General features: G+C 50.6%; 59 protein-coding genes (1 of these 59 running past the window's edge). 16 read left to right on the top strand and 43 right to left on the bottom strand.

What is annotated here, in order from left to right; translation table 11 throughout:
• Positions 1-48 carry the beginning of an NUDIX hydrolase gene (locus KNP79_RS12565; RefSeq protein WP_215192617.1) on the bottom strand. It extends 495 nt beyond the left edge of the window, so only the first 48 of its 543 coding nucleotides appear in the window; its start codon is at positions 46-48; the stop codon falls past the left edge of the window.
• 13 nt (positions 49-61) lie between these two features.
• Positions 62-556, bottom strand: a complete 495-nt coding sequence (locus KNP79_RS12560) for an LURP-one-related/scramblase family protein (RefSeq protein ID WP_214797344.1) — start codon at positions 554-556, stop codon at positions 62-64.
• 103 nt (positions 557-659) lie between these two features.
• Here KNP79_RS12560 and KNP79_RS12555 point away from each other — a divergent pair, with 103 nt between their 5' ends.
• Positions 660-1,103, top strand: a complete 444-nt coding sequence (locus tag KNP79_RS12555; protein ID WP_215192615.1) for a hypothetical protein — start codon at positions 660-662, stop codon at positions 1,101-1,103.
• A 53-nt stretch (positions 1,104-1,156) separates the two neighbouring features.
• On the opposite strand, the gene KNP79_RS12550 is transcribed toward KNP79_RS12555, so the two are convergent.
• The 5 genes from KNP79_RS12550 to KNP79_RS12530 form a co-directional block, all read right to left on the bottom strand.
• Complete coding sequence (locus KNP79_RS12550; protein WP_305798056.1) at positions 1,157-2,515, bottom strand: alkaline phosphatase; 1,359 nt, start codon at positions 2,513-2,515, stop codon at positions 1,157-1,159.
• A 186-nt stretch (positions 2,516-2,701) separates the two neighbouring features.
• Entirely contained in the window at positions 2,702-3,352 is a 651-nt protein-coding gene (locus KNP79_RS12545; protein WP_214797342.1) for a FusB/FusC family EF-G-binding protein, read from the bottom strand.
• Positions 3,353-3,484: 132 nt separating this feature from the next.
• Entirely contained in the window at positions 3,485-3,751 is a 267-nt protein-coding gene (locus tag KNP79_RS12540) for a CD3324 family protein (RefSeq protein WP_214797341.1), read from the bottom strand.
• 275 nt (positions 3,752-4,026) lie between these two features.
• The gene (locus KNP79_RS12535; protein WP_215192611.1) at positions 4,027-6,801 is read right to left on the bottom strand and encodes a glycoside hydrolase family 3 C-terminal domain-containing protein; all 2,775 of its coding nucleotides are present in this window, start codon (positions 6,799-6,801) and stop codon (positions 4,027-4,029) included.
• Positions 6,798-7,868 carry an alpha/beta hydrolase gene (locus KNP79_RS12530; RefSeq protein WP_215192609.1) on the bottom strand — a complete coding sequence of 357 codons (1,071 nt, stop codon included), beginning with the start codon at positions 7,866-7,868 and terminating at the stop codon, positions 6,798-6,800. Before KNP79_RS12530 ends, KNP79_RS12535 begins: the two co-directional genes overlap by 4 nt.
• 114 nt (positions 7,869-7,982) lie before the next feature.
• Here KNP79_RS12530 and KNP79_RS12525 point away from each other — a divergent pair, with 114 nt between their 5' ends.
• Positions 7,983-8,345, top strand: a complete 363-nt coding sequence (locus KNP79_RS12525; RefSeq protein WP_215192607.1) for a hypothetical protein — start codon at positions 7,983-7,985, stop codon at positions 8,343-8,345.
• A 109-nt stretch (positions 8,346-8,454) separates the two neighbouring features.
• Positions 8,455-9,900 carry a DEAD/DEAH box helicase gene (locus KNP79_RS12520; protein WP_215192605.1) on the top strand — a complete coding sequence of 482 codons (1,446 nt, stop codon included), beginning with the start codon at positions 8,455-8,457 and terminating at the stop codon, positions 9,898-9,900.
• A 207-nt stretch (positions 9,901-10,107) separates the two neighbouring features.
• Here the strand turns inward: KNP79_RS12520 and KNP79_RS12515 are convergent, their stop codons facing one another.
• Both KNP79_RS12515 and KNP79_RS12510 read right to left on the bottom strand, forming a co-directional pair.
• Entirely contained in the window at positions 10,108-10,536 is a 429-nt protein-coding gene (locus tag KNP79_RS12515) for a hypothetical protein (RefSeq protein ID WP_034780350.1), read from the bottom strand.
• Positions 10,537-10,560: 24 nt separating this feature from the next.
• Positions 10,561-11,754: a DUF4317 domain-containing protein gene (locus KNP79_RS12510; RefSeq protein ID WP_034780348.1), complete on the bottom strand. Its 1,194-nt coding sequence runs from the start codon at positions 11,752-11,754 to the stop codon at positions 10,561-10,563.
• A 255-nt stretch (positions 11,755-12,009) separates the two neighbouring features.
• Here KNP79_RS12510 and KNP79_RS12505 point away from each other — a divergent pair, with 255 nt between their 5' ends.
• Positions 12,010-12,642, top strand: coding sequence for an HNH endonuclease family protein (locus KNP79_RS12505; protein ID WP_214754504.1), 633 nt, complete (start codon positions 12,010-12,012; stop codon positions 12,640-12,642).
• Between the two features lie 19 nt (positions 12,643-12,661).
• Positions 12,662-12,904 carry a hypothetical protein gene (locus KNP79_RS12500; protein WP_214754506.1) on the top strand — a complete coding sequence of 81 codons (243 nt, stop codon included), beginning with the start codon at positions 12,662-12,664 and terminating at the stop codon, positions 12,902-12,904.
• Positions 12,905-12,933: 29 nt separating this feature from the next.
• Here the strand turns inward: KNP79_RS12500 and KNP79_RS12495 are convergent, their stop codons facing one another.
• On the bottom strand, positions 12,934-13,407 hold the full coding sequence (locus KNP79_RS12495) for a peptide-methionine (S)-S-oxide reductase (protein ID WP_215192641.1): 474 nt from the start codon (positions 13,405-13,407) through the stop codon (positions 12,934-12,936).
• 84 nt (positions 13,408-13,491) lie between these two features.
• On the opposite strand from KNP79_RS12495, the gene KNP79_RS12490 reads away from it, so the two are divergent.
• Positions 13,492-13,755, top strand: coding sequence for a hypothetical protein (locus tag KNP79_RS12490; RefSeq protein ID WP_215192602.1), 264 nt, complete (start codon positions 13,492-13,494; stop codon positions 13,753-13,755).
• Between the two features lie 143 nt (positions 13,756-13,898).
• On the opposite strand, the gene KNP79_RS12485 is transcribed toward KNP79_RS12490, so the two are convergent.
• The 5 genes from KNP79_RS12485 to KNP79_RS12465 all read right to left on the bottom strand — a co-directional run bounded on the left by KNP79_RS12485 (position 13,899) and on the right by KNP79_RS12465 (position 18,981).
• The gene (locus tag KNP79_RS12485; protein WP_251132963.1) at positions 13,899-14,789 is read right to left on the bottom strand and encodes a hypothetical protein; all 891 of its coding nucleotides are present in this window, start codon (positions 14,787-14,789) and stop codon (positions 13,899-13,901) included.
• Positions 14,790-14,819: 30 nt separating this feature from the next.
• Entirely contained in the window at positions 14,820-16,271 is a 1,452-nt protein-coding gene (locus tag KNP79_RS12480) for an MBOAT family O-acyltransferase (protein WP_215192599.1), read from the bottom strand.
• Between the two features lie 62 nt (positions 16,272-16,333).
• Positions 16,334-17,740, bottom strand: a complete 1,407-nt coding sequence (locus KNP79_RS12475) for an AMP-binding protein (protein WP_215192597.1) — start codon at positions 17,738-17,740, stop codon at positions 16,334-16,336.
• The gene (locus tag KNP79_RS12470; RefSeq protein ID WP_131434376.1) at positions 17,737-17,982 is read right to left on the bottom strand and encodes an acyl carrier protein; all 246 of its coding nucleotides are present in this window, start codon (positions 17,980-17,982) and stop codon (positions 17,737-17,739) included. Before KNP79_RS12470 ends, KNP79_RS12475 begins: the two co-directional genes overlap by 4 nt.
• 213 nt (positions 17,983-18,195) lie before the next feature.
• Positions 18,196-18,981, bottom strand: a complete 786-nt coding sequence (locus tag KNP79_RS12465) for a nucleotidyltransferase domain-containing protein (RefSeq protein ID WP_215192595.1) — start codon at positions 18,979-18,981, stop codon at positions 18,196-18,198.
• A 75-nt stretch (positions 18,982-19,056) separates the two neighbouring features.
• Between KNP79_RS12465 and KNP79_RS12460 the strand changes: the two genes are divergently transcribed.
• Positions 19,057-19,371 carry a hypothetical protein gene (locus KNP79_RS12460; RefSeq protein WP_215192593.1) on the top strand — a complete coding sequence of 105 codons (315 nt, stop codon included), beginning with the start codon at positions 19,057-19,059 and terminating at the stop codon, positions 19,369-19,371.
• A 24-nt stretch (positions 19,372-19,395) separates the two neighbouring features.
• Here KNP79_RS12460 and KNP79_RS12455 read toward each other — a convergent pair whose 3' ends face one another.
• The 19 genes from KNP79_RS12455 to KNP79_RS12365 all read right to left on the bottom strand — a co-directional run bounded on the left by KNP79_RS12455 (position 19,396) and on the right by KNP79_RS12365 (position 36,769).
• On the bottom strand, positions 19,396-19,734 hold the full coding sequence (locus tag KNP79_RS12455; RefSeq protein ID WP_215192591.1) for a hypothetical protein: 339 nt from the start codon (positions 19,732-19,734) through the stop codon (positions 19,396-19,398).
• Between the two features lie 177 nt (positions 19,735-19,911).
• Entirely contained in the window at positions 19,912-20,391 is a 480-nt protein-coding gene (gene rlmH / locus KNP79_RS12450; RefSeq protein WP_029596433.1) for a 23S rRNA (pseudouridine(1915)-N(3))-methyltransferase RlmH, read from the bottom strand.
• Positions 20,392-20,474: 83 nt separating this feature from the next.
• Positions 20,475-20,636, bottom strand: coding sequence for a CxxH/CxxC protein (locus KNP79_RS12445; protein WP_021067873.1), 162 nt, complete (start codon positions 20,634-20,636; stop codon positions 20,475-20,477).
• Positions 20,637-20,673: 37 nt separating this feature from the next.
• Entirely contained in the window at positions 20,674-21,942 is a 1,269-nt protein-coding gene (locus tag KNP79_RS12440) for a S1C family serine protease (RefSeq protein WP_215192589.1), read from the bottom strand.
• A 51-nt stretch (positions 21,943-21,993) separates the two neighbouring features.
• The gene (locus tag KNP79_RS12435; protein ID WP_034780331.1) at positions 21,994-22,785 is read right to left on the bottom strand and encodes an MBL fold metallo-hydrolase; all 792 of its coding nucleotides are present in this window, start codon (positions 22,783-22,785) and stop codon (positions 21,994-21,996) included.
• Between the two features lie 13 nt (positions 22,786-22,798).
• Positions 22,799-23,623 (bottom strand): two-component system regulatory protein YycI, encoded by an 825-nt coding sequence (locus KNP79_RS12430; protein WP_214708201.1) that lies wholly within the window; start codon positions 23,621-23,623, stop codon positions 22,799-22,801.
• Complete coding sequence (gene yycH / locus KNP79_RS12425) at positions 23,610-24,995, bottom strand: two-component system activity regulator YycH (protein ID WP_034780327.1); 1,386 nt, start codon at positions 24,993-24,995, stop codon at positions 23,610-23,612. The genes KNP79_RS12430 and yycH overlap by 14 nt, the downstream gene beginning before the upstream one ends.
• Positions 24,995-26,836, bottom strand: coding sequence for a cell wall metabolism sensor histidine kinase WalK (walK, locus tag KNP79_RS12420; protein WP_214824072.1), 1,842 nt, complete (start codon positions 26,834-26,836; stop codon positions 24,995-24,997). Before walK ends, yycH begins: the two co-directional genes overlap by 1 nt.
• A gap of 3 nt (positions 26,837-26,839) precedes the next feature.
• Positions 26,840-27,550, bottom strand: coding sequence for a response regulator YycF (gene yycF, locus KNP79_RS12415; protein WP_034780323.1), 711 nt, complete (start codon positions 27,548-27,550; stop codon positions 26,840-26,842).
• A gap of 120 nt (positions 27,551-27,670) precedes the next feature.
• Positions 27,671-28,960 carry an adenylosuccinate synthase gene (locus KNP79_RS12410; RefSeq protein ID WP_034780322.1) on the bottom strand — a complete coding sequence of 430 codons (1,290 nt, stop codon included), beginning with the start codon at positions 28,958-28,960 and terminating at the stop codon, positions 27,671-27,673.
• Positions 28,961-29,196: 236 nt separating this feature from the next.
• Complete coding sequence (gene dnaB / locus KNP79_RS12405; protein ID WP_021067865.1) at positions 29,197-30,549, bottom strand: replicative DNA helicase; 1,353 nt, start codon at positions 30,547-30,549, stop codon at positions 29,197-29,199.
• A 17-nt stretch (positions 30,550-30,566) separates the two neighbouring features.
• On the bottom strand, positions 30,567-31,010 hold the full coding sequence (rplI, locus tag KNP79_RS12400; protein WP_214718796.1) for a 50S ribosomal protein L9: 444 nt from the start codon (positions 31,008-31,010) through the stop codon (positions 30,567-30,569).
• The gene (locus tag KNP79_RS12395; protein ID WP_214755111.1) at positions 31,007-32,998 is read right to left on the bottom strand and encodes a DHH family phosphoesterase; all 1,992 of its coding nucleotides are present in this window, start codon (positions 32,996-32,998) and stop codon (positions 31,007-31,009) included. Before KNP79_RS12395 ends, rplI begins: the two co-directional genes overlap by 4 nt.
• Before the next feature lie 150 nt (positions 32,999-33,148).
• Positions 33,149-33,379 carry a 30S ribosomal protein S18 gene (gene rpsR / locus KNP79_RS12390; RefSeq protein WP_015880232.1) on the bottom strand — a complete coding sequence of 77 codons (231 nt, stop codon included), beginning with the start codon at positions 33,377-33,379 and terminating at the stop codon, positions 33,149-33,151.
• 40 nt (positions 33,380-33,419) lie between these two features.
• Positions 33,420-33,929, bottom strand: a complete 510-nt coding sequence (gene ssb, locus KNP79_RS12385) for a single-stranded DNA-binding protein (protein ID WP_024371077.1) — start codon at positions 33,927-33,929, stop codon at positions 33,420-33,422.
• A gap of 37 nt (positions 33,930-33,966) precedes the next feature.
• A complete protein-coding gene (gene rpsF / locus KNP79_RS12380; RefSeq protein WP_021067861.1) occupies positions 33,967-34,254 on the bottom strand; it encodes a 30S ribosomal protein S6 in 288 nt (95 codons plus the stop codon).
• A gap of 130 nt (positions 34,255-34,384) precedes the next feature.
• Positions 34,385-35,485 (bottom strand): redox-regulated ATPase YchF, encoded by a 1,101-nt coding sequence (ychF, locus tag KNP79_RS12375; RefSeq protein ID WP_215192587.1) that lies wholly within the window; start codon positions 35,483-35,485, stop codon positions 34,385-34,387.
• A gap of 152 nt (positions 35,486-35,637) precedes the next feature.
• Complete coding sequence (locus KNP79_RS12370) at positions 35,638-35,841, bottom strand: DUF951 domain-containing protein (protein WP_034780313.1); 204 nt, start codon at positions 35,839-35,841, stop codon at positions 35,638-35,640.
• The gene (locus tag KNP79_RS12365; protein WP_138860244.1) at positions 35,831-36,769 is read right to left on the bottom strand and encodes a mechanosensitive ion channel family protein; all 939 of its coding nucleotides are present in this window, start codon (positions 36,767-36,769) and stop codon (positions 35,831-35,833) included. Before KNP79_RS12365 ends, KNP79_RS12370 begins: the two co-directional genes overlap by 11 nt.
• Before the next feature lie 169 nt (positions 36,770-36,938).
• Here KNP79_RS12365 and yyaC point away from each other — a divergent pair, with 169 nt between their 5' ends.
• On the top strand, positions 36,939-37,565 hold the full coding sequence (gene yyaC, locus KNP79_RS12360) for a spore protease YyaC (protein WP_034780311.1): 627 nt from the start codon (positions 36,939-36,941) through the stop codon (positions 37,563-37,565).
• Here the strand turns inward: yyaC and KNP79_RS12355 are convergent.
• From KNP79_RS12355 to mnmE, 5 genes are all read right to left on the bottom strand, one after another.
• A complete protein-coding gene (locus KNP79_RS12355) occupies positions 37,538-38,320 on the bottom strand; it encodes a ParB/RepB/Spo0J family partition protein (RefSeq protein ID WP_215192585.1) in 783 nt (260 codons plus the stop codon). The two genes, yyaC and KNP79_RS12355, sit on opposite strands and share 28 nt — an antisense overlap.
• Before the next feature lie 45 nt (positions 38,321-38,365).
• The gene (gene noc, locus KNP79_RS12350) at positions 38,366-39,244 is read right to left on the bottom strand and encodes a nucleoid occlusion protein (protein WP_214755117.1); all 879 of its coding nucleotides are present in this window, start codon (positions 39,242-39,244) and stop codon (positions 38,366-38,368) included.
• Positions 39,245-39,323: 79 nt separating this feature from the next.
• Complete coding sequence (gene rsmG, locus KNP79_RS12345; RefSeq protein ID WP_214755119.1) at positions 39,324-40,040, bottom strand: 16S rRNA (guanine(527)-N(7))-methyltransferase RsmG; 717 nt, start codon at positions 40,038-40,040, stop codon at positions 39,324-39,326.
• A gap of 4 nt (positions 40,041-40,044) precedes the next feature.
• Positions 40,045-41,931 carry a tRNA uridine-5-carboxymethylaminomethyl(34) synthesis enzyme MnmG gene (mnmG, locus tag KNP79_RS12340; RefSeq protein ID WP_034780305.1) on the bottom strand — a complete coding sequence of 629 codons (1,887 nt, stop codon included), beginning with the start codon at positions 41,929-41,931 and terminating at the stop codon, positions 40,045-40,047.
• A 15-nt stretch (positions 41,932-41,946) separates the two neighbouring features.
• The gene (mnmE, locus tag KNP79_RS12335) at positions 41,947-43,326 is read right to left on the bottom strand and encodes a tRNA uridine-5-carboxymethylaminomethyl(34) synthesis GTPase MnmE (RefSeq protein ID WP_214755121.1); all 1,380 of its coding nucleotides are present in this window, start codon (positions 43,324-43,326) and stop codon (positions 41,947-41,949) included.
• Between the two features lie 170 nt (positions 43,327-43,496).
• Between mnmE and KNP79_RS12330 the strand changes: the two genes are divergently transcribed.
• Positions 43,497-44,249, top strand: coding sequence for a nucleotidyltransferase domain-containing protein (locus KNP79_RS12330; protein ID WP_214755123.1), 753 nt, complete (start codon positions 43,497-43,499; stop codon positions 44,247-44,249).
• Positions 44,250-44,265: 16 nt separating this feature from the next.
• Here the strand turns inward: KNP79_RS12330 and KNP79_RS12325 are convergent, their stop codons facing one another.
• From KNP79_RS12325 to rpmH, 4 genes are all read right to left on the bottom strand, one after another.
• Positions 44,266-44,808: an HdeD family acid-resistance protein gene (locus tag KNP79_RS12325; protein ID WP_214755125.1), complete on the bottom strand. Its 543-nt coding sequence runs from the start codon at positions 44,806-44,808 to the stop codon at positions 44,266-44,268.
• 122 nt (positions 44,809-44,930) lie between these two features.
• A complete protein-coding gene (gene yidC, locus KNP79_RS12320) occupies positions 44,931-45,791 on the bottom strand; it encodes a membrane protein insertase YidC (RefSeq protein ID WP_034780298.1) in 861 nt (286 codons plus the stop codon).
• Between the two features lie 102 nt (positions 45,792-45,893).
• Positions 45,894-46,247 carry a ribonuclease P protein component gene (gene rnpA / locus KNP79_RS12315; RefSeq protein WP_034780297.1) on the bottom strand — a complete coding sequence of 118 codons (354 nt, stop codon included), beginning with the start codon at positions 46,245-46,247 and terminating at the stop codon, positions 45,894-45,896.
• 167 nt (positions 46,248-46,414) lie between these two features.
• The gene (rpmH, locus tag KNP79_RS12310) at positions 46,415-46,549 is read right to left on the bottom strand and encodes a 50S ribosomal protein L34 (RefSeq protein WP_015880216.1); all 135 of its coding nucleotides are present in this window, start codon (positions 46,547-46,549) and stop codon (positions 46,415-46,417) included.
• 771 nt (positions 46,550-47,320) lie between these two features.
• Between rpmH and dnaA the strand changes: the two genes are divergently transcribed.
• The 7 genes from dnaA (at position 47,321) to KNP79_RS12275 (ending at position 57,130) form a co-directional block, all read left to right on the top strand.
• Positions 47,321-48,694 carry a chromosomal replication initiator protein DnaA gene (gene dnaA / locus KNP79_RS12305; protein WP_021067847.1) on the top strand — a complete coding sequence of 458 codons (1,374 nt, stop codon included), beginning with the start codon at positions 47,321-47,323 and terminating at the stop codon, positions 48,692-48,694.
• A gap of 197 nt (positions 48,695-48,891) precedes the next feature.
• On the top strand, positions 48,892-50,031 hold the full coding sequence (dnaN, locus tag KNP79_RS12300) for a DNA polymerase III subunit beta (RefSeq protein WP_034780296.1): 1,140 nt from the start codon (positions 48,892-48,894) through the stop codon (positions 50,029-50,031).
• Positions 50,032-50,166: 135 nt separating this feature from the next.
• On the top strand, positions 50,167-50,382 hold the full coding sequence (gene yaaA, locus KNP79_RS12295; RefSeq protein ID WP_034780295.1) for a S4 domain-containing protein YaaA: 216 nt from the start codon (positions 50,167-50,169) through the stop codon (positions 50,380-50,382).
• A 1-nt stretch (position 50,383) separates the two neighbouring features.
• A complete protein-coding gene (gene recF, locus KNP79_RS12290; protein WP_034780294.1) occupies positions 50,384-51,502 on the top strand; it encodes a DNA replication/repair protein RecF in 1,119 nt (372 codons plus the stop codon).
• Positions 51,503-51,556: 54 nt separating this feature from the next.
• On the top strand, positions 51,557-53,485 hold the full coding sequence (gene gyrB / locus KNP79_RS12285) for a DNA topoisomerase (ATP-hydrolyzing) subunit B (RefSeq protein ID WP_034780293.1): 1,929 nt from the start codon (positions 51,557-51,559) through the stop codon (positions 53,483-53,485).
• A gap of 22 nt (positions 53,486-53,507) precedes the next feature.
• Positions 53,508-56,078, top strand: coding sequence for a DNA gyrase subunit A (gyrA, locus tag KNP79_RS12280; protein WP_034780292.1), 2,571 nt, complete (start codon positions 53,508-53,510; stop codon positions 56,076-56,078).
• Between the two features lie 62 nt (positions 56,079-56,140).
• A complete protein-coding gene (locus tag KNP79_RS12275; RefSeq protein ID WP_214755128.1) occupies positions 56,141-57,130 on the top strand; it encodes an HD-GYP domain-containing protein in 990 nt (329 codons plus the stop codon).
• Positions 57,131-57,350 lie beyond the last annotated feature (220 nt).

Genomic DNA, 57,350 nt, shown 5'->3' with positions numbered 1-57,350 from the left:
CCGCCCGGTCTTCTTGCGGTCCACATCATACACATCCCAAAACTCCATCGTTCCATCCCCTTTATGTCGCCGCGCTAGCACCTGCGGCTTGGTCTGACTTCGCACAATCGATGGCGACGACGATTGAGATGAGCATATGCTCCATCGTCTCGTCCATCACTTGAATCTCGTAACTGTCACCCCATGACAACCATTTCTTTTGGACGCTGCCGATGACTTGGCCGTTCTGCATCACTTGGAAGTCCATGTCCCACCAGTTGCCTTGCACATCGATTCCGGCCGCATCAATCGTATAACGCGGTTTGAATAACGTAAACTCTTTCGAAATCGTGACCGTCTCTTGGCCTTCGACGTCGACATAGAACTTCGGCAAGAAACTGAACGTCTTTTTCGTGATTGTCGTAATCTCATGGCCGTCTTTGTCCGAGATGGTAAACGACTTCGGAAGCTTCATGAAGCTCCCTTCGACGAAATACAAATCGTTCTCATCCGCATCCTTGATGGTGAAACGTCCGCGCAGGCTGAAAACCTTTTGTTTCATGTAGAGCGTGTTCATCGTCATCCCTCCGATTTGGTCGTGATACCATATATACGAGTATTTACCCAACTATGGTTCAGTTCATTGTATTTTTCTGTGCTGATCGTTGAGAGGAGTTTTTATGAACAGTCAAGTTTCAATCGAAGTGGATCTCGACTCTTTAACTTATGAGACACATATCATCGGCAATATTGCCTTTGTCATCGATGCTTATGCTTATTTCCCGGGACAAGGATGGTCTGATTTCGTCGCCGTCGTCTTGAACTGGTGGATTCCTAATGCCCGCGCCCTCTTATTCGCCCCATTGCATGAGACATACTCGTTTCAATTCATGGACGGCCCGATCCGGATAGCCGCTACAAAGGTGACCGCCACAGGAGTTGAGCTCACCTTTTTAGAAGATGGTCATGCTAAGACGCCTATGGGGACTGTATCGCTTGAGGAATTGAAAGATGCCCTCATCAAAGCGACACGTCAGTTCATCAATGCCGTGGATCGATTTGGCTGGAACAACGAAGAAGTGGAAACATTACGACACGCAGTCAAGGCGCTAGATGCAACCTGAATTCAAACAAAAAGACTACGCAGCAACCTACCGCGCAGTCTGTAAATCCGTTCTTATTTTTTGATTTTCCCACGGTTCTCCAACAACTCAAAAATACGCTGTGCTTGATCCGTGTTATCGATCATGCCCGTGAACTGCTCTTTTTGAGGACCGTACGCATAGACCGGCACATCGTCCCCAGTGTGACCGTCCGTCGTCCAACCCGTTCCTGAGCGGACGTCGAAGATTTTTTCAATCGCATTGTCAATCTTCGTCACGTCTTTCGTTTCGGCAGCTTGCTGGACCGATTTGATTTCAGCATCCGTCAGCTCAAGGTCGATCCATTCGTTCAAGACGGTTTCCACATCTTTTCCTGCTTCAATCTGTTTTGCCATGAAGTCCGGTGTCCGCTTTGCAGCTTGAATCGCAGCCGGGTCCCAGTTATAGTTCCCGTCTGATCCGATCGAGAAGCCGCCGGTCGAATGGTCGGCCGTGACGATGACCAACGTCTCCCCGTTTTCTTTCGCAAAGTCTTCAACGACTTTGAATGCGTTCTCGAAGTCTTTCATTTCACTCATCGCGCCGACGACATCGTTGTCATGACCGGCCCAGTCGATTTGACTGCCTTCTACCATCAAGAAGAAACCGTCGCGGTCATCTTTCAACCGGTCGAGCGCCGACGTCGTCATATCGGCGAGACTTGGTTGGGTGTCATCGCGGTCAATCATCTTATCGAGACCGACCTCGGCGAACAAGCCGAGCACTTGTTCATTCTTGTCCTGCTTCATCTCTTCTGCCGATGTTACATAGCTATATCCATCTTGTTGAAACTGTTTCGCGATATTGCGGTCCGAGCGTTCGAAGAAGTCGGTCCCACCGCCTAGCATGACGTCAATTTTATGTTCCCCATTGATTAAATCATCATAATAATCGTTAGCGATGGCGTTCTCACTCTTGCGCTCTTCTTCGTGGGCACCGTACGAGGCCGGTGTCGCATGCGTGATTTCAGACGTGGCGACGATCCCGGTCGACATGCCGTTCTCTTTTGCCTGCTCGAGGACGGTTTTCACATCCGTCTTATCGTTATCGACCGCGATGGCATTGTTATACGTTTTGACACCGGCGCTCATCGCGGTGGCCGCTGCCGCCGAGTCTGTCACGTTCTCTTCTTCATCTTCAGGATACGTCGACTGTAGTCCGACCAAATGCGGATCGAACGCCGTCTGTGGCATGTCCACGCCTTCCGTGTCGTTCATGTAACGGAGTGCCGTCGTATATGGTACGCCCATCCCGTCCCCAATCATAAAGATGACGTTTTTTGCCTTGCCGTTCTTGCCGTCTTTCGCTTGTACCTCGGTCTCCTGTTGTTGCATCCCGATCAGCCCACCAAGTGCAAGTGTCGACGCGACCGCCAATGGAATCACTTTTTTCATCGATTTCTTCATTTCCTTAGTCCCTCCCGAATATGTATTGCGTTTCTAGACTTTTGTAGACTAAAGGAAATTTGTTAAGAAGCTTTTTCAACACCGAGTCAATCCTGTATAGGTTTTGTAAAGACAACAAAATGCGCTTGGTTTTAAGCTCCACAAAAAAGAATCGACGCATGGTCGATTCTCTGTTTACTCTTTTAACGCCGTTTCGACGAACGTCATCAAGGCGTCAAGATTCGTCATGTTCTCGTTGCATGAGGCACTGTCTGTACAAATATACGTCCCAATCGCTTTATAATAGTCAGGATTTTTCGCTTGTTTCGCTTTTGTGATGGTGACACAATACGAGACTTCTGCCAACTGGTTACAGAAGGCGCAAATATTTTTCTTCGCATTCGAGCTTGCCTTAAGCTCGATTCCCATGAGCTGATGGTCCTTCTCGCAAACGATATATTTCCGATTGGAGCGCAGGTCGTTCCAGCTCATATAAGATATCCGATTCACATTGAGATCATCTCGGTCTGGAAGTCTCAGTTTTTTCTGTTTGGGAAACATTTTTTTCACTTGCTGTACCGACACTTGCGGAAACGACCGGACGTGAGGTCTTAACTCATCTATAAACCCATCATAGGCTTCGTCAGTTTGTAACTTTGATACGTCCAACATGGCAAGCCGAGCTGGTGTCGCTTCAGGAAACAGAAAAGCAATTTTGGCATTTGCCAAATCGATGACGGCTTGTAACACGGAAGACGGTAAACTTTTCTTTCGACTATCTCGAATCGTCTCGACTTGCTCTCGAATGAAATTAAATTGGTGGTTCTCAATAAAACGCTCTTGCATATTCAGTCATCCTTTCTCAATCCTGACTCCTTTCAGTGTAAAGGATTTTGGACGACCCGATTGTACCGACTTTGAATTAGAACTGTTCTATACAAAAACGGTACAGTCGCAAAAAATGCGCTGTACCGCTAGTTACTGTGAAGAGTAGACGATTTTCCGAATGGTCGTGACCGCTAAATGATAGTCAGCGGCCAACTGCTCGACCCGAGTCCCCTTCGCAAAGGATGTTCGAATCGCTTCATTCCGTTTTTCAAGCAGCTGTTTCCCACCACTGACCGTTCCCCAGCGCTTCTTGTCTTGACCGGTCCGGGGAACGTAAAGTGTCTCCCCTTGGACGTATCGTTGAACTTCCTGAAGCAACTTCTCTGGAAGAATCTGTTGCGCATTTACGTACTTCATCTCTGCTCGCTCCTTATAAAAAATCCGACAATAAGGAAGCAAAGCCATTGTTGTAAAAGACTAGATTGCGATCAAATTAACCGTTCTGCCCCATGCAAATGATCGCCTTTGTGACAACTGGCTTTGCATGAGTGATTGAAGACTTAGAAAATCTCAAACGATTTTCCACGTATATGCGCCCCCCTTTCCAATCACAAGATGTTGACTTCATTATACAGAATAGCTCGTGATGTGTGAAAGGCGGCCAGACGTATACGATGAAGCGATCGGGCTCATCAGCCGTTTTTCATGCTGAACGAGTCGACGAGCGTGAACGTGATGTCTTTCACGTCGAGACCGCCGAGCGCGAAGTAGAGCTGCAAATAGTTGTGTTGGTTCAAGAAGAACACTTGCTTCGTCTGCGTCACCCATTCCCCGTCCGTGCCGTTGAACGTGAACGTCGGGCCCGGGATGTTGTTGGCGAACAACGTGACCGGCATCTGGGCGAGTTCGCCTGCGTCCGACTTCGCCGTGATCGTCACGTCGTATGTGCCCGTTTCATCGACTGAGACGGCAAAGACGTGCGTGTTCCCCGTCGACGTGTCGGCGTCACTCAGGCTGACGCTCTCCCCGTTTTCGAGATGGCGATACGCCACATCAAAGTCGATGGCTTGTCCGGCTTCCTCGTCGAGCCCGATCACCTCGACCGTCCCGTCGTGAATGCCGAGCTCGCGCTCCATCGCCGGTGACTGCAAAACGAAACGACAGATGTTCGCCGCACTACGGAGCAATTCACCGCGCGTGAGCGACCCGGCCGCGAGAGCCGCGCCCGTGTTGTCATCGAACGAGTTCGTGTCCGGACGGTCGACGACCATATACAAGTCGTTCTGCGACTGGACCATCGCCGCCGTGTTCTGACGGTTCGCCGGCTCGTCTTCATGGTGGTTCACTTTCGCCCACCAGTCGGTCATGACGATGCCGTCAAAGCCCCACTCGTCCCGGAGGATACGTGTGTTTTGGTCATAGAGTCCAGCCGTCCAGACGCCGTTGACGGCGCCATACGTCGTCATGATTGATGTCGCCTTGCCTTCTTTGACAGCCATCTCGAACCCTTTCAAGTAAATCTCACGCAGCGCCCGCTCCGAAACGATCGAGTCGATATCGTGACGGTGCGCCTCTTGGTTGTTGGCGCTGAAGTGTTTGAGCGTTCCCGTCACGCCGACGCGATGCATCCCATTCAATTGAGCGATCGCCATCTTACCGGTTACGTGGGGGTCTTCCGAGAAGTACTCGAAGTTCCGGCCGTTCAGCGGGTTGCGGTGGATGTTCATCCCAGGTCCGAGGAGCGTATCGACACGATTTTTCCGCATCTCGAGTCCGGTCATCTCGAACAGGTCTTCCACCAATTCGACGTTGAACGTCGAAGCGAGGAGCGTCCCGTTCGGAAGGGCGAATGCCTTCGTCCCGATGTCCATCCGGATGCCGGACGGGCCGTCCGCGCAACATGCTGCTGGGATGCCGAGGTCGTTCAAGCGATCCGATACCCCACCGAACGCGGCGGCCGTTCCCGGTGTCACGCGCGGCGAGTTCATCCCTTGTCCACGGACGATGCAGGCGAGGTCTTCATCCGTCAACTGATCGAGGAACGTCTCGAGTACGGCCTTGCCGGCGTAAACGTCCTTCAGTGTTAAGCCGTTGTCACCGACGTAGTCGCGCGAGAGCGGACGTTCGGCGAGATAGCGTGCCTCGACATCGACCGCACGGAGCGGCGTCGGCACGTATTCGACCAAATAGTCATTCTCACCGACGACCGGCTTGATGCGGTCGAACGGAGTGACCGGGGCCATGTTTTCACTGAGCGTTTCAATGACTTGAAGCGAATCTACATTATACGTAAATACAGGTCGCGCCGTGCGGACGTCCGTCCCGAGGTGAAGCTCGTATGTCCCGGCCTCGAGAACGAAGCTTGATACGTGCCCTGTCGCGCCGTTATCGTCATAGCTCGCGAAGTCCGTGACTGGGACGCTGAGTGTGAGCGTCGTCCGTTCCCCCGGTGCGAGTGTGTCCGTCTTATCGAAGGCGACGAGTGAACGAGCCGGGTTGCCGAGCGTGCCTTGTGGCTTCTCGACGTACAGCTGGACAACTTCTTTTCCTTCAACGGCGCCTGTGTTCGTCACATCGACGGTCACCGTGATCACGCCATCCTGTTCGCTCGCCGTCGCGACGTCGGTCGTGAACGTCGTATACGATAAGCCAAAGCCAAACGGATAGAGCACCGAATCTTTGGCGAACGTCTCGAAATAGCGGTACCCGACGTAGATGTCTTCTTGATAGATGCCCTTGTCCGCATGTCCGAAGTTTTTCGTCGATGGGTAGTCCTCAATCGATTTGGCAATCGTATCGGTCAACTTACCAGATGGCGTGACAGCACCCGTCAAGACGTCGACGAGCCCGGTCCCACCTTCCATTCCACCCTGCCACGTATAAAGGATTGCGCTCGGTTGGTGCGCCCAGTCCATGTCGATGATATTGCCGACGTTCAAAACGACGGCCGTTTTCGCGAATTGTTTGGACACTTTCTCGATCAACGCCTGCTCGATGTCCGTCAACAAATAGCTGCCCGGGTCGGCCGTGTTGTCTCGGTCTTCCCCCGCCGTACGGCCGATGAAGATGAGGGCCACGTCTGACTGCGCGGCCGCTTCCCGGACGAGCTCATCCGTCACTTCCATCTCTGGCTGCGACCACGGCTCACCGGCCCAACCGACACCCTGGTCGAACGGATTCGCCTCGACCCACGTCTCGTACGTCTCAAGAAGCGACGCGTTCAATTGAATGCCTTCTGTCGCCTGAAGCGCCTCGAGCGGACTCGTCACGTGCGAGACGTTGACCATCCCGCCTGATCCTGTGCCGCTCTTGTAGTAGTTGAATTGGCTGCGCCCGAACACAGAAACGGTCGTCCCCGATTGAATCGGAAGCGTCGCGTGTTCGTTCTTCAAAAGGACGGCCCCTTCTGCGACGGCTGTCCGCGCCAGTTGTTTATATGTATCCCAGTTCAATGTGTAAGTCTTCATCGTGTCATCTCCTTCATTCCATTTGCGATTTCGATCGTGCAGTCTTCGGCTTGCGGAAAGTCGCCGAGCTTGTCCATAAAGGCGTGGTCCATACCGCGATATTGAATCAGTCGCGTTGGTACGCCGTCGCGTGCGAGTTTACGCGCGTACGCCTCACCTTCGAGACGAAGGTAATCGTATTCGGCCGTGACAATCAAAGCAGGCGGTAAGCCGGTCACATCATCCGCGAACAACGGTGACACGAGCGGGTCGGTCAGCTCGGCCTTACCCTGTAAATAAAGCTGGTTGAAGAATCCTTCATTGTCAGCGAGCGCCCGGACGACTCCGCGAATCAAGTCGTGATGATGTTTGATTTCATAGCGGTCGAGCGTCCATTCATAGTCGTCTGTCGGAATCGAGCCCAGATTGACGACCGGATAAATGAGCGCCTGGAAACGAATCATGTTCGTCTCGTTCGATTGGTCGAGTAAGCAACACGCGGTCGCCAAGTTCCCACCGGCACTGTCGCCGGCGACCGCGATGTCGTCGCGTGACACTCTGAGGTCATCGGCACGCTCGTGCACCCATTCGAGCGCCCGGTAACAGTCGTTCAATCCGGCCGGAAACGGATGCTCCGGCGCGAGCCGGTAATCGACCGAGACGACGAGGGCGTTCGCTTTCTCGGCGAGCAGTTTACACGGGTTCTCGACCGTATCGAGCGTCCCGCCGAAGAAACCGCCGCCATGGAAGAACAGGATGGCCGGTAACGTCTCTTCCGTGCGCGGCCGATACAGGCGCGCCGGGATGTCGCCGTCAGCGCTCGGAATCAAAACGTGGTCTGTCGTGATGTCCATCGTCGTCACGTCACGGTTCGGCCAGCCCATGCTGGCACGGGCCGACGCCAAGTCGAATGACGTTTCTGGCTCGGTTGCGTCATACCCTTGGATGACGGCCAATACCCGCGGGTCGAGGTCACCGGTCACATCAGCGTCCGGGACGGGTTTGATGATTGTTTCGACGCCGTCTTGTAAGACGACCTCTCTTGTTCGACTCAACCTTATAACGAGTCCGTCTTGTTTGTTTGCCATGATTCGTTTTCACCCTTTCTTATACCTACACATAAATCTTATAAGGTGATGATTGCACCCTCATTCTTCCCATGCTACGTTTTAACGTAGATGAGTAAAGGAGCGTGTTCTATAATGTCTCGATGTGTACGTTGTCAAAAAAATCGTGAATGTGTTCAAACCGATGAATTTGGTCACTTTGGTGATCCGCTGAAGTCGTATTGTGCCGAATGTTTCGTCCATGAGGTGAAATCCGGTTTTCACCGGTACGAGATTGGTGACTGTACGGCCTGCCAACAACCTCTTGTCCTACAATATGATGATGAAGAAACGTTTTCGCTCGCCCAAGACGAAGGCTTGGTACACTATGTCTGTCCGGAGCTAAAGGCAGCTTTCCTCCAACAAAATGAGGTGGATATTGAGCGATTGTGGGATTCGCATGATGAACTCATTTTGTATATCATCCAGCCTGACCCGATGGAACCAGACTTTGGCTGAACCACTGCGATTCGCTTTCCTTCATGGATTCGGTCTATAATGGACTGTATTCAAATATGCTATTGAAATTTTCTGAAGCAGAAGTTTTCACTAAAGAATGAGGTTAATTATGAGTAAACAACAATTTTCTGACTATCGCCTAAGCGAAGATATCCAACGCGCACTAGGCATCATGAAATACGAATCACCGACCGAGGTCCAACAGAAAGTCATCCCGCTCGCACTCGAGCGTCAAGACTTGGTCGTCAAAGCCCAAACCGGGAGTGGTAAGACAGCGGCGTTCGGGATTCCGGTCACGGAACTCATCGAATGGGAAGAAAACAAGCCGCAAGTGCTGATTCTCACACCAACGCGCGAACTCGCCGTCCAAGTCCGTGAGGATATGACGAACATCGGTCGTTTCAAACGCATCAAGGCGACTGCCGTTTACGGCAAAGAACCGTTCTCGAAGCAGCGTGATGAATTGAAACAGAAGACGCACGTCGTCGTCGGGACACCGGGACGCGTCATGGATCACATCGAACGGGAGACGCTCGTCCTCGATAAAATCGATTACTTGATCATCGATGAGGCCGACGAGATGTTGAACCGCGGTTTCCTCGCTGACGTCGAGGCGATTCTTCAAGAATTGCCGCGCGACCGCGTGACGATGGTGTTCTCAGCGACGTTCCCGAACGACATCGAGCGTTTATGCCAAAAGCACATGAACGAACCAATCCGTGTGGCTATCGAATCGAGCGGTGTCACCGCTTCGACGATCGAACATGGCTTGATTGAAGTGCGCCGCGAAGACAAGCTCGCCGTACTGAAAGATTTGACGGTCGTCGAAAATCCAGACAGCTGCCTCATCTTCTGCCGGACGAAAGAACACGTCGACACGGTGTACAGCGAACTCGATCAAGCCGGTTACTCGTGTGAACGCCTCCACGGTGGCCTCGAGCAAGAAGACCGCTTCGCCGTCATGGAAGGCTTCAAGATGGGTAACTTCCGTTATCTCGTCGCGACCGACGTCGCAGCGCGCGGAATCGATGTCGATAACGTCAATCTCGTCATCAACTATGACGTGCCGATGGAAAAAGAGAGCTACGTGCACCGGACCGGACGCACAGGCCGTGCCGGCAACGCCGGAAAAGCGATCACGCTCGCGACGCCGCATGAAGGCAAGTTCGTTCGCGCCATCGAAGCGTTCATCAAGTTCGACATCCCGGAAATGGATGCACCGACTGAAACACAAGTCGCGCGCAACCAAGCCGCGTTCGAAGAGAAGTTGAGCGGACGACGCGTCGTTCGCAACAACAAGACGGCCCGCATCAACCAAGACATCATGAAGCTTCACTTCAGCGGCGGGAAGAAGAAAAAACTCCGCGCCATCGACTTCGTCGGTACAATCGCCAAAATTCCTGGTGTGACGGCAGACGATATCGGTATCATCACAATCAACGACCAAATGACGTACGTCGACATTTTGAACGGCAAAGGCTCACTCGTCCTTCAGGCGATGGAATCAACGCCAATCAAAGGGAAGAAGTTGAAAGTGAGCAAGGCGAAAAAATAATCATCTATCAGACCTCAACGCCTCTCCACATGGAGAAGGATTGAGGTTTTTTGTTGTCCTCACTCATACCGAAAGCGCTTTCGATAAATTTCAAAAAAATAAGACTTACCGAGAGAACGCTTTCAAGAGCATCATACCGATAACCGTTCCGAAATTCAACTATCCTCACGTGATTGACAAAAAAAGGCTCAGACGAATGTCTGAACCTTAGTCTTCCAAATGAAGAAAATCAAACTTATTTTCTTGGATTGAACTATGACTCGTCTGACGGATGTGCGTCCCATCCTCGACAACATACGTGTATTCCGCGTCCGGTTCTGTTGAGAACGTGACGAACAGCGTGTATGGGTTCATGCTCTCAAAGCCGTCCGTTCCGTAGGGGATGCTTTCAATCGTGACCGTCTCGTCCGGATAGCGCGACTCAAGATACGACTCAAGCGCTACGACGTCTCGATCAATCTGATGATTCATCCAATATGGGCGGACGAGGTAGAACACCCCATAGGTGATAACGTACGCAACGGCGAGCACTCGCATTGCACGCCGCCATTTCCCACGAAATAAAAAGGAAGTGGCGACAATCAACAAGAGGATGCCGATTGCCGTCATCCATTCAAAGATGTCTAAAGGGTGCACCCGCTCGCCTCCGTCCGTTTAAAGTCAGTCCAACAGTTCTTCCGAGATCAGCTTGAATCCTTCGATTTCCGTGTCCTCTTCTAGTTCGATTAACAAGCACCGTTTCCCTTTCACGTTCACTTGTCTCACGTACTTCAAGTCTTGTGGACTGATCGAGATATTGGCGACTTTCGTATTGATTTTAATCGACTTCGATGTGTATTTCGGGACGACACTGCTCGCCTTCATCTCGTATTGTCGGTCGTCGACGACTTGTTGGAACGCCGCCTCGACTTTCTCCGTCGTCACGTCCTCGACGCCGCTCGCTTTCAAGACAACCTCCACAGTGCGGGCGTCAATCATCGGCACGCTCTCTTCCTCGTCCTCGCGTTCTGCTTCGGCGAGAATCATCTGGTTGATTTCATCGTAAACGGTAGCGAGCGTCCCCACGTTCACTTCTTCGCCGATAACGGTTTTGACGACTTCTTCGAACATCGCCTTCTCTTCGACCGCCGTCACAATCTCGGTGCCATTCAAGACGTTCTCGATAAAGCCGAAGTCTGGTTGATGAGCCTTTTGCGCGGCGTACAAGATATGGTTGACGTCGGCCGCGTTGTCCGTGAAGCACGGGAACATAAAGCCGCCGATCGGGGCATCGAGTTTGATGACCGGATTGATGAAGATGTTCGACTTGAACTCCCGCTCGATATAGTCGAACACGAGCGACTGTTTCGGGAGCTCGGTCTGATTGATGCTGCATAGGATGAATCGTGACGTCCATACCTCGTCGCGCATGTCGATCTCCGTCTCCTCGGAATGACGACGCGTCGGCTTATTGTATTTGAAGCGGATGAACGTGACGACCATATCTTTCTCGAACGGCGCCTCCTGGACCATCTTGAGCGCGATCCGCTGCATCATACCGGCCCACTCTTCAATCTCGTCGGTCCGGAGCGCCTCATAGAGCAATGTCTGCGTATGGTCGGTCTGCCCAGCTTCCGGGTGCTGGAACTTCACTTCGAACAGCTTCTCGTCGATTTTGCCACCGAGCACTTTCTTGAAATTGGCGAGGAACAACTCTTGATGCTCCTGCTCGACGAACGGGAACGAGCGTAACTCCTCGTAAAAAATCTCGTTGCTGTCTTGGCGAATATAAATATTATAAATGTCAGCGATTTTGACCGCTTCCGCATTCAATTTGAAATGCTTCCGAATCGCCGCGATGTCTTTTTGATTCATGGCGTACCACTCCTTCGTCCTTTACTACAAACCGCCTTCATTATACCAATAGTTGGTGCCTACGCGTATGTCAGTAGTGCTAAAGCCGGGACGTCTGATGTCATGTATCATGTCCCTGACCTCAAGTTTTATAATCGTTAGATTCATTTTTCGTAAATTTGCGTATTTCTCACTTCCTTGCCATGTATATTCGAGGTGCATCGTGCGTTTACGATGCACCTCGTCCAGTCGTCATACATAATAGGAGGCACAAACATGCTTAAAAAATGCATCAGTTCGTTATTCGCCATCATCTTGGTCATCACAACGCTTCACTTCACGACGCCAACCGCTTCGGCGCTCCCACCAGGTATCCCATCTAAGTCAATGGCGTTATCTAAATTAAACGCCTTGACGGTGAAAAATGAAGGGTCGATGACCGGCTATAGTCGTGACTTGTTCCCCCATTGGAGCAGCCAAGGGAACGGGTGTAACACGCGGCACATCGTCTTGAAACGCGACGCCGACTCGGTCATCGATGAGTGTCCGGTCACCACCGGTAAGTGGTACAGTTACTATGACGGCATCACATTCACATCAGCGTCTGACATCGACATCGATCATGTCGTACCTTTGGCCGAAGCGTGGCGCTCAGGCGCAAGCAGCTGGACGACGACGAAGCGTCAAAGCTTCGCCAATGATTTGAATGGGCCGCAGCTCATCGCCGTCTCGGCCAGCTCGAACCGTTCGAAAGGGGACCAAGACCCGTCGACATGGCAGCCGCCACGTACCGGTGCGCGCTGTGCCTACGCGAAGATGTGGGTCGAGACGAAGAGCCGTTGGGGCCTCAGCCTCCAATCCACAGAAAAGACGGCCTTGCAAACGGCCATCAATGCTTGCATCTATTGAGTTTTGAAAGGAGTTCGCTATGAACCAGCACTCTTCAGTATTTAAAGCCTCCCACGGCGTCATGACCGAGGAAGTCGGCGTCATCAGTGGAGAACTTGAATTACGGACGACATGCCAGGAAGACGGCACGCTCGAGCTCGCCATCACGTACGTCGGGGCGGCCGAGTGGTATACGTTACCGGGGAAAGATTACAAACTGCATGACGTGCGTGACCACGAGGTCGTGCATCGCTTGCTCGTGAACGTCCTCGAGCGGGCGTAACAAATGAGCCGACACGGCATCGTGTCGGCTCATTGTTTGTACTTCTCTAATAACGTCTTCGGAATATGGCAGTAATCGTCCGGACATCGCTCGAGCCGGTCTTGATGCTCATCCGCGCTTCGGACGTAGTTCGTGAGCGGCAATACCTCGACCGCGATTCGGTCCGCGTCGCTTCGGTTGTCGATCAATGTGCGTGCGACTTCCAAATGGCGTGGGTCTGCGCTATAGACGCCGGTCCGATACTTTTCGCCGACATCGTCGCCTTGGCGATTGACGCTATACGGGTCGATGATTTCAAATAAGTAATTCATCAAACCCTCCATCGTGACGACGCTCGGATCGAACGTCGTTTTGACGCATTCGGCGTAGCCGTCATATGCTCCGTCAAGCATATCCGTCGCCCCGTTCGCCCGTCCGGCCTCTGTTTCGATGACACCGGGTAACGTCTTGATGAACGCTTGGACGCCCCAGAGGCAGCCACCTGCTAAATAAACGGTTTCGATCAGTCTCACTCCTTGTCTGTCAGGTTTAGGTAATTCTAGTTATACTATCGTTATACATGATTATATCCAAAAAGGAGCACCATTTTGAAAACAATCAGACTCGCTCTTCTTCTATCCGCAGCACTCCATGTGATTTATATTATCGCCACGTTTGGAATCGGCTTCATCCGCACGCTCAATTATGAACCCGACATCATCGCCGAGGCGGATAACGTCACCATGCTTCAAAACGAGGTGACCCTCGGGACGACTGGGTCGCCATTGATCTACGTCTTCACATGGATTGGCCTTGCCATCGTCCTAGCAATTGGGATGCTGACGGTTCAACGGATTCGCCAAACGCGTTAAGGAAGGATATTGTTTCAACAAATTAGCCAAATCGATATGCCGTATATGGTTTGAGGGTAACACACATGCGTTGATGAACGAGATTGTTTCGTAATAGGAGCAATATGAAAAAGGAAATCTACGCTGCTGTAGATTTCCTTTTCTTATAGATAGCCGAGTCGTTTCAAATCCTCATAGACGAGAGAAGATAGGAGCGTTCTCCCCTTCCCATTCAAATGGTCTGGATTATGAAAGTACTCACGCTGATGGATGAAGCGTTCGTCATCCATATAATTTAAGAACGGGACGTCCAACTCGAGCGAGGCCAGATGTTGATAAACGAGTCGGTCCATGACCGCTTGATCAAAATAGGCGTTGTAGAATGCGTGGACCGGCTCCATCGCCAACACGACGCGATAGCCTTTCACCTGACAATACGCGATGATTTCTTTCAATCGTTCCATATTCTGCTCGATGTCACGATTCTCCACAGCCTGTTTATACTGCGCTTCGACCATCTCGTATTTTCGTTCCGAATAATTCTGACCATTGTTCACCCACGGTTTATGAGACTCCCATCTGAAATCGCGAATCTCTCGTGACAGCGCCGTATACACGCTCCCACTGTTCAATGCAGGAATTGACGTGTACGTATAGTAATCAAACGTACTGACCGGTTCGATATCTTCCCGTTCCAACACCTGATAATAGTTTTCTTTCCGGGCAATCTCCGCATTGCTAAACGTGATTTGCGAGAGAGAGACGATGACGACCCCACCCGGACGCAGATGTTGGTCGTACTGTTTCAACATCTTCAAGTCGTATTCAATCGTTTGGCTCGGCAACGCTAAATCGAGATGCGACAGACCGAGCGGTTTGAACGCATAGCCGAACATCGCGTGCGACGTCCCTAGGTTGATAATGTCTAGCTCGGACGGGTCATCTTGGAACGCCAACACACCGCGGTTGTTATTGTACGCCCACGACTGTTTGACAAAGTCGTTGAGCGGAATCAACAAGAGCGCAACGATGATCAACACCAGTGAAATTTTCATCCATACACTTCTCATAGCCATTCCTTTCACTTAGAACCCACCGTAGATAAAGCCTTCACTCGACACGCCGAACACCAAGACCGACACAATCACGAACAGTTGAATCGCCACGTTCGTGAGAGCCGAACGCTCGGCCAACCAATCCCACGTCGATCCTTTCGTCCGTTCGATGTACTGAAACACCTGGACGGTCGTAAAGAAGAAAAGGAACACAAGTAAATCGAGTAACGAGAATAATTCAAGTGCCTTCAGCATGTCGACCGGTGCCCATGACGAAGGTGTCACATACAACCGGGCATGGTGAAACGCTTGGCCGACCGAGTCAGAGACGAAAAAGACGCGGGAGAAACAGACCAACTGGAACGTGACCGCAATCTTCAGCCATTTATGAAGCTCGGGCGTTCGGTCGAGTCGAACGAAGGACGCCATCTGTTCCCGCTGATGTTTCGTCGCATCCCCGAACACGCGGTACATACCATGAATCAGACCCCATAAGACGAAACTCCAGGCGGCCCCGTGCCAGATGCCGCTCACCAAAAATGTGATGACGATGGCGACATAGATTTGATACCGTTTCTTTTTCCCTTTGCAGAGCGGGATAAAGATATAATCCCGGAGCCACGTCGACAGCGAGATGTGCCATCGGTTCCAAAAGTCGGCGATTGATACCGCGAAATGAGGCTGTCGGAAATTCTCCGTCAACTTGATGCCAAATAGTCTCGCTGTCCCGATGGCGATGTCACTACAGGCTGAAAAGTCGGCATACAATTGAAGCGAGAACAGCATCGTCCCGAGCACGATTTCGGAGCCGGTCGGGTCTGGCTGACTGAACACGCTCGCGACCATCGGCGCCAACCGGTCGGCGATGAGCGTCTTCTTGAAGAAGCCCCAGGCAATCCGCTTCATCCCATAGCTGACATGTTCATAGTCGAACCGTTGCTCCGCCTTGAATTGAGGGAGTAATTTCTTGGCCCGCTCAATCGGTCCCGCCACTAGCTGCGGGAAGAAGGCGAAGTAAATCGAGAAATAGCCATAATGGCGCTCGGCCTTCAGTTTTCCGCGATACAGATCAACGAGATAGCTGATGGCCTGGAACGTATAAAACGAAATCGCGAGCGGCAAGACGATGTCTCGATACGGAATGTCATAGCTCCACCCCAGCGATGTCGCCATCGTGCGCAACGAGTCGTTCACGAAGTTAAAGTATTTGAACCAGCCGAGGAACAATACCAGGATGGAGACGCCGATCATCATGAGGCGTTTCTTCTGGCGCTTCTCGTCTTGTCGTTCAATCAGGAGTCCCGTGACGAACGTAAAGGCTGTACTCACGAGCAACAACGGGATGAATTGCATACTGAGAGTCGCATAAAACAAATAGCTGGCCGCCAGTAACAGTACCCATCGGAAGCGATGCGGTACCACGTAATATACCGCCACTAAAATGGCGAGAAACAGTAAAAACTCGATTGAAATAAACGTCATAGCTTCACCTGATTATTCTAAACTTATATTGCTTTCCACAAAGGCTGCACTCACTTGCTTGTTCAGGTGGTGACGAGCTCTCGTTTCGGTAATGCGGCATACAGAATCTTTCCGGATTCGTTCCGGGGAATGGCATCGATTCGTAGAATCGTGACCCCTCTTGTATGCATCATGTCCTTGATGACTTGTTTGATGGCGGCACGGTCGTCGTGCAACGTGTACACGTAAAGCTCATCATCGGTTCCCTTACAGACACAATCATGTCCGCGTGCTCGTAACAGGTCCTCCACTTCATCGAGGCTAATCCGGTTCCCATGCATCTTAATCATCCGCTTGATGCGGCCGACGATGAAGAAATAGCCGTCTTCATCCATATACGCCAAATCTCCTGTATAGAGGACGCCCTCGTTCTCATCTCCGCTCGCGAGATCGGACAACGCTTCGGCATAACCGAGCGACACGTTTGCTCCCTGATACACCAACTCACCGACGACGTTAGGCGCAGTGATCAGTTCACCTGTTTCCTGGCGAAGCGTCAATTCACCGCCTGGGATGGCGATACCGATGCTACCCGCCTTCTCCCGATTCTGGTCGGGAGGCAAATACGACATGCGTGCCGTCGCTTCCGTTTGACCATACATCGTGAAAAACTGAATGTTTTTTCGTTCGCAGATACCAGTAAACGCACTCGCTAAATCCGGATTCAATTTTCCGCCGGCTTGCGTCAGTTTCGTCAAACTCGGCAGCTCCATCGTCTCGAACTTGAGCCGTTGCAGCATCTCGTAGACGAACGGCACACCGCCGAACGTCGTCACATGCTGATTGCGGCATAACTGCCAAAATTCCTTCTGCATGACGGACGCTTCCGTCACGACGATGGTCGCCCCGGACACAAGGTGGCTGTTGAGAATGGAAAGACCATACGAGTAGTTCATCGGCAACGTCGTGATTGGACGGTCGTCCTCAGTAATATTTAAGTACGACACGATTGATACCGCGTTGTGAAACAGGTTGTCGTAGCTGAGCCGTACAAGCTTCGGACTGCCCGTACTACCGGACGTCGTCAACAGGAGCGCGAGCTCGTCATGCAGTTCATGCTCAATCACATGAGGACATTCAAATAGCGCATAGTCTCCATACCCGTAAGTCGTTTCCATCTCCTGCGCTAATTGATGATGCTCCCGATTCGCCCAAATGTGCGTCGGTCGGTAGCGGTCAATTAAGTTCTGCAGCTGTTCCGAATGAATCGCTGCATCCAACAGGAGCGGCACGATGCGTCCGCGCAGGAACCCGACGTAGCCGAAGATTGACTCTTTGGTGTTAGCACACAAAATGAAGACGAGTGTTCGATCGCCGACCTCACCCGCAATCGCGTCGGCCGCCTCAATCATCTCTTCGTACGAATACGCGCGATCCGCGTAGATGGCGGTACGCTCTCCATACTGCTCGATTGCATCGAAGCGCTTCATTGTCCGAAGTCCACACCCAAGCGTTTCAATAAGTCGATGCCAGACTGATACGTGTTGAAATCTGTGATCACATCGGAATCGAGATCGACGTCAAACGCGTCCTCGAGTTCTGCGATTAATGTCATATGGCCAATCGAATCCCACTCTTTCGTGACACCGAGCTTCATTTCTTCGAATGACGCGTCTGGCTCGACATCGAGTCCGTTGATAAAGGCTGTTTTATATAATTCGATATTGTTCATTGGATTAAATTCTCCCATTTCTTATTGATAATGATAATCATTTGCCATGTGATTTTATCACATCGGTTTTTTGACGGCAATACGACATCGGATAATCGATGGTAACCATTAAAAAACCAGCTATCTCTATTCGATAGCTGGTCCCTGGTGACTTTTCTAGTCATGCGATAGTTTTAAATAGATTTAGCATGTATCGTTGCACCCGAAAATCGTTCACCCCCAAACTTCTTGCAACGTATGTCGAAATAACTCGTTTAGTTGTGCCGTTGGATCATTTACTTGAACGTCCAGCGATTCCACATATACTTCAAAACGTTGAATTTCTCGTTCTACAAATTCGTTAATGACGGTAATCCGAGGTTCTAAATCAAACTCATCTCCGGCCAACTTTCGCTCTAATAATCGATCAATCGAATGCTTTAATTCACCATCTTTTAATGAATCCTCTAAAAGGACATGAAAACTAATCGGTGGTGCCGTATTATATTTTTCAATCCACTGACAAGCCAAAATCGGACGAAGCACGTAAAAATATTTTTTGATGCGGACTTCCCGTCCTTGCAAATATTCACGGTAGTTATTTTTAGCCATATTTAAGTAATGATGTAACATCGAGTTCGGATAAAAGACATCTGATTCTAGCGCTCGCATATTATCTATAAGCGTATACTGTTGATAGTAAACAATTTCACTTCTGAGCCATTCCAAGAGAGGGGGATTGTTCTTTCTAAATAGACGCAATGCTTTCGTGATTTCCCAACCACTGATGTCTAATAAATCGTTAATTGGCTCTTCAATTACATCACGCTTTTGTCCAATGCCTTGGGGATCGATGGCTAAATACCACTCAGGAAGATGAATGTAGATAAATCTAACATCATAATCGCTATCTTTTGAAGGGAATCCCCAGGCTCGGCTACCAGACTCAACCGCATATAGAATTTTCACACCGTACTTCGCTTCAATTTCTATTAATTTTTGTTGGATCATTGCATGCATTAAAGAGATCTCCTTTGTAATTTAGACGTTAGTTGTTTATCTATGTATGATTATAATGGAAATGGAGATGAGTCAATGACCTATATCTGCCCTGTCTGTGGATTTGATGGATTAGATGAACCTGCTTACAACGAATTTAACGATCCTTCATTTGACATTTGTTTATGTTGTCGATTTCAATTCGGAGATGATGATGACGTAGAAATTGAAGAAGGTTTGTTTATGCAACGGGAAGAGACACACACCAATTATCGAGAGGCATGGATTGAAAGCGGAGCTCCAATTTTTCAGACTGAATATTACCCAAAGCAATTCCAATTCGATGGTGCGGTAACGAGAGAACACTTGATTGAACAACTAAAAAATATTCGTATTTTTGAGGAACAATAAATATTCAATGGTCTAATGATGTTGTTAAAAAGACCACCTGTGATCCTCTGGTAAACATTCATCACACAGCAGTTTCCCTTCAAAAGTTGCTCCATTACATAAATGTAACAATGAATCATTTTTTTCTCTGTCTGTTGTCCATCGTCCACAAGTTGAGCATTGTCCACAATTCATTGAAACTGGATCCAAGACAACCGTAGAGCAACTTTCCCACTTCACACTCACTTCGCTCGTACCGATTTTGATTGTCTGGCCCTGACACAACTCGTTTGTGACTTGATCAATCATGCCAAAATCTTTGTGTACTTCAATTTCCTCTACTTCCACCAAAAAAGATACATTGATTAAAACTGTTTTTTTCAAAGTGAAACCTCCTTTCAAATATTCAATCCCTGCGAATTTTAATTAAAATAAGTGCTTGATTTTCAACGCTATAAAATCTTTTCAATATGATTAGCATTCGGTAGCCGAAAACATTTACCTGCACAAAAAGCGTCAAAGACAGAAGCTGCCTTTGACGCTAAACAAATATATATGTGGTTACTTATGATAAGGCTCATTCCGGTTGATCCGATACGCTCGATAAATCTGTTCACACAAGACGAGCTTCATCAATTGATGCGGGAACGTCATTTTTGAGAAGGAGATCGTATCATCCGAGCGTTTCATGACGTCGTCCGATAACCCGAGCGAGCCGCCGATGACGAACGCGATTTTGCTCTTGCCGTACGTTGCGAGTTGATCGAGCTCACGGGCGAACTCTTCGCTCGTCCGTTGCTTGGCGTCGATGGCCAAAGCGATCACATGCGTGTCCGGACTGATTTTCGCCAAAATCCGCTCGCCTTCTTTTTGTTTTACTAGAATCATGTCCGCTTCACTCAAATGCTCGGGCGCTTTCTCGTCCGCGACCTCGATTTCCTGCACTTTCGCATAGGCCGACAAGCGTTTTGTGTACTCGGCAATCCCTAGTTTCAAATACTTCTCTTTTAGTTTGCCGACCGTGATAATTGAAATATTCATCCAATTCTTCCTTTTTCCACAGTTTTTTTGGAGTTATCCATAGGGTTATCCACAGAGTTATCCACAAATCCACATGTTGATAATCATTTTTTGCTTGACACAACATATGTTGCGTCGGCATCACAGAACTCACATGTCACTTGTCCACTTGTGGATAGTTCTTCGAGCAACGGGTATTCCCCCGTCTCATCGACAATGATATCTAAAGCGATTTCAACATGTTCCTTGCATACTTTTTTTTCCACAATGTTTCCTCCTTAAAAAAGAAGCGTCGCCGCTCCTTTAGGTTGCTTCAGTTAATGTGGCCTCGGTCTTGCCTGCCTTGCCGCGTCGCGTATATTCAATCGTGACCTTATCCCCAACCGTGGCGTCACGATACAGCGCGTCCCGCAAATCGACGTAACGTTTGATGTCGCGGTCGCCGATTTTGACGATGACGTCACCGACGCGGAGGCCCGCCTCTTTGGCCGGACTGCCGGGCGTGATTGCCTCGACGAATACCCCGTCTTCGTTGTCAAAACTAATCCCATACTCTTCCCGGACGTTACCCGGTACGGCGATGACTTCTTGAATCGTGACGCCGAGCTGGGCCCGCGTCACTTTGCCATCACGCTCGAGCATATCGATGACCGGCAGCGCGACGTTGACGGGAATCGAGAAGCCGACCCCTTCGACGCTCGCCTCGGCGATTTTCATCGAGTTGATGCCGACGAGCTCGCCGCGGATGTTGATGAGTGCCCCGCCGGAGTTCCCCGGGTTGATGGCGGCATCGGTCTGGATGACCTCGGCATTGTAGTCCATGAGGCCATCACTGTTCGTATCGACCGGCACGGTGCGTTCGACACCACTGACGATACCACGGGTGACCGAGTTTGAAAAGACGCCGAGCGGATTCCCGATCGCCATGACGGTCTCGCCTGCCTGGAGCACGGTCGAGTCCCCGAGCGTGATCGGAGCGACATCGATATTGGCGGGCAGTTCGACCGATGCGACAGCTAAATCGTTGAGCGGGTCCTCGCCGAGAATCGTCGCCGAAGCGACTTGTCCGTCAGAAAACGCGACGTTGATCTCGTCCGCTTCTTCGATGACGTGGAAGTTCGTGACGATATACGCCGTGTTGCCTTCGACCTTATAGATGACACCAGAGCCCGCTCCGGCCTCCCACTGCGAGTCCGAGGTGAACGCCCGCTGGATGTTCGTAATGCTGACGACGGACGTTTTAGCACCCGTCACAGCGCTCGTGATGTCGGATTCCGTGATGGTGACGGCTTGTTCTGTCCGAATCAGTTCATTTGTCACAAAACGAGAGGTTGGGGAATCCCAGAGCATCATCGCCAAAAAGAACAAAGCCGCTCCTAAGAATCCACCAACCCCTCCGAGTAACAACGGTTTTAAGTTCATTCGCGGCTTATGGCGCACATGTTCTTCTTGTTTCGGGCGCCACTCGCTGCGAGATGGGTACGTCGGTTTTACATCGTTCATTGTATCTGCTTCGTGCTCTAAAGGTTCGACGTCTTGAGGTTCATACTCATGGTGTCTCTCTTCATTCACGACGCGTCCCCCCTTCAAGACAGTGTGTTATCTGTCTTTTCCCAAGTTCGCTTATAAAGAAACGAGCGAAGTGGGGGTCGATGGGTCAGTATCGCACAATTTAATGCGACCGAGGTCGACATCGCGCATCCCGAGTGTTTGGGACACGCTCATTTGAGCGAGTTCTTTCATATTGTTGTCTTTACTGAGGTGGGCCAAATAAATCCGTTTCGTCTGGTCTCCGATGACCTCGCTCATCGCGATGGCCGCGTCTTCGTTCGAGACGTGACCGTAGTCCCCAAGAATCCGTCGTTTGACGCTCCACGGGTACCGTCCCATTTGAAGCATCGAGACGTCATGGTTCGATTCGAAAATAAAATCATCGGCCCCACGGATGACGCCTTTCATCCGATCGGACACATAGCCCGTATCGGTGATGTGGGCGAGGCGTCTGCCGTCATGCGCGAACTGGTAGAACATCGGGTCGGCCGCGTCATGGCTGACGTTAAACGACTCGATTTCGATATCCCCGAACTGTTTAATCTCCCCTACCTCGAAGTGAAACTTCAAGGCCGGGTCGACTTTTCCAATCAACGATTCCATCGCATCCCACGTCTTCGCGTTCGCATAAATCGGTAAGTTATATTTTCGAGCGAGAATCCCGACACCTTTAATATGGTCGGAGTGCTCATGCGTGACGAGCAGTGCATCGATCCCATCAAACGATCGTCCAATCTCAGTGATGCGTTGTTGCATCGCCTTCCCGGTCAATCCGGCATCGACGAGCAATTTCGCCCGTTCCGTCTCAATGTAGAGGGCGTTCCCGGTCGAACCGCTCGCAAGCACACTATAGCGTAAAGTCACTCGATCACTCCTTTCATTCTTCTGAATCAAATTCGACCCGTTCGACGGTCCCATCGATCGCATTGACGAAGTAGACGTCCTCGTCAATCGTGATCGACCAGAGCGGCGGCATGATGATCAAGCTGCCGGAACTGTCGAGCGGCAGGCTATAGAAGCCCGTATTGATGGCCCGCATCTCTTGGTTCGGCTGGAAGTACTTCCGGGCCGCGAGTTGCGAGATCGCCTCGCTCGCCGTCAAGACGAGATCGTCTTGCGACTTCGAGGACAAGTTCGTCAAATGACGTTGTTTATAGTCGGTCACTTCAAGCGCTTCGTTCAATTGAAGCAACAGGAGCGACGGACCGATGTACTGCTCGGTCTCCCCATCGATCTCGGGGTTCGAGAAGATCTTATTGTTCTCATACGTCTGCACGAAGGCGACTTGACGCGTCTCGGCGTCATAGCGCCAGTACGCATACTCGGAACCGAACGGGACATACTCGGAGACGAACGTCGACGCGGTCGTCCGTAAATCGTCTTGATCGAGCGGGACCGGCTGTTTGAGCTCGACTTCGAGTTGCATATTGTCGAGCGTCGTCGCCAGCTGGGCTTCCCGGTTCTTCGTGATCATCGAGGCCGACATCTGTTCCGACGACCCCGTCAAATAACCGATATCCCGACCCATCCGCGGCAACTTCGACGCATCGACGTTTCGTTGGTCCAAGATTTGCGCGATCGACGTATTGTCGTTCGTCACGACCTCTGTCGCCCACGTTTCCGTCAAAAGCTGGAACAACAGGTAGATGTTCAGCGCGAGGAAGGCGAAGAGAAGAATCGTTTTCGCTTTACTCCAATCCACGATACATCATCCTTTCTGTCCAGTCATCCGGTTGATCGAATGGGATCCATCTTCCGGCTTCCCGAACGAACCAGTTCGGGGAGAACGTGACGTAACGGCTCGTGTCTTCATTGTATTCAATCTCATAACCGAGTCGAATCTCGGTCACGTTTTCAAATCGTCCGGCATTGACGAGCGTATCGACCACATCTTGTCCGTCCGCGAGCTGTGTCGTCCCGACCGAGATCAAGCGATCGATCTCGAGATGGTGCCGAGTGATCGACCGGACTTGTGTCCCGTCGTTCTCGACACGCAGCGTCGATAAGTCGACGGCATCGTTATTGATAAACGCCTCCCGTTGACTGAACACTGGGAAACCCTTCACGTGAAACCGGAACACGGTCGTTTCAAAGCCTTTGTTGGCCGGAGTGATCGCATCAAACCGAAGCGACAAACCTTGGCTCTCCGACGTCTCATCGACCCAACCTCCGTGGAAGTTGACGAACTCGACGATCGTGTCGAGTCCGATAACCGACTCCTGTTCCGAACTGTTGCGTGATAAGTTTCGATAACGGCTCGCGTTCAGGTTCGCATCATATTCGGCGACGCTAATCCCGTTCGTGAGGGCGCCCACGGAGCTGGCCGGATCGACTTCTTGTACATTCGGGTCGCCCGGGAAGAACGTATCACGCATCCAATCGAGACGGGCCGAGATTTGAATTTGAGATACGTCGTAAGCGAACAGCTCGTTCATCTCCGGTCCGACGACGGGGATGTAGTTGACGCGTTCATCCGTGTACGTGACACGACGCATCGATCGATCTGAATCTTTCAAGAACAGACTGTTGACGTCCCCTTGACCGACTTTCGACAAACGCCCTTCCCAAAGTGATTGGTCGCTCATGATCGTGCGGATGCGCCACGTGTCGTCCTCCATGAAGATGAGGGCACGCTGTGGCACTTTCCCCGACAAGCTGTATGAGCCCGGAAGCATGTAGCTGAGCGTATCCGCATAATACGGCTCCGGTAAAATCAACTCGACGGCCTCATCGACACCCGCATACAAACTCGGGACGTTCTTGACGGCGAGCGGTTTAAATTCGCTCGCCTCGAACGACTCCCGGATGACACGCATAATCTGTTTCGGCGAGTTTTTCGTGGCGAAGACGGCGTTGTTCTCGTGGACGACCGTCTGGGCCGGTACGATGACTTGGCGCGGTTGTCGCTGAAGCGACTCATCCACCGTCGCGACTTGCGTCTCTGACTGGACCGACTGATACTTCGGATGGTAGTCCCAGAGGATGACCGTTTGGACGATGGACGTGACGATCAAGGTGAGCAAGACGAGCGATTTCACTAGTTCTGGCTTCGCCAAGAAGCGTGGTCGTTCCATCAGTCATTCACCTCCACGATCGTATCGAATGGGATGGTGAAGTAAATCGTCGTCCCGCGTCCGAACTCACTCTCGGCCCAAATGTCGCCGCCATGGGCGGAAACGACTTCTTTCGCAATCGACAATCCAAGTCCGGTCCCGCCGATATTGCGGGCCCGAGCCTTATCGACCCGGTAGAACCGTTCAAAGATTTTCTTCAAATTCGATTTCGGAATGCCGACCCCTTCATCTTTAATACCGATGACGAGACGCTTGGCACGGAGCATCGTCCGGAACGTGATTGTCCCGCCTTCTGGCGAGAACTTGATGGCGTTCGTGATGATGTTGTCGATGACCTGCGTCATCTTATCTTGATCGGCGTGGACGTATACCCGGCGCTTCATGAGCTTCCGGCGGAACTGGATCGTCTCGCCTTTCGTCATCTCATGCCGGTCGATGATGTCGTTGAAGAACTGGATAAAGTCGAACTTCACTTTTTGCATCGTATACTCTTTGCTGTCCATCTTCGATAGCTGCAACAGATCGTTGACGAGGCGAATCATCCGCTCCGTCTCATTCTGGGTCGTCTCGAGGAAGCGCGGGGCGAGCTCATCGTCCTTGTATGCGCCTTCCGCGAGCACTTCGAGGTAACTCCGCATCGTCGTGAGCGGCGTCCGCAGCTCGTGGCTGACGTTCGCGACGAACTCACGGCGGTCTTGCTCGACTTGTTCTTGCTCGGTCACATCGTGCAGAACGACGATGAGACCGGTGATCGGTCCGCTATGCTTTTGGATCGGTGAGAAGTAGGCGCGGACGAGGAATAGTTCTTCGTCCGTACTGAGGTCGATCAGTTTTGGCGGCATCGTCCCGTCTTCCGGGATGACGATCTCGTCATCGAATTCGAGCAAGTTCTGTAGGTTCGCCCCCATCGCTTCTTCTTCAGCGAGCCCGATCATATCGCGGGCTTGGTCGTTCATCAAGATGACGCGCAAGGAACGATCCGTCGCGACGACCCCGTCCGACATGTTCTCGAGGACGCTCGTCAAGCGGCGCCGTTCGGCTTCCGTCGTTGCGTTCGCCTCCATGAGTTCATCGGTCAATTCGTTGAAGGCGTAAGCAAGTTGGCCGACCTCGTCGTCGGAATAGACTTTAACTTTCCGCGAGAAATTCCCTTTTCGCATCTCGACGGCTTGACGACGCATATCCGCAATCGGTCGCGTGATCGTCCGTGACAGCAACACCCCAAGGATCGATGTGATGATGAGAGCGATGAGTGTCCCGGTCGCGAGAATCCTCGTCACTTGTTCCATTTGGTTATAGATGGACTGCATCGAGGCCTCGATATAGATCATACCGGTCGTCGTCCCATCGACCTCGGATTTCACCGGGACGGCGACGACACGCATGCGTTCGTTCGAGTCTTCATAGACGAGCGTCTCTTGCGCTCCGCTCGTCGCAAACGATTTTTGAATAAACGAGTTCGCCGTCCGTTGTCCGACGAGACTTTGGTTATTCGGATTCGACGTCGCCCGGACGACACTGTTCGTGTCGATAATCTGGACTTCGCGAATGTCATCAGCTAGCGTCGTGCTCTCCGTAAACTCAGACAGCAGTTGATCCAGTACCTGGTTCAACTGCTGGTCCGAGGTCGAGTCACCGCCGTTCGATGCGATCCCTTCACTGACGTTATAACTCAGAAGGTTGGCACGATCGACGAGCGACTGCGAGAAGTTGTTGATGTATTGTCGTTCGAGGGAGCGCACGAAGTACACTCCGATGACTTGCATCGCAACAAGAATGAGCAGCGCATAGATGACGACGAGCTTCCACTGGATAGATTTAAAGAAGTTCGTCCGTTTCATCGTTTAGTCTTCTTCTCCTGCTTTTAAATAGTAACCGACACCACGGCGCGTGATGATATATGTCGGCGTCGATGGGTTGTCTTCGACTTTTTCGCGCAAACGTCGGACCGTCACATCGACCGTACGGACATCGCCGAAGTAGTCATAGCCCCATACGGTCTGGAGCAAGTGCTCACGCGTCATGACTTGCCCGATGTTTTGGGCAAGATAATGGATGAGCTCGAACTCACGATGTGTCAGTTCGATTTTCTCTTCCCGTTTCGTGACCATGTATGAATCCGGATGAATCGTCAAGTCACCGATGACGATATCATTGGCGTTGGCACCTTTCGTTTCTGGGGCCGGGGCCGTTGCATGACGGCGCATGTTCGCCTTGACGCGGGCCAAGAGCTCGCGCGAGCTGAACGGCTTCGTGACGTAATCGTCAGCACCGAGCTCGAGTCCGAGCACTTTATCGATCTCAGAGTCTTTCGCCGTCAACATGATGATCGGCATATCGTATTTCTTCCGGACTTCACGGCATACTTCCATACCGTCTTTGAGCGGCAACATGATGTCGAGCAAAATCAAATCTGGTTTGACTTCTTCGACTTTCACGAGCGCCTCTTCCCCGTCATAGGCGACGTGGACTTGGTAACCTTCTTTTTCAAGCTTAAACTTCAATATATCTGCGATTGGTTGTTCGTCATCTACCACTAAAATCGTACGATCCATTCAGTGAGTCCTCCTCTTATCGTTAAACGTACATGTCTACATTGTAACTCTTTTTCTATAGGTTAGAAAGCGTGGCCCATTTCCGTGGAAATGAAAAGAGAGCCACGAGGGCTCTCTGTCTTATGCTTTGTAAATATCACGTAAGATGACCGTTTGCTCACGTGCCGGTCCGACCGAGAACGTCAACAATTCGATACCTGTCAACGCTTCGATGCGCTTGACATAGTTCTGCGCGTTCACCGGCAAGTCTTCGAACTTGCGAACGCCTGTGATGTCTTCTGTCCAGCCTGGGAGCTCTTCAAACACCGGTTTGCACTGTTCGAGCACGCGGAAGTTCGGCGGGTACTCGTCGAGGAGCTTGCCTTCGAACTCGTAGGCCGTACAAATCTTGAGTGTCTCAAGACCTGTCAACACGTCAATCGAGTTGAGGCAAAGGTCTGTGATGCCGCTGACGCGGCGCGAGTGGCGGACGACAACCGAGTCGAACCAACCGACGCGACGCGGACGTCCCGTCGTCGTACCGTACTCTTTTCCGACCTCACGGATCGTGTGACCGATCTCATCGTCAAGCTGGGTCGGGAACGGGCCGTCTCCGACACGTGACGTGTACGCCTTACAGACGCCGACGACGTGATGGATCTTCGATGGTCCGATTCCGGCACCGCTCGATACGCCGCCTGAAGCCGCGTTCGATGATGTGACAAACGGGTACGTTCCATGGTCGATGTCGAGCAACACACCTTGTGCGCCTTCAAATAACACTTTCTGTTCTTCGTCGAGCGCATTGTTCAACACGACCGATGTATCACATACGTACTTGGCGAACTGTTGGCCGTACGCGTAGTATTCTTCGAAGATGTCATCGAATTCAATCGCATCGACTTCATACATCTTCACGAACATGCGGTTTTTAATCGTGAGGACGGTCTTGAGCTTCTCAGCGAACACTTCTTTGTCGAGAAGGTCGGCGATGCGAATCCCGATACGCGCCGCTTTGTCCATGTAACAAGGACCGATCCCTTTGAGCGTCGTCCCGACTTTGGCGTCGCCTTTCGCGTCCTCTTCGAGCTTGTCTTGCAACTGGTGGTACGGCAAGATGACGTGGGCCCGGTTCGAGATGCGGAGGTTATCCGTACTCACGCCACGCTCGTGCAAATACGCGAGCTCCGTGACGAGCGATTTCGGATTGACGACCATCCCGTTCCCGATGACACATGTTTTGTCCGAGTAGAAGATCCCCGATGGAATCAAGTGAAGTTTATACTTCGTATCGTTGAAGACGATCGTATGACCAGCGTTGTCTCCCCCTTGATAACGCGCGACGACCTCGGCCTGCTTTGATAAGAAGTCCGTGATTTTCCCTTTACCTTCATCGCCCCACTGCGTTCCCACTACGACTACTGATGACATAATGAATCCTCCTTGTAGATAAACGTTCTATTCAAACCATCCGTAAGTGTACACTTGCTTCTCGCGAAAGTCAACCTAATACCGAACGATATTTTTATGTTGTAACCTTTCGTTCGTTATTGACGCCTCATTTCTCATTCAATGAATGAATTCTTTAAAAATCGAATACGTTTAGGTCCAAAGACCGACAAAAAAGGCGACGTCTCGTGACGTCGCCTTTGGCAGAATCATTCGTCCTACATCGGTGGCGCAAAAGCTTGCGTCTCCATGTTGACGAACTTGTTATATTCTTTTCGGAACGAGAGCTTGACCGTCCCGGTCGGACCATTACGCTGTTTGGCGATGATGATCTCGATCGTGTTGGCGTCTTCACTCTCTTTATCGTAATAGTCGTCCCGGTAGAGGAACGCGACGATATCGGCATCTTGCTCAATCGCCCCGGATTCCCGGATATCTGACATCATCGGCCGCTTGTCTTGACGGCTCTCAACACCACGTGAGAGCTGTGACAAGGCGATGACCGGCACTTGAAGCTCACGCGCGATCGCTTTGAGCGTACGCGAGATTTCCGAGACTTCTTGTTGCCGGTTCTCGCCCGGCTTGCCGTTCCCGACGATGAGCTGCAAGTAGTCGATCATGATCATGCCGAGGCCGTGCTCTTGTTTCAAGCGACGGCATTTGGCTCGGATCTCGTTAACCCGGAGACCCGGCGTATCATCGATATAGATACCGGCTTGTGACAGTGACGACATGGCGAGCGAGAGACGCCCCCAGTCCTCGGCCTCGAGCCGACCCGTCCGCAGGCGCTGGGCATCGATATTGCCTTCCGCACAGAGCATCCGCATGACGAGCTGCTCGGCGCCCATCTCCAAACTGAAGATAGCGACGTTCTCGCCGGTACGGACGGCCACGTTTTGCGAGATGTTGAGGGCGAAAGCCGTCTTCCCGACGGAAGGACGGGCCGCGACGATAATGAGGTCGTTACGTTGAAACCCGGCCGTCATCTTGTCGAGATCGCTGAACCCGGTCGCGATACCGGTGATTTCGCCACTCGATTGGTGCAGTTTTTCAATCGTCGAGTAGGCGTCCGATAAGACGGAGCCGATCGGATGAAAGCTTGACTGCCCTTTACGTTGCGAGACTTTTAAAATGTTCCGCTCGGCGTCTGACAGGACGGCATCGACCTCGTCTTGGCGTTCATAGCCGTCCGAGACGATATTCGTCGCAGTCCGAATCAAGCGGCGGAGTGCCGCCTTTTGATCGACGACGTTCAAATAATACCCGATGTTCCCGATGGCTGGAACCGCCTCGGCGATTTCCGCCAAGTAGTTCAATCCACCGATTTCATCGAGAATACCTTGAGCTTGAAGCTCCGAACTGAGCGTGACCAAATCGACGAGTTCGCCCCGGTCATTGATCTTCAGCATCGCCTCAAAGATCCGTTGATGGCTGACACGATAAAAGTCGTCCGGGTCGACCCGTTCCGAGGCCGTGATCAGCCGATCGGAATCGAGAATGACGGCCCCGAGGACAGCTTGTTCCGCTTCGACGCTATGTGGCGGGGTATTGACTTGAATCGCATCACTCATACGTGTCTACCTCACCTTCACGCTTCTTGAACATGAACGTTTAACATAGCCGTGACGTCGTGGTGCAACTTCACCGGCACTTTCGTAAACCCGAGCGCTTTGATTGGGTGTTCAAGCTCGATTTTACGCTTGTCGATCTTGTAGCCCATCCCTTTCAACGCTTCACCGATTTGTTTGCTCGTGACCGATCCGAAGACGCGACCGCCCTCACCTGACTTCGTCTTGACGACGATCGTCTCTTTTTCAAGCTTGTCCTTCAACTGCTGGGCTTGTTTCAATTCTGCTTCAGCCGCTTCTTCGGCGCGTCGCTCTTTCGCGGCGAACGCCTTCAAGTTGCCCGGTGTCGCTTCGACCGCCAAGTTCTTTTTAAAGAGTACGTTCTTCGCGTAAGCGTCCGCGACATCTTTGACGTCACCAGCTTTTCCTTGACCTTTTACATCTACTTTTAAAATGACTTTCATTCAGAATCCTCTCCCTCTGTTTCATCTGTCATATAATGATCGATCGCTTCTTGTAATAACGTTTTCGCCTGTTCCCGGCTCACGTTCAATTGTGTCGCCGCATTCGTCAAATGACCGCCCCCATCCAACATCTCCATGATGACTTGGACGTTGACATCGCCGAGCGAACGGGCACTGATGCCGGTTCGGCCGTCGGGTAAGACGGCGATGACGAACGATGCTTTGACGCCCTCCATATTAAGGAGCTGGTCAGCGGATTGGGCGATCAACACTTGATGGTGCACTTCATCGTCCGAGGCGACGGCGATCGCCATGCCATCGGAATAGATGTCCGTGTTTTCGAGAATATGAGACTGTTCGATATACGAATCGAGGTCTTGACGCATGAAGTGCTGGACGAGCACGGTGTCTGCCCCTTGAATCCGAAGGAAAGAAGCAGCATCGAACGTCCGCGACCCGGTCCGCAAGGTAAATCCTTTCGTGTCGACCACCATACCCGCAAGGAGCGACGTCGCTTCTAAAATCGATAGCTTGCGCGTACCGGCCTGATACTCGATCAACTCCGTTACGAGTTCGCACGTCGAGGATGCGTACGGCTCCATATAGACGAGGACTGGATCTTCAATGAACTCTTCACCACGACGATGGTGGTCGATGACGACGACCCGTTCCGCGCGGTCTAGAATATCCCGCGAGATGACGAGCGACGGCCGGTGCGTATCGACGACGACGAGGAGCGTCTGTTCGTCGATGAGCGGTTGAGCCTCGAACTCGGTCAAAAAACGGCTATACAGCTCTTCGTCGTTTTCGACTTCATTGACGAGACGTTGAATCCCAACGCTCGTCTCGCCGGCCGGGATGACGACGTACGCCTCACGGCCGACAAATTCAGCCAGTTTCATGATGCCGATGGATGCTCCAAGCGAGTCCATATCCGGGTTTTTGTGCCCCATGATCAGGACACGGCTCGACTCGCGAATCAAATCGCGCATCGAGTTCGAGATGACGCGGGCTCGAACCCGGGTCCGTTTTTCGGTCGGGTTCGTCTTGCCACCGAAAAAGCGGACTTTCCCGTTATGACGTTTGACGACGACTTGGTCCCCGCCGCGTCCGAGACCTAAATCAAGACTCGATTGCGACAAGTTCCCCAGTTCCGTCAGCGTCGTCTCCCCACAACCAATCCCGATGGAGAGTGTGAGCGGAATTTTATGCTCTTTCGTCGCCTCGCGGACCTCATCGAGAATCGAGAAGCGATTGTTCTCGAGTTCGGAGAGCGTCCGTTCGTTCATAACGAGAAAGAAACGATCGGCTGCCGTTCGACGCATATAGATGTGGTATTTTTGAGCCCATTGGTTCAAGAGGACGGTCACGCGTCGATTGATTTCACTCCGGACCTGTTCATCCACAGCGGTTGACATCTCATCATAGTTGTCTAAGTATAAGACGCCGATCACCGTCTGTGTTTCCGAGTATTTTTGTTCAATCTCTGCCTCATCCGTCATGTCGAACAAGTAAAGGGTCTGATACTCCTTATTGTAGAGGACCCGATAAACGCGGTCTCCGACTTCGATGGTCGCCTCGTCCTCTTCTTCCTCAATCAACTCGGTGAACGCCGAGTGAATCGAATCGATCGAGATCCCGAGTTCCATCTCGAGCTCAAAGATGAGTCGAGACTGTTCATTGAACCAGCTGATGCGACGAGTTTCGTCAAAGACGAGAATCCCAATCGGCATGCCGGTGAGCGCTTCTTTCCCGACGTCTTCGATTCGATGCGACAAAGAATGGACGTATTGTTCCCACGCCTTGCGTTCTCGTCGAATCGTCACTTGCTGATAGATGAAAAAAATCAGCGTGCCCACGAACAGGGTGATTGCCGCCACAATGCTGTAGAACGCCAATCCTAACGCGACAAGCAGTCCAATCACATATGGAACGGCGTGACGCGCGTACTGGTTCTTCACTGATGTTATTGCTTCACCACTGTGCATGTGTGCCTCCTAAAATGAGTGGTGTTCCACCCATGATATCTAAATGGTTTCTGCTCTATCATACCATATCCGTCCGTTTCACTTACACTCCTACATCGGCTCGGAAAACAAAAAACGACCTATCCCGAGGGATAAGCCGTGTGTCAAAAATTACTCTGCAACGTATGGAAGCAAAGCCATTTGACGTGAGCGCTTGATAGCGACAGTAAGTGGACGTTGGTATTTCGCTGAAGTACCAGTCACACGACGTGGAAGAATTTTACCACGCTCCGAAACGAAGCGTTTGAGCAATTCTACGTCTTTATAATCGATATGAGTGATGTTGTTCGACGTAAAGAAACATACTTTACGACGACGACGACCTCCTGGACGACGTGCCATGTGAAGACCTCCTTTTTAGTTTAGTTTCGAATCGACGCGATCAAAATGGTAGATCGTCATCCGATAAGTCGATTTTTCCGCCACCCGAGAACGGGTCAGCTTCAAAACCTTTGTTTGAGTTCGAGGACTGAGATGAAGTCGAAGAAGCGGCTGCGCCCCATCCTGATCCACTTGACTCACCACCACCGAAGACATCTCCAGCCGGTGCTGTATCACGTTGCGTTGAAGCACCGCGTGGTTCAAGGAAGCGTACGCTATCGGCTACGACTTCTGCCCGGTAACGACGTTGGCCATCTTGACCTTCGTAACTACTGATTTGAAGGCGACCGTCTACGCCGGCCATGCTGCCTTTTTTCAAATATTGTGCTACGTTCTCTGCTTGTTTGCGCCAAACGACACAATCAATAAAGTCCGCCTCGCGCTTCCCATCTTGTCCAGTAAATGGACGATCGCAAGCGAGAGTGAAGCGAGTTACGGCAATCCCGCTCTGCGTATAACGCATTTCTGGATCGCGTGTCAATCGACCAACTAACACAACTCGGTTAATCATCTCAAAGCTCCCCTTTCGCAATATGAAGCGTTAAGAATTAACGCTCGTCTTTAGTTGTCATTTGACGGACAACGTCATCAGAGATCTTCATGAGACGCTCTGTTTCTTGAATCGCTTTAGGCTCAGCAGTGATGTTGAGAAGAACGTAGTGTCCTTCGCGCATCTTGTTGATTTCGTAAGCGAGACGACGTTTACCCATGTCTGTTGTTTTATCAACAGTACCACCGTTTTCAGTGATGACGTTGTTGAAGCGTTCGATTAAAGCTTTCTTAGCTTCCTCATCAACTGATGGACGGATAATGTAAAGAAGTTCGTATTTACGCATTATCTTTCACCTCCTCTTGGACTAACGGCTCCTACCGGTTGTAGGAGCAAGGAGCAAACAATTGTTTTACTCACGTCATAATATACTATCAAACTTCTGTTCATTTTACAATACGTTTGCGGAAAATGGCTTAAACGTTGAAGCGGAACGTGACAACATCGCCGTCTTGGAAGACGTATTCTTTTCCTTCTGAGCGAAGTTTCCCTTGTTCTTTAACTGCCGTCATGTTGCCGGCAGCTGACAAGTCTTCATACGATACGACTTCGGCACGGATGAACCCACGTTCAAAGTCAGAGTGGATGACGCCCGCACATTGTGGAGCTTTCATGCCTTGCTTGAACGTCCAGGCGCGCACTTCTTTCTCACCAGCCGTGAAGTATGTGGCGAGACCGAGCGTCGAGTAGGCGGCACGAATCAATTGATCGAGCCCCGACTCTTCGATGCCGAGGTCTTGCAAGAACTCAAGGCGCTCTTCTGGCTCGAGTTCTGAGATTTCTTCCTCGATGCGAGCACAGATGACGATTACTTTCGCCTCTTCTGTCGCGGCGTGTTCACGAACTGCTTGGACGTAAGGATTTTGGTCCGCGTCAGCCACTTCGTCCTCACTCACGTTCGCGACGTAAAGCATCGGCTTCATCGTGAGCAACTGGAAATGTTTGACGATAGCGAGTTGATCCTCTGTCAATTCAGCAACACGAGCCGGGCGCTCCGATTCGAGGACCGCTTGAACGATTTCAAGTGCTTCGAGCTCTCGAGCTGCGCCTTTGTCTTTCGACTTGACCATTTTTTGAACGCGTGTGATGCGTTTCTCGACCAATTCAAGGTCGGCCAAAATCAATTCGAGGTTGATGGTCGTGATGTCATCGATCGGTGAGACTTTACCCGCGACGTGTGTGATGTTGTCATCTTCAAAGCAACGGACGACTTGGCAAATCGCGTCGACTTCACGGATGTTAGCCAGGAATTTGTTTCCGAGCCCTTCCCCCTTTGACGCACCTTTTACGATTCCGGCGATGTCTGTAAACTCAAATGCGGTCGGTACGGTCTTCTTCGGTTTGACGAGTTCCGTCAACCGGTCAAGACGCGCGTCCGGTACTTCGACGACCCCAACGTTCGGGTCGATCGTGGCGAACGGATAGTTGGCTGCCTCTACACCGGCTTGCGTGATGGCGTTAAATAATGTCGATTTCCCGACGTTCGGTAATCCGACGATTCCTGCTGTTAATCCCACTTGTATTTCCTCCTCATCCGGCTTTCCCGGGAAATGTTGATCCGTCTGTGGAGTGGGTACGTTCAGTACACCACACCGTCACATCCTTCACAATTATAGTTAGTCCTCGATTAAACCGCAACTCACGGTTGTAACATAGAGAAGAACGCCACTTATTCAGCGGCGTTCTCTTGTGGAAGCACTTTTTTCAATCGCTTATCAAAGTCGCGGCGCGGCATGAGTACACTCGCCCCGCAGCCTTGACACTTGATACGAATGTCCATCCCGACCCGAGTCACCTGCCAACGGTTCGTCTGACAGGCGTGTGGTTTCTTCATTTCTACAAAATCGTTCAACTCATACGATTTAGCCTGCATTTTCGGGCGCTCCTTTAGTCGATGTGGTTGGCGGCATCATGACGGTCCGCGGATACGGGATCTCGATTCCGCGCTCATCAAGTCCGGTTTTCAACTCTTTATGCAAAATCCGTCCGGCCGCGAAGTGTTGCGTCGGTGGCACTTCGGCCATGAGACGATAGACGACTTCCGATGGTCCGAGCGACTGGACCCCGGCGAGCGTGATCGGCTCGATGAACAAGTCGTGATACTTCTCTTCGACCGTCTTCGCGATCTCTTTCAACGCCTTCTCGACTTTGCCCATGTCTTCTTCATAGGCGACACCGATATCGACGACCGCGACGCTGTTCTCGAGCGAGTAGTTCGTCACTTGCATGATCTGTCCGTTCGGGATGATCGTCACTTGCCCGTTCAATCCCTTCAACTTCGTCGTCCGAATCCCGACTTCGATGACGGTCCCGTCGACTTGTTGATTCAAATTGACGTAATCCCCGTTCTTGTATTGATTTTCAAAGATGATGAAGGCGCCCGTGATGACGTCTTTCACCAAGTTCTGCGCCCCGAACGAGATGGCGAGACCGGCGACCCCGGCCGATGCGATCAAACCAGCGATGTTGACGCCGAACTGGCCTAGCACCGTCAAAATCATAATCAAGCCAAGGACGTACCGAATCGTGTTTTGAGCCAGTTTTGACAGCGTCTCATTTTGGCGCTGGGCGACGATATTATCTTCTTTGATTTTGCGCAAGGCGAACACGCGCTGCACCATCGACGTCAAAATGCGTGACGCCACATAAAGCGCCAAGATGATGAGCGCGACACCTGTCAATTTAATGCCGAGCCCAATCCACATCTCCGTGTCTTGGAAATAAGCGACGAACCGATTGACGTTATCAATCGTCTCATCGGCCACTGTGCTCAAGTCTGTATCTGTATTTTGTGAAGCCATGTTGTCACCTCTAAAGTTATAGATTCTAACTCATCAAACCATAATTGACGACTTTTCTCAAACCCTACATCCGGACGTTATAAGTTTCGGTGTTCCGGGAATGGGATAATACGGTTTCATTCCGCAATTGCAACTAGACGCAGGCAGCTTAGAAGAGAGGATGAGATTCATGCCGTTTCGCCTAAAACCTCATAAACCATACTCTTTCTTCATCGAACATACCGAACGGAGTGGATCCAAGCTCTTTGCCGATCAACTGCACGACCAGTTGGCGAAAGAGACGCATCGTCCCATCGTCCTCGTGTGTATCGGTTCCGACCGTTCCACGGGGGATTCACTCGGGCCGCTCGTCGGCACCTTCCTTGAAGAACGGTCCGTTCGAAATATCCATGTTTACGGGACGCTGACGAAACCGGTCCATGCCTTGAACCTCGTCGAGACGCTCCACGAGATTCAGACACGGTTCCACCGCCCCCTCATCATTGCAATCGACGCCTGTCTCGGCCGATTGTCGAGTGTCGGGTATATCTTCTTTTCGGAAGGGCCGCTCGCTCCTGGCGCCGGCGTCCAAAAAGAGCTCCCTTCGGTCGGTGAATACAACATCAAAGCTGTCGTCAACGTGAGCGGCTTTATGGAGATGATGATTTTGCAGAACACACGCTTACATCTCGTCTACGAGTTGGCCCGTTTCATCACCGATGGCTTTGCCGAATTCGACTTACGAATCGGACGGCTCCATCAAGAAGAGGCAGCCATTACCCGGCTTCGTCAATCTCGCGACGAATCGAAATCTTGAGGCGATAAAAGCGTCAACAAATGCTCCAAATCGTCTTGCGAGAAATACTTCAGCTCGAGGACGCCCCCTTTTCGACGCGGGCGAATCGATACATCCATTTGAAGACGTTCCGCTAGCACCGCCTCGACGGCTTCGACGTCGGCGTCTGAGCGCTTGAGCGTCTTTTTTTCGATGCGTTCTTTTTGTAAGTAGCGCTCGAGCCGTCGGACCGTCCATTGCTCGGCGATGACGCGACGAGCAATCTGTTCCATCGCCTGAGCCGATTTCATGCCTGTAATGGCGCGGGCGTGGCCCATCGTCAATTCGCCAATCATGACCGCATGCTGGACCGCACTCGGTAACCGGAGCAGTCTGAGGCTGTTCGTCACATGGCTCCGACTCTTCCCGACACGTTCAGCGAGCTGTTGTTGCGTCAGACCGAGTGTCTGCATCAACTGTTCGTAGGCGAGTGCCTCTTCGATTGCGTTCAAGTCGGCGCGTTGAATATTCTCAATCAAGGCCAGCTCCATGACGCGGTCCGAGTCGGCTGTAACAATCAGCGCCGGGATATCCGTCTTGCCGGCTAACTTCGCAGCTTGAAACCGGCGCTCGCCGGCGATGATTTCATAAAATCCACTCGCTTTACGGACGACGATTGGTTGCAACACACCGTAACGCTCAATCGACTGCCTGAGTTCGTCTAACTTTTCCGGCTCAAACTGTTTGCGGGGCTGGTTCGGGTTCGGGCGAATATGATTGATCGGTAATCGTTCCATCCTGATTCCTCCATTCCATCTGATTGCTACAAAAAAAGCACGGGCTCACTTTTGTGGCCGTGCTTTCGGGATTCGAATCCGAATTTCAACAAATTCATCTTCTTCGACTTCCTCGGTTTGGACTTCGATGCCGGTTTTACCGATCAAGCTGACCGAGTCCCGGATCGTGTTGATAGCGATTCGCGTATCTCTAGCAAAACTTTTCGTCCGACGGCGCTGTTTTTTCGGTTTCCGTTTCTCTTCCTCAATCGGTGTCGTCAAAAATTCGACGCGTTCTTCCGTCTCTTTGACGTTAAAGTCTTGTTCTAAAATTTCCATGAGCACTTGGATTTGAAGACCGGACTCTTTGAGCGGTAAAAGCGCCCGGGCATGACGTTCGTTGATTTGACGATCACGCAAACATTGCTTCACATCTTCCGGTAATTTTAATAGACGCAATTTATTGGCAATTGTCGACTGACTTTTGCCAAGACTCTTCGCAAGTGCGGCTTGTGTCAGTCCGTTCATTGCGAGCAGACGATCATATGCTTCCGCTTCCTCGATTGGACTGAGCTGTTCCCGTTGCAAGTTTTCAATCAGCGCCAAGGCAGCTGTCGTATCGTCATCCATCTCTCGGACGATAGCCGGAATGACAGACCATCCGAGCGACTTAACAGCCCGGAAACGACGCTCCCCAGCGATAATCTCGTAGCGATCCCCTTCCGCCTTGCGAACGACAATCGGCTGCAAAAGACCATGTTCGTCAATCGTGACGGCCAATTCGTCAATTTTAGCCGGCTCGAATACTTTACGCGGTTGATAACGGTTCGGTAAAAGCAACGATAAGGCAATTTCTTGGACAGCATCATTCGATTTGACTTCTGCCAGTTCCGCGACGGCTACTTCCGGACGACTTCCAAACAGTTTAGCAATTGTTTTCTTCAACGTCGGCACCCCTTTATGTAAAAAATAAGCAGATTCCACTACCGGAATCTGCTTTTGGTTTCACGTGAAACACTATTGCTCAGATTAGCGGCTCTTTCGCCGGTGTACCCGCTTTACGTGGATATTTCCCAGGCGTTTTTCGTAATTTATCTACAATTACGATATTACGCTCACTCATCTCTCCTGGCAATAGGAACTGGTGTGTCGTTTTTATTTCCCCACCGAGCACGGCCAAGGCGTTTTTCGCATCGATAAGCTCGTCAGAAACCTTCGCTGCTTTGAGCGCTACGAACGTTCCGCCGACTTTTGCGAGCGGTAAACAGTACTCGGCGAGCACCGTCATCCGGGCAACTGCACGGGCGGTTACGACATCAAATTGTTCACGAAATTTTCTATTTTTTCCAAACTCTTCGGCACGTCCGTGATGGAACGCGACACCTTCTAGCCCGAGCGCGAGCGCGAGTTCGTTTAAGAACGTGATTCGCTTGTTGAGCGAGTCAATAATCGTTACATGAAGGTGCGGGAATAGAATTTTGAGCGGCAAGCTCGGGAATCCTGCCCCGGCACCGACGTCACAGACGGTCTCGACGTTTGAGAAATCGAAATGGAACGCCGCGCTAAGCGAGTCGTAGAAATGCTTCAAATACACTTCTTCCTTATCTGTGATCGCCGTCAAATTCATCTTCTCATTCCACTCGACGAGCATCTCGAAATACAGTTCGAACTGAGCGAGTTGTTTCTCGCTCAATTCAAATCCTTCTGCCTGCAACGCCTCAATAAATTGGGATTGGTTCATCGTTTCACTCCACTGTCGCGTATTGTCCTTGCTCGATATAGACAAGAAGGATCGAAACGTCCGCCGGGTTTACCCCGGAAATACGTGACGCTTGTCCAATCGAGAGCGGACGAACTTGTTTTAGTTTTTGTTTCGCTTCCGTCGCAAGACCACCGATTGCATCGTAATCGAGTTTCTCCGGAATCCGTTTTTCTTCCATCCGACGCATCTTCTCGACTTGCTCGAGCTGCTTCGAGATGTAGCCTTCGTATTTCACTTGAATCTCGACTTGCTCCGCCACTTCAAACGGCACTTCGATCGGGGCCGGTGCAAAGCGCATGAGCGTCGCGTACGTCACTTCTGGCCGCTTCAAAAGAATACTGGCATGTGTCGCTTCTTTGAGCGGGTTCGCGCCAACTTCTTCGAGCACGGCGTTCACGTCAGCCGACGGTTTGATGACGAGTCCGTTGAGACGTTTTACTTCTGCCGCAATCGCGACTCGTTTGTCTTCAAGATGGGCATGACGCTCTGGTGACAATAGACCGACTTCATGACCGATGTCGCTCAAGCGAAGGTCCGCATTGTCGTGACGCAGGAGCAACCGATACTCGGCACGGGATGTGAGCAAGCGATACGGCTCGTTCGTCCCTTTCGTCACGAGGTCGTCAATCAAGACGCCGATATACGCCTGTGAGCGGTCCAAGATGACCGGATCTTTGCCGAGCACTTGGCATGCGGCGTTGATTCCGGCCATGATTCCTTGTCCGGCCGCTTCTTCATAGCCGCTCGTCCCGTTGATTTGACCTGCCGTGAACAATCCGCCGACCGTCTTCGTCTCGAGTGTCGGCCAAAGTTGCGTCGGCACGACCGCATCGTACTCAATCGCATATCCAGGGCGCATCATCTCTGAGTTCTCAAGTCCAGGAATCGTCCGGAGCATTTGATGCTGAACGTCTTCCGGCATACTCGTCGAGAAGCCTTGAACGTAAATCTCTTCCGTGTCGCGACCTTCTGGCTCGAGGAAGATTTGGTGACGCGGTTTATCGTTAAACCGGACGACTTTATCTTCAATCGATGGGCAGTAACGCGGGCCCGTCCCTTTAATGGCACCCGAGTACATCGGCGAACGGTGCAAGTTCTCGTCGATCAATTGGTGTGTCCGCTCGCTCGTGTAGGTGAGCCAGCACGGGATTTGCTCGATCGGGTCGAGGTCTTGCGACGTGTAAGAGAAGAGCGACGGATTGTCGTCCCCTGGTTGAATCTCCGTCTTCGAGTAATCGATCGTCTTGCCGTCGATGCGTGGTGGTGTCCCCGTTTTGAAACGGACGAGTTCGAGCCCGAGCTCTTCTAAATGCTTCGACAATTCGACCGAAGGCATCTGGTTGTTCGGACCGCTCTCATACGACAATTCGCCGATGATGATTTGACCGCGCATGAACGTACCCGTCGTGACGATGACCGCTTTCGAGCGGTACTCCGAACCGGTATTCGTGACGACACCGGCGACTTTCCCGTCTTCGATGAGAAGTCGTTCGACGAGCGCTTGACGAAGCAATAGGTTCGGTTCGTCTTCAAGCACTTTCTTCATATGATTTTGGTATTGGAATTTGTCCGCTTGCGCCCGTAATGCGCGCACTGCTGGACCTTTTGATGTGTTGAGCATCTTCATTTGAATGTACGTCGCATCGATCGCCTTCGCCATCTCGCCGCCGAGGGCATCGATTTCGCGAACGACGATCCCTTTCGCGGGACCACCGATCGATGGGTTGCAGTACATGAATCCGACCATATCCGGATTCATCGTGAGCATCGCCGTTTTCGCGCCCATGCGTGCCGACGCCAGTGCGGCCTCGATCCCTGCATGACCGGCTCCGATGACGATGACATCAAACTCGCCTGCCGTGTAAGCCATAGTTGTTCCTCCTTATTATTTCCCAAGACAAAACTGTGAAAAGAGTTGATCAATCAAACTTTCTTGAACGGTGTCCCCGTTGATCTCGCCGAGCGTGTCCCACGCCCGTCGTAAATCGATTTGGACCATATCGATCGGCAAATTCATGACGGCACTTCCGAGCGCCTCATCGATTTGTTCGATCGTCCGTTTGATGAGTTGAATGTGTCGTGCGTTCGAGATATATGTCATATCCTGTGATTCGACGCCTTTAGCGAAGAACAAGTTCGAGATTGCCTTCTCCAATGCATCGATTCCCTCTTCTAATAAGAGAGACGTCGCCACGATTGGGCGACCTGCCGCTAGTTTCTCCAGCTTAGAAGAATCCATACTTTGTGGCAAGTCCGTCTTATTGATGATGATGATCGCATTCATACCAGCAATCGCCTCAAACAAGGCCTCATCCTCGACAGTCAGACCTTCGTGCCCGTTCAAGACGAGCAAAATCAAGTCCGCGCCCGTGAGCGCCTTGCGCGATTTCTCGACACCGATCCGCTCGACGATGTCTTCCGTCTCCCGAATCCCTGCCGTATCAATCAATTTGAGCGGAACGCCTTTGACGTTCACATACTCTTCAATCGTATCGCGCGTCGTGCCGGCGATTTCCGTGACAATCGCTTTCGTCTCTTGAACGAGCGTGTTCATGAGCGATGACTTGCCGACGTTCGGCCGACCGATAATCGCTGTCGCGAGACCTTCCCGCAAGATTTTCCCTTGTCGCGCCGTCTCAAGCAGTTGCTCGAGCACACGCTTCACTTCGCCCGCCTTGTCTTCGACGATGGCCTGGGTCATCTCTTCGGCGTCGTATTCCGGGTAGTCGATATTGACCTCGACCGCCGCAATCGTCTCAAGCAACAATTGACGCAACTCGCGGACAAGCCGTGACAAACGTCCTTCCATTTGTGACATGGCGACGTTCATGGCCCGATCCGTTTTGGCACGAATCAAATCCATGACGGCCTCTGCTTGCGACAAATCGATGCGTCCATTTAAAAAGGCGCGTTTCGTGAACTCGCCCGGTTCTGCCAAGCGGATGTCCGGTTGTTCAAGAATCAGTTCGAGGACACGATTGACCGCGACGATTCCTCCGTGGCAATTGATTTCGACGACGTCTTCTCGCGTGAACGTCTTCGGTGCGCGCATGATGCTCACCATGACTTCATCGACGACCTCGTCCGTGCCAGGACGTTTCAATTTTCCGTAATGGATCGTATGTGACTCCACTTTCGTCAAATCTCTTCCAGAAAACACACGGCCCACCGTCTCGACGGCGCGGTCACCGGACAAGCGGACGATTCCGATTGCCCCTTCACCCATCGGCGTCGAAATCGCCGTAATCGTGTCAAACTCTAGCATCATCTTTCCCTCCCATACTTCTTACTACTTCCTCTATCTTATGCATAACGCACCTACTATACACGATATTTGTCTCGAACGAAAGAGTCCGACCTCTCGAGCAACGGTTGCATTTCAAGGAATTACTTTAGTACAATAAAGGAATATATTTCCATGGAGGACGTGATGAAATGCGACAGCAAGATGCCATCGCCACATTGACCGACAGCCTCATCTCCGACACGGATGTGCAGGCCATTTTCTTGAAAGGATCGTTCGGACGTGGTGAAGCGGACGAACATTCCGATGTCGACTTGTACGTCATGGTCGCCTCTGACAGCCTGAATGAGTTCTTGCCGCGCCGCCGCGACCATCTGGCCACATATCGCCCGATCCTGCTCGAGGACGAAATCGATATCGTGGCCCCGCAACTGATCGTCGTCTATGATGATTTCTTGCATCTCGACTTCTTCACGGTGACGGCGGACACGTTGAACCATCAAGACACAATTACGGTGCTGTACGATCCGGAACACCGATTGCAACATCACCCGAGTTCGCTCACTTTATCTGTTGAAAATTTGAGCGGACACGTGTTTGATGCGATTTGGTTCTTTTTCCAATATACGAAAGCCCGTGACCGCGGCAACGATGTCTGGGCCGTCGAGATGCTCCGGCAAGGCATGAGTCATTTCGCTTACGCACTTGCCGCTCACTATGAACCTGAACGGGCCGCACTCGGGTTGAAAGACGTGGCCGCCCGGCAGCGGATTGAAATCCGGACCTTTTATGAAGCGTTGACACCCGACCATCATGCGACAGCCGCTCGCTGGTATATCTCCCGTCTCGAAGCCGAGCGTCCGTTCTTCGAGACGACCGTTGCGTTCGAAGTGATTCGTCCGTTTTTGGACCGACTCGTCATCCGTGAAAAAAGCCGCTCCTGATGTGAGCGGCTTTCGTTTATGCTTGCTGACGTCTCGACGAGCGGAGCGTGAAATAGAGCACCCATTCGATCACCCCGACGGCGATGAGAAAACCGCCGAACAATTGGAACAAGACGAGCAGGCTGTCAAACGGGTTCGCCAACATGAGCAGGCCAATCCCAATCCACAATAGACTGCTCAGCATGAAGTACATCCACCGATTGGCGATCGTCCGGCGAAATCCGACGGCTTGAATCAACCGGATGATCCCCCCGAACAAGAAGAGGGCACCGATGAAGATTGGAAGCAGGCTCGCTAACGTCTCGGCGAAGAAAAAGACGATCAAGGCGATCAATAGATAGATGACTCCCATAAAAAATCCGGGTGGGAGGCCGTTTCGTTTGTGGCGCAACCCTTGAACGATGGCGATTAGACCGATGATGGCAAAATAAGCCGCGACCACATAGACGATCGCATCAAAAAAGAAACGTGGATACAAGATGATGAGTAAGCCGATGATGACATAAAGTGTTGCCTGAATGAATGTCGACCGTTCCAACCGCTTGATAAGCGTCTCCATTTGAAAGACCCCTTTCCGATGTAACGAAGTAGACCACTTCTTCCTTTATTCCCGTATTCGGCCCTTATCCATCCGAAGCGACAAAAAAAAGGCTGTGGATTGGTTATCCACAGCCTTAGGATTTATTTACGTTTTTTCTTTTTCGTCTTCTTCTCTTCTTCAGCAAGCGCGGCACGTTCTGCTTCTTTCGCCGCAATCTTCGCTTCAGCTTGGACTTTCATCTTCTCACGCATCGGGAGCATGATTGCCATCGTCACGATGATCGAGATGATGTAACCGACGACCCAGTACATCGAGAGGGCAGCCGGAAGGGTAATCGACATGACGAAGATCATCACCGGGAAGATGTAGAGCATCATTTTCAATTGTGGGTTTTGTTCTTGGCCCGCCATTGAAATTTTTTGCTGTGCAAACGTCAAGATTGCCGCGAGAATCGGCAAGATGAACGTCGGATCTGGTGCCCCGAGGTCGAACCAAAGGAACTGCGCTTCAAAGATTTCAGGTGTCCGACGGATCGCATCGTAGAACGCGAAGAGGATCGGCATTTGAATCAAGATTGGCAAGCAGCCCGCGAGCGGGTTGATTTGATACTCTTGATACATCTTCATCATTTCTTCTTGAAGCTTGCGTTGCGTCTCTTGGTCTTTCGAGCTGTACTTCTCACGAAGCTTGAGCATTTCCGGTTGCAACACTTGCATCGCACCCATGCTCTTCGTCTGCTTGATCATAAGCGGTAAAATCAAGAGACGAACGATAATCGTCGCAACGATGATCGAGTATCCGTACTGCCACGTCCCACCGATTAAGTAAGCCGCTTCTTTCAACAACCATGCCAATGGCCAAACAAAGTATTTCGACCAGAAGCCTTCCGTCTCAGCCGTGATCGGCTCTCCTTGGATCGTCGATGGGTCGACACAACCAGCCATCAACATGATGACGCCGGTCATGACGGCCAACAATCCTAATTTTAGCTTTTTGCTCATAGTTCCTCCTACGCTTTCTTTATCGATTCTTTTGTTTCATCACACGTCTATCGGTCAATCCTAATTAGTTCGCGTTATATATGAAAGAACGAGCTCGGATTGTTACGATCGATCGACTTGTCTCTGCTTCCAAACTTTAGCCCGTTTAAAGACGTGTTTCAAGCTTTCCGTCACTTCATCTTGTGTAAGGGACGTCGCAGGTTTGCGCGCAATGATGACGTAATTGTGCGGAGCCACGTTTGGTTCGAGCAAGCGAAGTGATTCACGCATCAATCGTTTCATCCGGTTTCGTTCCACGGCATTTCCAAGCTTTTTACTGACCGAAAGTCCGACCCGGAAGTGCGCTTGATCCGCTTTTTGCGTGTAGACGACAAACTGACGATTGGCCACGGAGCGTCCTTCACGAAACACCGCTTGGAACTCTTCATTCTTTTGCAGGCGGTATTCTTTTTTCAAAATTCTCACTCCATCCTTCACTTCAAAAATCGTCAACTAACATCATACCATATCCCATTCGTTTCAACGAGGGCGAATCAGCTTTTTCCGTCCGTTTGTGTGACTTCTGTGACGATATAAAAAAAGATTGCCCAAGGAAAAATCCTCGGGCAATCTCATGATCTTTATTAGACAGTCAAGGCTTTGCGGCCTTTACGACGGCGAGCTGCAAGAATGTTGCGGCCGTTTTTAGTCGCCATGCGAGCACGGAATCCGTGGACTTTCTTACGCTTACGGTTGTTAGGATTGAAAGTTGGTTTCATGGTTAAAGCACCTCCTCAAGGTTAACGCTCTATTAGCAAGTTATAGTTTCATTTAAGGCAGTCTTTAAGATTATATAAACAGTTCCCCAGATTGTCAATGAATTTTCGTTAGGTTTTCCATTAGGGCGAAATCAATTGCCAGGGGAGGGGGAGACGATCTCTGGATGGCACGATTTAGAAGAAACGGAAGCGTTAAGTAACATCGAGAATTAACAATCTTACAGTGACTTTTTTACAAACAGCTGTCTTAAGCCATTTTATCCACATATCCCAAGAGTTATCCACACTTATATGTGAATAACTCCTTCTTTTTCAACAAATTAAGCATGCCGTTTTTTAATTTTTCATTTTCTTCTCTTAAAAAAATATTCTTCTCCATTCCTTCTTCCTCTTTTGTGTATAACTTTTCTGACCACAACTTTGCTTACTAACAATTATCCACAACATATCCACAGTTTATCCACACTGTACACAGCATGTGGATAACTGCCTGTGGATTCTTTTGGTCGTCTGTGGATAAATATCAAAAACCGTTGCCACGTCTATTTTATTTTGATAAACTGAATGTGCACAAACTTGTGGATGAACTTTTAGCAATTCCAAGATATACACAGGCTGTGGATAACTGTTATCCCCAACATTAACACCATGTGGATAACGTTATCCACAGTTTTTGTTCTCTGGGGATAACCCTAGTATCTACTATAGAATAGTGAATGTGTATATCATGTGAATAAGTTTCGCCAACATGTGAGTAAAGGAGGTCTTTCATTGAAGAATGCTCGCGAGATTTGGAGAAATGTTTTATCTCTGATTGAAGAAGAGGAACGAACGCCAAAAGCCAGCTTTGATATGTGGTTGAAATCAACAGAAGGAATTTCGTTGATGGGGACGACGCTCGTCGTATCCGCGCCAGCCAGTTTCATTGTGACTTGGCTTGAACGTCAGTACTTGTCATTGTTACAAGATACGATTGAAGAAGTGACAAACAACAAGCTTGAGATTCATTTTATCGAGGAGTCGCAAGCACACAAGTATGCACCTGCGGATGGATCGAAAGAAACGATTGCTGCCACAGAAATGAAAGAACAGCCGCTTCCAGTACTGCCAAAAGAGGAAGGGAACCTCGGACAACTGAATGACAAATACATTTTCGAGACATTTGTCATCGGCTCCGGAAACCGGTTTGCCCATGCCGCCTCGCTCGCCGTGGCAGAAGCTCCGGCCCGCGCCTATAACCCGCTCTTCATTTATGGGGGAGTCGGGCTCGGCAAGACACATTTGATGCATGCGATTGGGCATTACGTGAAAGGGCAAAAGCCTGGCGCACGAATTGCTTACGTATCATCTGAAAAGTTCACAAATGAGTTCATCAACTCGATTCGTGACAATAAGACCGAAGAGTTCCGTAACCGTTATCGGAACATCGATGTCCTCTTGATTGATGACATTCAGTTCTTGGCCGGTAAAGAGCAGACGCAGGAAGAGTTCTTCCATACGTTCAATGCGCTTCATAACGACCAAAAACAGATTGTGATTTCTAGCGACCGACCGCCTAAAGAGATCCCGACGCTCGAAGATCGTCTTCGTTCGCGGTTCGAATGGGGTCTTATCACAGATATCACACCGCCTGACCTCGAAACGCGGATTGCCATCTTACGTAAGAAGGCGACAGCAGAAGGGCTTGATATCGCGAACGACGTCATGCTGTACATCGCCAATCAAATCGACACGAACATTCGTGAACTCGAAGGGGCGTTGACGCGCGTCGTCGCCTACGCCAAACTCGTCGGTCGTCCGATTGATCCGGATGTCGCTGCCGAAGCGTTGCACAATATCATGCCGGTCCAAGAAGCGAAGAAGATCGTCATTCGTGACATTCAAGAGATCGTCGGTCGTCACTTTAATATTGAAGTTGATGAGCTGAAAGCGAAGAAACGGACGAAGACGCTCGCATTCCCTCGTCAAATCGCGATGTACTTGTCACGTGAGATGACGGAAAGCTCGCTTCCTAAGATAGGAGAAGAGTTCGGCGGACGTGATCACACGACAGTTATCCACGCTCATGAGAAAATTAGTACGTTACTCAAGCATGATCCAGAGATGCAAGAGACGATTCAGACACTAAAGAAGGCTTTGTCCTAACGTCTTATGTTTCGCTGTGGATATCCTGTGGATAAACCCACATAGTTATCCACACGTTATTCACAGGCAGAATGGCTTAGTACGAGTGGTTCAAGTGACTTATCCCCAGTATCCACAGCCCTTATTACTATTATGACTTAAATAATACTATTATTATTAAACTATATGACTCAGTTCACTTAGGAGGAATTATCCACATGCACTTAACGATTCAGCGAGATGTATTCATGCAAGCCGTACAAGACGTATCGAAGGCCGTTGCTTCTAGAACGACGATTCCAATCCTCACAGGTTTAAAGCTTGAGGCTCATGCCGATGGGTTGACACTCACAGGAAGTGATACCGAGATTTCAATCGAACGCTTAATCCCGATTGAAGAAGGCGGAATCGAACTCATTCAAATCCAACGAGCAGGCAGCGTCGTGCTCAATGCACGCTTCCTTGGCGAAATTGTTAAAAAGTTGCCGACGAATGAAGTGACACTTGAAGTGTCTCCAAACTTTATGACGCGGATTGAGTCAGGACAAGCCGAATTCCACTTGAACGGACTCGACCCAGATGAATACCCACGTCTTCCTGAGCTTTCAAGCGAGCGTCGTTTTTACTTGCCGGCTGATTTGTTGAAGACAATCATCCGCCAGACGAGCTTCGCTGTATCAGCTCAAGAGACACGTCCCGTTCTTACAGGGGTTAACTTCTCAGCTGAAAAAGGATTTTTGACTTGTGTCGCCACGGATAGCCACCGTTTAGCCCTCCGTCGGGCACGGTTCGAGACCGACAACGATTTGACGTTCCAAAACGTTGTCGTACCGGGCCGCTCATTGAACGAGCTCGCTAAATTGCTCGACCGCGAAGAATTGCCAGTCGAGATTGTTTTGACGGATCAACAAATTTTATTCCGAATGAAAAACATCTCGTTCTTCTCACGTCTCTTAGACGGGGCGTACCCGGACACATCACGTTTGATTCCGGAAGAATACCGGACAGCGGTCCGTTTGAACGCTAAAGATTTCTTGCAGGCAATTGACCGAGCCTCGCTGCTCGCCCGGGCCGATCGCAACAACGTCATTAAATTTGTCGCGGAAGAAGCGACGACGGTTGAAGTTTCGTCCCACTCTCCAGAAGTCGGGAAAGTGTCAGAACGCGTCAGCATCCTGTCGCTTGAAGGAGAAGAGTTAAAAATTTCATTCAACTCTAAATTTGTGATGGATGCACTCCGTGCGCTTGATGCTTCAGAAATCGAAATCCAGTTTACGGGTTCGATGCGACCGTTCATCTTGCGTCCGGTCGAACAGGATAGCGTCCTTCAGTTGATCTTGCCAGTCCGTACGTCTTAAATCTGACGGAGCGGATTCGGGGATGATGAGGTGTTTCACCTTATCATCCCCGTTTTTGCCTTATTCGACGTTTTTCGATAAACTAATAAGTATGGCGATTTTTTGTACTAAGTATGAAAGAAAGGAAGTGACGACATGCAAAAAGTGTCGATTACAACCGAGTATGTAACACTCGGACAATTTTTGAAGTTGGCTGATATTATTTCAAGCGGAGGCCAAGCGAAGTTCTTTTTAGAGGACGTTCAGATCAAAGTGAACGGCGAGGTCGATCAACGTCGCGGACGGAAACTACGGGATGGGGATACGATCGAAGTCGAAGGCTTCGGAGACTTCCAAATCGAGGGGAACTAACGTGCACTTAAAGTCGATCCGATTGCAAAACTACCGCAACTACGAAACCCTCGAGCTAGATTTTTCAGAACAGACGAACGTTCTCATCGGGGAAAATGCCCAAGGGAAAACGAATCTACTCGAATCGATTTACGTACTTGCGCTCGCGAAGTCACATCGGACGACGCAAGACCGTGAACTGATCGGCTGGGAAGCGGATGCTGCGATGGTCGAAGGGCGGATTCATAAACGGACCGGTGAGACGGTCCAATCGCTCACGTTTTCACCGAAAGGGAAAAAAGCGAAATTGAACCATCTCGAACAACGTCGTCTCAGCGACTACGTCGGGGCCTTCAACGTCGTACTGTTCGCACCAGAAGACCTCGCCATCGTCAAAGGCAGCCCGCAAGGACGACGTCGGTTTTTAGATATGGAGATCGGGCAAGTGAGTCCTGTTTATCTACATGAATTAAACCAGTACTTGAAGACGCTAAAGCAACGAAACGCCCTGTTGAAACAGCTCTCAATCAAAGGCGGGGATGAGACACTGCTCGAGGTACTCACCGATCAAATGATTGAACTTGCGGTGAAAATCGTTTCACGGCGCCATCATTTCATCGATCAACTCGAAAAATGGGCCGGGCCGATTCACGCCGGCATCACGCGAAACTTGGAGACACTGACGATTCAGTACGTATCGGATACATTCCAAAAAGAACGTTACCCAAAAGATGCGATGTTTGAAACGTATCGTCGAAAGTTTGATAAAATAAGAGAGAACGAACGAAGACGAGGTGTGACGTTATTTGGTCCGCATCGAGATGATTTTGAGTTGTACGTCAACAATCGCAATGTCCAAACGTTCGGTTCGCAAGGTCAGCAGCGCACAGCGGCTTTGTCTTTAAAGCTAGCGGAGATTGAACTGATTCACGAAGAGGTCGGGGAATATCCGCTGCTCTTGTTAGATGACGTGTTATCTGAATTAGACGACCATCGCCAAACCCATCTGCTCGATACGATGGGCCAAAAAGTCCAAACGATTATCACGACAACCAATATTGATGGGATCGCTCACGAAACGATTCAACAAGCAAAGGTGTTTCACGTGAAACAGGGCGAAGTTGAAACAGAATCTGTATGAAGTAAGACCAATCCATATGAACACCAATTCATGTATAGTAGGTGAATGAAACCGATGAGTAACGAAAACGAAAAACAAATGCAAGATTATGGTGCCGATCAGATTCAAGTACTTGAAGGATTAGAAGCTGTTCGCAAACGCCCGGGGATGTATATCGGTTCGACGAGCTCACGAGGACTCCATCACTTAGTATGGGAAATCGTCGATAACTCGATTGACGAAGCACTCGCGGGACACTGTGACACGATTACGGTCACGGTCGAGCCGGGTAACTCAGTCGTCGTTGAAGACAACGGGCGAGGCATCCCGGTCGATGTTCAAAAGAAAACGGGACGTCCAGCCGTTGAAGTCATTTTCACGGTCCTTCACGCCGGAGGTAAATTCGGTGGTGGCGGATATAAAGTCTCAGGCGGTTTGCACGGCGTCGGGGCCTCGGTCGTTAACGCCTTGTCGACGAAACTTGAAGTGTTCGTTCGCCGTAACGGCAACGTCTACTACCAATCATTCAAACGCGGCGTTCCACAAGGAGAGCTCGAAATCGTTGGTACGACTGATACGACGGGTACGACTGTCCGTTTCTTCCCGGACGGCGATATCTTTGAGGAGACGCTCGAATACGACTTTGATTTACTCGCCACACGTCTGCGCGAACTTGCCTTCCTGAACAAAGGGCTTCGCATCGTCGCAAAAGACGAGCGCAGTGATGAGACGATTGAACGCAACTATCATTACGAGGGCGGAATCAAGTCATACGTTGAACACTTGAACCGCTCAAAAGCCTCAATCCACGATGAGCCTGTCTATGTACATGGCACGAAGGATGGGATTGAAGTTGAGATCGCGCTTCAGTACAACGAAGGATTTGCGAGCAACATCTATTCATTCACGAACAACATCCCGACCCACGAGGGCGGAACGCACGAGACAGGGTTCAAAACGGCACTGACTCGTTCGATCAACGACTATGCAAAACGCTTCGGTCTCATGAAAGAAGCCGATGGTAGCTTGTCAGGGGATGACGTACGTGAAGGATTGACGGCGATTGTCTCGGTCAAACACCCATCGCCACAGTTCGAGGGTCAAACGAAGACAAAGCTTGGCAACGCTGACGCTCGTACAGCGACAGACTCGCTCTTCACAGACACGTTCGAGCAGTTCTTGCTTGAGAACCCTTCTGTCGGGCGATTGATTGTCGACAAAGGTTTAATGGCGGCACGTGCTCGTCTTGCAGCGAAACGTGCTCGTGAAATGACTCGCCGAAAAGGAATCCTCGAAGTCAGTTCATTGCCTGGGAAACTAGCAGACTGTTCATCGAAAGATGCATCGAAGTCTGAATTGTACATCGTTGAGGGTGACTCGGCCGGTGGCTCTGCAAAATCAGGTCGCGATCGTCACTTCCAAGCGATCTTGCCGATTCGAGGTAAAATCATCAACGTCGAAAAAGCGAGACTCGATAAGATTTTAGCCAACCAAGAAGTTCGTACAATTATTACGGCGCTCGGGACTGGGATCGCGGAAGAGTTCGATCTCGCGAAGGCGCGGTACCATAAATTGATTATCATGACCGATGCCGACGTCGATGGAGCCCACATTCGGACACTGCTCTTGACGTTCTTCTACCGTTACATGCGTCCGCTCGTTGAAAGCGGCTATGTGTATATCGCGCAACCGCCACTTTACGGCTTGAAGCACGGAAAAGACGTCACCTACGTCCAAAATGAACGGGAACTGCAAGAAGCGATTAAACAGCTTCCAGAAAATGCTCGTTACAGTGTACAGCGTTACAAAGGTCTCGGTGAGATGGACCCTGAACAGCTGTGGAGCACGACGATGAATCCAGAGACACGCTCGATGCTTCGTGTCGACCTTCAAGACGCCATTGAGGCGGATGAGATCTTTGAAACGCTCATGGGTGACAATGTCGAGCCGCGACGTGACTTCATCCAATCACATGCGCATTACGTGAAAAACCTCGATATTTAAAAAGAAGGGTAGGCAATAACGAATGGCAGAACAAGAAAATATCAAGGATATAAATATTAGCCAAGAGATGCGCACCTCGTTCATGGACTATGCGATGAGCGTAATCGTGTCACGTGCCCTCCCAGATGTACGAGACGGTCTGAAGCCGGTTCACCGCCGCATTCTTTATGCGATGAACGAGCTTGGGATTCGTGCCGATAAGCCTCATAAGAAGTCGGCGCGTGTTGTCGGTGACGTTATCGGTAAGTATCACCCGCACGGTGACTCTGCCGTTTACGAGACGATGGTTCGGATGGCGCAAGACTTTAGTTACCGTTACGAACTCGTAGATGGCCACGGAAACTTTGGTTCTGTCGACGGTGACTCGGCGGCAGCGATGCGTTACACAGAAGCGCGGATGTCGAAAATCGCGATGGAACTCGTCCGTGATATCGGGAAGAATACAATCGATTACCAACCGAACTTTGACGGGGAAGAGAAAGAACCGGTCGTCATGCCTGCCCGGTTCCCGAACTTCTTGGTCAACGGGACGAGCGGGATTGCAGTCGGGATGGCCACGAACGTACCGCCGCATAACTTGAACGAAGTGATTGATGGGGTGCTTGCATTGACGCATAATCCGGATATCACGATTTCTGAGTTGATGCAGCATATTCCTGGTCCTGACTTCCCGACGGCTGGTGAAATTTTAGGTCGTAGCGGAATTCGCCGTGCCTATGAGACGGGTCGTGGCTCGATCACGATGCGTGCCAAAGCTGAGATCGAAGTGTTGAAAAATGGCCGTGAGCGCATTCTCGTTCATGAAATCCCGTATCAAGTGAACAAAGCGCGCCTCGTCGAAAAGATTGCCGATTTGGTACGCGACAAGAAAATCGAAGGCATCACGGACCTTCGTGACGAATCAGACCGTAACGGGATGCGTGTCGTCATCGAAGTACGCCGCGATGCGAATGCCAGTGTCATTTTGAACAACTTGTATAAACAAACGCCAATGCAAACGACGTTTGGTGTCAACATGCTCGCTCTCGTCGGCGGTCGACCGAAGACACTCAACTTGAAGCAAGCGATTTATTACTACATCGAGCACCAAAAAGAAGTCGTTCGTCGCCGGACACAATTCGACCTCGACAAGGCTGAGGCACGTGCGCACATCCTTGAAGGATTGCGCGTGGCACTCGATCATTTGGACGAAGTCATCGCCATCATCCGTAGTACACGGACCGGTGACGAGGCTCGCGAGAAGTTGATCGCTCGTTTTGGATTGTCGACTGAACAGACACAAGCCATTCTCGACATGCGTCTTCAGCGGTTAACTGGACTTGAACGAGAGAAAATCGAAGGCGAGTATCGTGAGATTCGTGCCTTGATTGAAGAACTTCGTGCCATTTTAGGGGATGAAGAACTCTTGCTCCAAATCATCCGCAACGAGTTGACAGAAATCAAAGAGCGTTACGGCGATCCACGTCGGACGGTAATCCGTACGGACATCATCGAACTCGAAGATGAAGATTTGATTCCGGTCCGTGACATGATGATCACACTTACGAGTGAAGGATACATCAAGTCGATCCCGAGTGACTCATATCGTACGCAACGCCGTGGTGGACGAGGGAAACAAGGAATGGGCACGAACGATGAAGACTTCGTGTTACGTCTTTTGTCTGCATCTACGCATGATACGATTCTCTTCTTTACGAATTTCGGCCGTGTCTTCCGCTTGAAAGGCTATGAGATTCCTGAGATGAGTCGTACAGCGAAAGGGATGCCGATTATCAACTTGCTCCAAGTCGATAAAGGCGAGAAAGTCGAAACGATGATTCCGGTCGATTTCCAGAGTTATTTGGCGGACAAGGCCATCGTCGAGGATGGCACTGAAGACTCGGAAGCGGAAGTGGCGGATGAGCAATTGTCGCTCGTATTCATTACGAAACAAGGACTCGTTAAACGTTCACCGCTCTCGGCGTATGCCCGCATCAATAAAAATGGACTTCGTGCCATCAGTTTGAATGACACCGATGAACTCGTCACCGTTCGTCTCGCGAAGAGCGACGACGAAATGTTGATTGTGACCCGTGAAGGGATGTCGATTCGTTTCCCACTTGAAGGGGAAGTGCGTTCGATGGGCCGTACAGCTCGCGGCGTTCGTGCCATCCGATTGAAAAAGGACGATGATCAAGTTGTCTCGATGGAAATCGTACGACCGACACAAGACGTATTGATAATCACGGAAAAGGGTTACGGAAAACGTACCGCAATGGAGCAATTCCGTACGCAAGGTCGAGGTGGTTCTGGAATCATCGGAATCAAGACCGATCGCGGTACCGTCGTCGGTATGCGAGTCGTGGATGAGGACGACGATATCATGCTCATGACCGAGCTTGGTGTCGCCATTCGAATTGACGCACAGACGATTTCACAAATGGGTCGCAGTACGCGCGGCGTGAAAGTCATGAACATCGAGGACGGCGATCGCTTAGCGACCATCGCAAAATTGAAAAAAGATGAGCTAGAAGAGGAATCAGCAGATGAGATGGAGAATGGATTTGATGGTGAAGCACCAGAAACCGACCTATCGTCTGAAGTGACCGAATAAGGCGAAACAGGTCGAACGGGGCTTCCGTTCGACCTGTTTTCATACGATCAGGAGGGATGAGCATGCGACTCGCTATTTCAAACGTTCACGTAGGGATGGTCCTAAAAACAGCGGTCTCTTCATTAGAGGCTGGCATTAGACTGACGAATGAACATTTACGCTTGCTTCGGTTTTTAAAAGTAGAGACGATTGAAGTTGCTCCTGTGGAACGTCGTCGCTTCACGCAAGAAGAAGAACGCGATTTGTGTGAGAAGATCCTCCAATATGAACGTCACTATAATCAATGGGAGGAACGGATTGCTCCGAATCCCTATGAAGCCTTAGAGTTTATCCACCAATTGTTTCGTCGTGATTATCCATTATCAGCTATCGTTACATTTTTCACGAAACAACCACTTCGAAAAAATCACGTCATTCATCATGCGATTTATCGCGCACTCGTTGCAAGGACCTTGTCCAAGTATCGGGGGGATGAACATCGACTCCAGTTCGACTACGGCATCGCCTCGTATTTTGCAGACGCCAGCTACGCAAAAATTCGAAAATGGTCGCATATGCGTTATTTCACAAAAATGGAACGAGAGTTATTGTATCAACATCCACTCGTATCGATGGCGATGTTGCCTCAAGATCAGACGCTGCGCCAGCGCGTCAGTAAATTGGTTGCGGAACACCATGAGCGTCTTGATGGTTCTGGCTTTCCGAATCGTCTCGAGGAGCGGTCGCTCCATCCGGCCTCGCCGCTGTTCATTGTGGCAGATCGTTTTTGTCAGTTGACAGCCCCACGAACGTTTCGAGACGCTTTGACACCGGAAGAGGCATATTTCTATATGTGGCAAAATGAAGCTTACGATGGGGAAGCACTTACCCTTTTGGCGACATTGCTTGGATTTTATGAAGTCGGTCGAACCGTGTTGTTGAGTAGTGGGGTTCGAGGTACAATTCGTAACTATACACCGAACGTCGAACAACCGATTGTCATATCTGAACCGACGCAAGAAATGTACGATTTGACTCGTTTAGATGAAGTTCGAATCATTGCATTCCAATGATCTGTGGTGTGTTTCTTCTATATAGTGGCGACCGAGAACACACCACGTTTTTATTCTTTTAAAATATTTTATTTTTATAGTTGACGAATAGTAGAGCAGGTGCTATTATTAATGAGTCGCTAAGAGCGGCAGACGAACTTTGAAAACTGAACGATGAGGCAAAAATAAGTTTTACAATTTTTGAATGAAGCGCAAGCTTCGTCATTTTTAAAGAGCTATA

Origin of the sequence: Exiguobacterium sp. s7, assembly GCF_018618195.1 — a bacterium.
Classification (GTDB): domain Bacteria; phylum Bacillota; class Bacilli; order Exiguobacteriales; family Exiguobacteriaceae; genus Exiguobacterium; species Exiguobacterium mexicanum_A.
The sequence above is the reverse complement of the archived record's forward strand: the minus strand, read 5'-3'. Positions and strand labels throughout refer to the sequence as shown.

What these genes read in the sequence shown, in the direction of transcription:
- KNP79_RS12535 (WP_215192611.1), bottom strand. Translation starts at nt 6,801, where the DNA reads ATGAAGACTTACACATTGAACTGGGATACATATAAACAACTGGCGCGG.
- KNP79_RS12325 (WP_214755125.1), bottom strand. Translation starts at nt 44,808, where the DNA reads ATGGAGACGCTTATCAAGCGGTTGGAACGGTCGACATTCATTCAGGCA.
- rlmH (WP_029596433.1), bottom strand. Translation starts at nt 20,391, where the DNA reads ATGAATATTTCAATTATCACGGTCGGCAAACTAAAAGAGAAGTATTTG.
- ssb (WP_024371077.1), bottom strand. Translation starts at nt 33,929, where the DNA reads ATGATTAACCGAGTTGTGTTAGTTGGTCGATTGACACGCGATCCAGAA.
- KNP79_RS12560 (WP_214797344.1), bottom strand. Translation starts at nt 556, where the DNA reads ATGAACACGCTCTACATGAAACAAAAGGTTTTCAGCCTGCGCGGACGT.
- KNP79_RS12550 (WP_305798056.1), bottom strand. Translation starts at nt 2,515, where the DNA reads ATGAAAAAAGTGATTCCATTGGCGGTCGCGTCGACACTTGCACTTGGT.
- mnmG (WP_034780305.1), bottom strand. Translation starts at nt 41,931, where the DNA reads ATGGCTTACACGGCAGGCGAGTTTGATGTCATCGTCATCGGAGCCGGT.
- rpmH (WP_015880216.1), bottom strand. Translation starts at nt 46,549, where the DNA reads ATGAAACCAACTTTCAATCCTAACAACCGTAAGCGTAAGAAAGTCCAC.
- dnaB (WP_021067865.1), bottom strand. Translation starts at nt 30,549, where the DNA reads ATGAGTGATGCGATTCAAGTCAATACCCCGCCACATAGCGTCGAAGCG.
- KNP79_RS12545 (WP_214797342.1), bottom strand. Translation starts at nt 3,352, where the DNA reads ATGCAAGAGCGTTTTATTGAGAACCACCAATTTAATTTCATTCGAGAG.
- KNP79_RS12540 (WP_214797341.1), bottom strand. Translation starts at nt 3,751, where the DNA reads ATGAAGTACGTAAATGCGCAACAGATTCTTCCAGAGAAGTTGCTTCAG.
- KNP79_RS12520 (WP_215192605.1), top strand. Translation starts at nt 8,455, where the DNA reads ATGAGTAAACAACAATTTTCTGACTATCGCCTAAGCGAAGATATCCAA.
- yidC (WP_034780298.1), bottom strand. Translation starts at nt 45,791, where the DNA reads ATGAGCAAAAAGCTAAAATTAGGATTGTTGGCCGTCATGACCGGCGTC.
- KNP79_RS12355 (WP_215192585.1), bottom strand. Translation starts at nt 38,320, where the DNA reads ATGGAACGATTACCGATCAATCATATTCGCCCGAACCCGAACCAGCCC.
- KNP79_RS12470 (WP_131434376.1), bottom strand. Translation starts at nt 17,982, where the DNA reads ATGAACAATATCGAATTATATAAAACAGCCTTTATCAACGGACTCGAT.
- KNP79_RS12475 (WP_215192597.1), bottom strand. Translation starts at nt 17,740, where the DNA reads ATGAAGCGCTTCGATGCAATCGAGCAGTATGGAGAGCGTACCGCCATC.
- gyrA (WP_034780292.1), top strand. Translation starts at nt 53,508, where the DNA reads ATGGCAGAACAAGAAAATATCAAGGATATAAATATTAGCCAAGAGATG.
- KNP79_RS12275 (WP_214755128.1), top strand. Translation starts at nt 56,141, where the DNA reads ATGCGACTCGCTATTTCAAACGTTCACGTAGGGATGGTCCTAAAAACA.
- rpsR (WP_015880232.1), bottom strand. Translation starts at nt 33,379, where the DNA reads ATGGCACGTCGTCCAGGAGGTCGTCGTCGTCGTAAAGTATGTTTCTTT.
- gyrB (WP_034780293.1), top strand. Translation starts at nt 51,557, where the DNA reads ATGAGTAACGAAAACGAAAAACAAATGCAAGATTATGGTGCCGATCAG.
- KNP79_RS12460 (WP_215192593.1), top strand. Translation starts at nt 19,057, where the DNA reads ATGACCTATATCTGCCCTGTCTGTGGATTTGATGGATTAGATGAACCT.
- walK (WP_214824072.1), bottom strand. Translation starts at nt 26,836, where the DNA reads ATGAAACGGACGAACTTCTTTAAATCTATCCAGTGGAAGCTCGTCGTC.
- KNP79_RS12465 (WP_215192595.1), bottom strand. Translation starts at nt 18,981, where the DNA reads ATGCATGCAATGATCCAACAAAAATTAATAGAAATTGAAGCGAAGTAC.
- KNP79_RS12410 (WP_034780322.1), bottom strand. Translation starts at nt 28,960, where the DNA reads ATGTCATCAGTAGTCGTAGTGGGAACGCAGTGGGGCGATGAAGGTAAA.
- dnaN (WP_034780296.1), top strand. Translation starts at nt 48,892, where the DNA reads ATGCACTTAACGATTCAGCGAGATGTATTCATGCAAGCCGTACAAGAC.
- KNP79_RS12370 (WP_034780313.1), bottom strand. Translation starts at nt 35,841, where the DNA reads ATGCAGGCTAAATCGTATGAGTTGAACGATTTTGTAGAAATGAAGAAA.
- mnmE (WP_214755121.1), bottom strand. Translation starts at nt 43,326, where the DNA reads ATGCTAGAGTTTGACACGATTACGGCGATTTCGACGCCGATGGGTGAA.
- KNP79_RS12395 (WP_214755111.1), bottom strand. Translation starts at nt 32,998, where the DNA reads ATGCACAGTGGTGAAGCAATAACATCAGTGAAGAACCAGTACGCGCGT.
- KNP79_RS12485 (WP_251132963.1), bottom strand. Translation starts at nt 14,789, where the DNA reads ATGAAAATTTCACTGGTGTTGATCATCGTTGCGCTCTTGTTGATTCCG.
- KNP79_RS12365 (WP_138860244.1), bottom strand. Translation starts at nt 36,769, where the DNA reads ATGGCTTCACAAAATACAGATACAGACTTGAGCACAGTGGCCGATGAG.
- KNP79_RS12555 (WP_215192615.1), top strand. Translation starts at nt 660, where the DNA reads ATGAACAGTCAAGTTTCAATCGAAGTGGATCTCGACTCTTTAACTTAT.
- KNP79_RS12525 (WP_215192607.1), top strand. Translation starts at nt 7,983, where the DNA reads ATGTCTCGATGTGTACGTTGTCAAAAAAATCGTGAATGTGTTCAAACC.
- KNP79_RS12510 (WP_034780348.1), bottom strand. Translation starts at nt 11,754, where the DNA reads ATGAATCAAAAAGACATCGCGGCGATTCGGAAGCATTTCAAATTGAAT.
- KNP79_RS12500 (WP_214754506.1), top strand. Translation starts at nt 12,662, where the DNA reads ATGAACCAGCACTCTTCAGTATTTAAAGCCTCCCACGGCGTCATGACC.
- yycF (WP_034780323.1), bottom strand. Translation starts at nt 27,550, where the DNA reads ATGGATCGTACGATTTTAGTGGTAGATGACGAACAACCAATCGCAGAT.
- rplI (WP_214718796.1), bottom strand. Translation starts at nt 31,010, where the DNA reads ATGAAAGTCATTTTAAAAGTAGATGTAAAAGGTCAAGGAAAAGCTGGT.
- KNP79_RS12330 (WP_214755123.1), top strand. Translation starts at nt 43,497, where the DNA reads ATGCGACAGCAAGATGCCATCGCCACATTGACCGACAGCCTCATCTCC.
- rpsF (WP_021067861.1), bottom strand. Translation starts at nt 34,254, where the DNA reads ATGCGTAAATACGAACTTCTTTACATTATCCGTCCATCAGTTGATGAG.
- yycH (WP_034780327.1), bottom strand. Translation starts at nt 24,995, where the DNA reads ATGGAACGACCACGCTTCTTGGCGAAGCCAGAACTAGTGAAATCGCTC.
- yaaA (WP_034780295.1), top strand. Translation starts at nt 50,167, where the DNA reads ATGCAAAAAGTGTCGATTACAACCGAGTATGTAACACTCGGACAATTT.
- KNP79_RS12530 (WP_215192609.1), bottom strand. Translation starts at nt 7,868, where the DNA reads ATGGCAAACAAACAAGACGGACTCGTTATAAGGTTGAGTCGAACAAGA.
- rsmG (WP_214755119.1), bottom strand. Translation starts at nt 40,040, where the DNA reads ATGAACCAATCCCAATTTATTGAGGCGTTGCAGGCAGAAGGATTTGAA.
- yyaC (WP_034780311.1), top strand. Translation starts at nt 36,939, where the DNA reads ATGCCGTTTCGCCTAAAACCTCATAAACCATACTCTTTCTTCATCGAA.
- KNP79_RS12480 (WP_215192599.1), bottom strand. Translation starts at nt 16,271, where the DNA reads ATGACGTTTATTTCAATCGAGTTTTTACTGTTTCTCGCCATTTTAGTG.
- KNP79_RS12505 (WP_214754504.1), top strand. Translation starts at nt 12,010, where the DNA reads ATGCTTAAAAAATGCATCAGTTCGTTATTCGCCATCATCTTGGTCATC.